Origin of the sequence: Sphingomonas palmae (assembly GCF_900109565.1) — a bacterium.
Classification (GTDB): domain Bacteria; phylum Pseudomonadota; class Alphaproteobacteria; order Sphingomonadales; family Sphingomonadaceae; genus Sphingomonas; species Sphingomonas palmae.
In genome coordinates, this window is record NZ_FNZZ01000003.1 from 162,924 (window position 1) to 218,140 (window position 55,217).

The 55,217-nt window shown below is 67.4% G+C and carries 56 protein-coding genes (2 of these 56 cut by a window edge); 23 read left to right on the forward strand and 33 right to left on the reverse strand.

All coding sequences use genetic code 11. The features are described 5' to 3' along the window. Positions 1-278, forward strand: partial view of a hypothetical protein gene (locus BMW51_RS08655; RefSeq protein WP_093005482.1) — the 3' portion only. It extends 46 nt beyond the left edge of the window; 278 of the gene's 324 nt are visible here — the last part of the coding sequence; its start codon lies beyond the left edge, outside the window; its stop codon occupies positions 276-278. Between the two features lie 44 nt (positions 279-322). Further along, positions 323-1,162, forward strand: a complete 840-nt coding sequence (locus BMW51_RS08660; RefSeq protein ID WP_093005484.1) for an NAD(P)-dependent oxidoreductase — start codon at positions 323-325, stop codon at positions 1,160-1,162. A gap of 35 nt (positions 1,163-1,197) precedes the next feature. On the opposite strand, the gene BMW51_RS08665 is transcribed toward BMW51_RS08660, so the two are convergent. Then, a complete protein-coding gene (locus BMW51_RS08665) occupies positions 1,198-1,905 on the reverse strand; it encodes a DUF4163 domain-containing protein (RefSeq protein ID WP_093005486.1) in 708 nt (235 codons plus the stop codon). A 45-nt stretch (positions 1,906-1,950) separates the two neighbouring features. Between BMW51_RS08665 and BMW51_RS08670 the strand changes: the two genes are divergently transcribed. Together BMW51_RS08670 and BMW51_RS08675 are read left to right on the forward strand one after the other, a co-directional pair. Then, on the forward strand, positions 1,951-3,642 hold the full coding sequence (locus tag BMW51_RS08670; RefSeq protein ID WP_093005488.1) for an amidohydrolase: 1,692 nt from the start codon (positions 1,951-1,953) through the stop codon (positions 3,640-3,642). 38 nt (positions 3,643-3,680) lie between these two features. After that, complete coding sequence (locus BMW51_RS08675; RefSeq protein WP_093005490.1) at positions 3,681-4,811, forward strand: zinc-binding dehydrogenase; 1,131 nt, start codon at positions 3,681-3,683, stop codon at positions 4,809-4,811. 38 nt (positions 4,812-4,849) lie between these two features. Here the strand turns inward: BMW51_RS08675 and BMW51_RS08680 are convergent, their stop codons facing one another. From BMW51_RS08680 to BMW51_RS08695, 4 genes are all read right to left on the reverse strand, one after another. Further along, positions 4,850-5,032, reverse strand: a complete 183-nt coding sequence (locus BMW51_RS08680) for a hypothetical protein (RefSeq protein WP_093005492.1) — start codon at positions 5,030-5,032, stop codon at positions 4,850-4,852. 36 nt (positions 5,033-5,068) lie between these two features. Further along, complete coding sequence (locus tag BMW51_RS08685) at positions 5,069-6,229, reverse strand: MBL fold metallo-hydrolase (RefSeq protein ID WP_093005494.1); 1,161 nt, start codon at positions 6,227-6,229, stop codon at positions 5,069-5,071. Positions 6,230-6,296: 67 nt separating this feature from the next. Further along, on the reverse strand, positions 6,297-6,749 hold the full coding sequence (locus BMW51_RS08690) for a DUF2721 domain-containing protein (protein ID WP_093005496.1): 453 nt from the start codon (positions 6,747-6,749) through the stop codon (positions 6,297-6,299). 4 nt (positions 6,750-6,753) lie between these two features. After that, positions 6,754-7,422: a TetR/AcrR family transcriptional regulator gene (locus BMW51_RS08695; RefSeq protein WP_093005498.1), complete on the reverse strand. Its 669-nt coding sequence runs from the start codon at positions 7,420-7,422 to the stop codon at positions 6,754-6,756. A gap of 100 nt (positions 7,423-7,522) precedes the next feature. Here BMW51_RS08695 and BMW51_RS08700 point away from each other — a divergent pair, with 100 nt between their 5' ends. Then, complete coding sequence (locus tag BMW51_RS08700; protein WP_093005500.1) at positions 7,523-7,837, forward strand: hypothetical protein; 315 nt, start codon at positions 7,523-7,525, stop codon at positions 7,835-7,837. Here the strand turns inward: BMW51_RS08700 and BMW51_RS08705 are convergent. From BMW51_RS08705 to BMW51_RS08720, 4 genes are all read right to left on the reverse strand, one after another. Continuing rightward, entirely contained in the window at positions 7,834-9,111 is a 1,278-nt protein-coding gene (locus BMW51_RS08705; protein WP_093005502.1) for a M20/M25/M40 family metallo-hydrolase, read from the reverse strand. The two genes, BMW51_RS08700 and BMW51_RS08705, sit on opposite strands and share 4 nt — an antisense overlap. Before the next feature lie 89 nt (positions 9,112-9,200). Beyond that, positions 9,201-9,986 carry an SDR family NAD(P)-dependent oxidoreductase gene (locus tag BMW51_RS08710; protein WP_093005504.1) on the reverse strand — a complete coding sequence of 262 codons (786 nt, stop codon included), beginning with the start codon at positions 9,984-9,986 and terminating at the stop codon, positions 9,201-9,203. Positions 9,987-10,000: 14 nt separating this feature from the next. After that, positions 10,001-11,182, reverse strand: a complete 1,182-nt coding sequence (locus BMW51_RS08715; RefSeq protein ID WP_093005506.1) for a zinc-dependent alcohol dehydrogenase — start codon at positions 11,180-11,182, stop codon at positions 10,001-10,003. After that, a complete protein-coding gene (locus tag BMW51_RS08720; RefSeq protein WP_093005977.1) occupies positions 11,179-11,751 on the reverse strand; it encodes an SRPBCC family protein in 573 nt (190 codons plus the stop codon). The genes BMW51_RS08715 and BMW51_RS08720 overlap by 4 nt, the downstream gene beginning before the upstream one ends. 246 nt (positions 11,752-11,997) lie before the next feature. On the opposite strand from BMW51_RS08720, the gene BMW51_RS08725 reads away from it, so the two are divergent. Together BMW51_RS08725 and BMW51_RS08730 are read left to right on the forward strand one after the other, a co-directional pair. Continuing rightward, positions 11,998-12,420 (forward strand): hypothetical protein, encoded by a 423-nt coding sequence (locus BMW51_RS08725; RefSeq protein ID WP_093005508.1) that lies wholly within the window; start codon positions 11,998-12,000, stop codon positions 12,418-12,420. A 3-nt stretch (positions 12,421-12,423) separates the two neighbouring features. Continuing rightward, positions 12,424-13,161, forward strand: a complete 738-nt coding sequence (locus BMW51_RS08730) for a TorF family putative porin (protein WP_143051840.1) — start codon at positions 12,424-12,426, stop codon at positions 13,159-13,161. Positions 13,162-13,387: 226 nt separating this feature from the next. On the opposite strand, the gene glnA is transcribed toward BMW51_RS08730, so the two are convergent. The 3 genes from glnA to map all read right to left on the reverse strand — a co-directional run bounded on the left by glnA (position 13,388) and on the right by map (position 16,246). Then, on the reverse strand, positions 13,388-14,800 hold the full coding sequence (gene glnA, locus BMW51_RS08735; RefSeq protein WP_093005512.1) for a type I glutamate--ammonia ligase: 1,413 nt from the start codon (positions 14,798-14,800) through the stop codon (positions 13,388-13,390). 113 nt (positions 14,801-14,913) lie between these two features. Beyond that, positions 14,914-15,252 carry a P-II family nitrogen regulator gene (locus BMW51_RS08740; RefSeq protein WP_093005979.1) on the reverse strand — a complete coding sequence of 113 codons (339 nt, stop codon included), beginning with the start codon at positions 15,250-15,252 and terminating at the stop codon, positions 14,914-14,916. A gap of 166 nt (positions 15,253-15,418) precedes the next feature. After that, entirely contained in the window at positions 15,419-16,246 is an 828-nt protein-coding gene (map, locus tag BMW51_RS08745; protein WP_093005514.1) for a type I methionyl aminopeptidase, read from the reverse strand. 66 nt (positions 16,247-16,312) lie between these two features. Here map and BMW51_RS08750 point away from each other — a divergent pair, with 66 nt between their 5' ends. Next, positions 16,313-17,068: a competence/damage-inducible protein A gene (locus BMW51_RS08750; protein WP_093005516.1), complete on the forward strand. Its 756-nt coding sequence runs from the start codon at positions 16,313-16,315 to the stop codon at positions 17,066-17,068. On the opposite strand, the gene mobA is transcribed toward BMW51_RS08750, so the two are convergent. After that, the gene (mobA, locus tag BMW51_RS08755; protein WP_093005518.1) at positions 17,044-17,592 is read right to left on the reverse strand and encodes a molybdenum cofactor guanylyltransferase; all 549 of its coding nucleotides are present in this window, start codon (positions 17,590-17,592) and stop codon (positions 17,044-17,046) included. The two genes, BMW51_RS08750 and mobA, sit on opposite strands and share 25 nt — an antisense overlap. Before the next feature lie 343 nt (positions 17,593-17,935). Here mobA and BMW51_RS08760 point away from each other — a divergent pair, with 343 nt between their 5' ends. Beyond that, positions 17,936-18,439, forward strand: coding sequence for a hypothetical protein (locus tag BMW51_RS08760; RefSeq protein WP_093005520.1), 504 nt, complete (start codon positions 17,936-17,938; stop codon positions 18,437-18,439). Positions 18,440-18,441: 2 nt separating this feature from the next. Here BMW51_RS08760 and purB read toward each other — a convergent pair whose 3' ends face one another. Next, positions 18,442-19,752: an adenylosuccinate lyase gene (gene purB / locus BMW51_RS08765; protein WP_093005981.1), complete on the reverse strand. Its 1,311-nt coding sequence runs from the start codon at positions 19,750-19,752 to the stop codon at positions 18,442-18,444. Positions 19,753-20,011: 259 nt separating this feature from the next. On the opposite strand from purB, the gene BMW51_RS08770 reads away from it, so the two are divergent. Continuing rightward, positions 20,012-20,533, forward strand: coding sequence for an EF-hand domain-containing protein (locus BMW51_RS08770; RefSeq protein ID WP_093005522.1), 522 nt, complete (start codon positions 20,012-20,014; stop codon positions 20,531-20,533). Positions 20,534-20,598: 65 nt separating this feature from the next. Here BMW51_RS08770 and radC read toward each other — a convergent pair whose 3' ends face one another. Next, positions 20,599-21,267 (reverse strand): RadC family protein, encoded by a 669-nt coding sequence (gene radC, locus BMW51_RS08775; protein WP_245708403.1) that lies wholly within the window; start codon positions 21,265-21,267, stop codon positions 20,599-20,601. A 206-nt stretch (positions 21,268-21,473) separates the two neighbouring features. On the opposite strand from radC, the gene BMW51_RS08780 reads away from it, so the two are divergent. The 9 genes from BMW51_RS08780 (at position 21,474) to BMW51_RS08820 (ending at position 28,665) form a co-directional block, all read left to right on the forward strand. After that, positions 21,474-24,656 (forward strand): intermembrane phospholipid transport YdbH family protein, encoded by a 3,183-nt coding sequence (locus BMW51_RS08780; protein WP_245708368.1) that lies wholly within the window; start codon positions 21,474-21,476, stop codon positions 24,654-24,656. Positions 24,657-24,706: 50 nt separating this feature from the next. Further along, positions 24,707-24,892, forward strand: a complete 186-nt coding sequence (locus BMW51_RS08785) for a YnbE family lipoprotein (protein WP_245708369.1) — start codon at positions 24,707-24,709, stop codon at positions 24,890-24,892. Between the two features lie 3 nt (positions 24,893-24,895). Further along, entirely contained in the window at positions 24,896-25,285 is a 390-nt protein-coding gene (locus BMW51_RS08790; protein ID WP_093005528.1) for a YdbL family probable chaperone protein, read from the forward strand. Between the two features lie 182 nt (positions 25,286-25,467). Beyond that, positions 25,468-25,788, forward strand: a complete 321-nt coding sequence (locus BMW51_RS08795; protein WP_245708373.1) for an AtpZ/AtpI family protein — start codon at positions 25,468-25,470, stop codon at positions 25,786-25,788. A gap of 39 nt (positions 25,789-25,827) precedes the next feature. After that, positions 25,828-26,616, forward strand: a complete 789-nt coding sequence (locus tag BMW51_RS08800; RefSeq protein ID WP_093005532.1) for a F0F1 ATP synthase subunit A — start codon at positions 25,828-25,830, stop codon at positions 26,614-26,616. Positions 26,617-26,710: 94 nt separating this feature from the next. After that, positions 26,711-26,938 (forward strand): F0F1 ATP synthase subunit C, encoded by a 228-nt coding sequence (locus BMW51_RS08805; RefSeq protein ID WP_019515901.1) that lies wholly within the window; start codon positions 26,711-26,713, stop codon positions 26,936-26,938. Between the two features lie 60 nt (positions 26,939-26,998). Continuing rightward, the gene (locus tag BMW51_RS08810) at positions 26,999-27,493 is read left to right on the forward strand and encodes a F0F1 ATP synthase subunit B family protein (protein ID WP_093005534.1); all 495 of its coding nucleotides are present in this window, start codon (positions 26,999-27,001) and stop codon (positions 27,491-27,493) included. After that, positions 27,486-28,121 (forward strand): F0F1 ATP synthase subunit B family protein, encoded by a 636-nt coding sequence (locus BMW51_RS08815; RefSeq protein WP_093005536.1) that lies wholly within the window; start codon positions 27,486-27,488, stop codon positions 28,119-28,121. Before BMW51_RS08810 ends, BMW51_RS08815 begins: the two co-directional genes overlap by 8 nt. A gap of 163 nt (positions 28,122-28,284) precedes the next feature. Next, entirely contained in the window at positions 28,285-28,665 is a 381-nt protein-coding gene (locus tag BMW51_RS08820) for a JAB domain-containing protein (RefSeq protein ID WP_093005538.1), read from the forward strand. Here the strand turns inward: BMW51_RS08820 and BMW51_RS08825 are convergent. The 4 genes from BMW51_RS08825 to BMW51_RS08840 form a co-directional block, all read right to left on the reverse strand. Then, positions 28,657-29,394: a class I SAM-dependent methyltransferase gene (locus BMW51_RS08825; protein ID WP_093005540.1), complete on the reverse strand. Its 738-nt coding sequence runs from the start codon at positions 29,392-29,394 to the stop codon at positions 28,657-28,659. The genes BMW51_RS08820 and BMW51_RS08825 overlap by 9 nt on opposite strands. Next, positions 29,391-30,518: a peptide chain release factor 2 gene (prfB, locus tag BMW51_RS08830; RefSeq protein WP_093005542.1), complete on the reverse strand. Its 1,128-nt coding sequence runs from the start codon at positions 30,516-30,518 to the stop codon at positions 29,391-29,393. Before prfB ends, BMW51_RS08825 begins: the two co-directional genes overlap by 4 nt. A gap of 161 nt (positions 30,519-30,679) precedes the next feature. After that, entirely contained in the window at positions 30,680-33,196 is a 2,517-nt protein-coding gene (locus tag BMW51_RS08835) for a penicillin-binding protein 1A (RefSeq protein WP_093005544.1), read from the reverse strand. A 66-nt stretch (positions 33,197-33,262) separates the two neighbouring features. After that, entirely contained in the window at positions 33,263-34,507 is a 1,245-nt protein-coding gene (locus BMW51_RS08840) for an N-acetylmuramoyl-L-alanine amidase (RefSeq protein WP_177171605.1), read from the reverse strand. Positions 34,508-34,979: 472 nt separating this feature from the next. Here BMW51_RS08840 and BMW51_RS08845 point away from each other — a divergent pair, with 472 nt between their 5' ends. The 3 genes from BMW51_RS08845 to BMW51_RS08855 all read left to right on the forward strand — a co-directional run bounded on the left by BMW51_RS08845 (position 34,980) and on the right by BMW51_RS08855 (position 39,971). Further along, complete coding sequence (locus BMW51_RS08845) at positions 34,980-37,739, forward strand: ribonuclease E/G (protein ID WP_093005546.1); 2,760 nt, start codon at positions 34,980-34,982, stop codon at positions 37,737-37,739. A 169-nt stretch (positions 37,740-37,908) separates the two neighbouring features. After that, on the forward strand, positions 37,909-39,255 hold the full coding sequence (locus tag BMW51_RS08850) for a M48 family metalloprotease (protein WP_093005987.1): 1,347 nt from the start codon (positions 37,909-37,911) through the stop codon (positions 39,253-39,255). Further along, the gene (locus BMW51_RS08855) at positions 39,252-39,971 is read left to right on the forward strand and encodes a DsbA family protein (protein ID WP_093005548.1); all 720 of its coding nucleotides are present in this window, start codon (positions 39,252-39,254) and stop codon (positions 39,969-39,971) included. The genes BMW51_RS08850 and BMW51_RS08855 overlap by 4 nt, the downstream gene beginning before the upstream one ends. Before the next feature lie 706 nt (positions 39,972-40,677). Here the strand turns inward: BMW51_RS08855 and BMW51_RS08860 are convergent. From BMW51_RS08860 to BMW51_RS08920, 13 genes are all read right to left on the reverse strand, one after another. Continuing rightward, entirely contained in the window at positions 40,678-40,977 is a 300-nt protein-coding gene (locus BMW51_RS08860) for a GCN5-related N-acetyltransferase (RefSeq protein WP_177171606.1), read from the reverse strand. Continuing rightward, positions 40,974-41,180 (reverse strand): TOBE domain-containing protein, encoded by a 207-nt coding sequence (locus BMW51_RS08865; RefSeq protein WP_093005550.1) that lies wholly within the window; start codon positions 41,178-41,180, stop codon positions 40,974-40,976. Before BMW51_RS08865 ends, BMW51_RS08860 begins: the two co-directional genes overlap by 4 nt. Positions 41,181-41,315: 135 nt before the next feature. After that, a complete protein-coding gene (locus BMW51_RS08870; protein WP_093005552.1) occupies positions 41,316-41,540 on the reverse strand; it encodes a hypothetical protein in 225 nt (74 codons plus the stop codon). Positions 41,541-41,687: 147 nt separating this feature from the next. After that, a complete protein-coding gene (gene lpdA, locus BMW51_RS08875) occupies positions 41,688-43,079 on the reverse strand; it encodes a dihydrolipoyl dehydrogenase (RefSeq protein WP_093005554.1) in 1,392 nt (463 codons plus the stop codon). A gap of 112 nt (positions 43,080-43,191) precedes the next feature. Beyond that, positions 43,192-44,484 carry a 2-oxoglutarate dehydrogenase complex dihydrolipoyllysine-residue succinyltransferase gene (gene odhB / locus BMW51_RS08880; RefSeq protein ID WP_093005556.1) on the reverse strand — a complete coding sequence of 431 codons (1,293 nt, stop codon included), beginning with the start codon at positions 44,482-44,484 and terminating at the stop codon, positions 43,192-43,194. Positions 44,485-44,511: 27 nt separating this feature from the next. Further along, on the reverse strand, positions 44,512-47,478 hold the full coding sequence (locus tag BMW51_RS08885; RefSeq protein WP_093005559.1) for a 2-oxoglutarate dehydrogenase E1 component: 2,967 nt from the start codon (positions 47,476-47,478) through the stop codon (positions 44,512-44,514). A gap of 138 nt (positions 47,479-47,616) precedes the next feature. Then, the gene (gene sucD, locus BMW51_RS08890; RefSeq protein WP_019515918.1) at positions 47,617-48,501 is read right to left on the reverse strand and encodes a succinate--CoA ligase subunit alpha; all 885 of its coding nucleotides are present in this window, start codon (positions 48,499-48,501) and stop codon (positions 47,617-47,619) included. Positions 48,502-48,524: 23 nt separating this feature from the next. Beyond that, positions 48,525-49,487: a malate dehydrogenase gene (mdh, locus tag BMW51_RS08895; protein ID WP_093005561.1), complete on the reverse strand. Its 963-nt coding sequence runs from the start codon at positions 49,485-49,487 to the stop codon at positions 48,525-48,527. Between the two features lie 123 nt (positions 49,488-49,610). Further along, entirely contained in the window at positions 49,611-50,705 is a 1,095-nt protein-coding gene (gene zapE / locus BMW51_RS08900) for a cell division protein ZapE (RefSeq protein ID WP_093005563.1), read from the reverse strand. Beyond that, entirely contained in the window at positions 50,705-51,178 is a 474-nt protein-coding gene (locus tag BMW51_RS08905) for a PaaI family thioesterase (RefSeq protein WP_093005565.1), read from the reverse strand. Before BMW51_RS08905 ends, zapE begins: the two co-directional genes overlap by 1 nt. An 89-nt stretch (positions 51,179-51,267) precedes the next feature. Then, positions 51,268-52,050 (reverse strand): succinate dehydrogenase iron-sulfur subunit, encoded by a 783-nt coding sequence (locus BMW51_RS08910; RefSeq protein ID WP_093005567.1) that lies wholly within the window; start codon positions 52,048-52,050, stop codon positions 51,268-51,270. A 177-nt stretch (positions 52,051-52,227) separates the two neighbouring features. Then, positions 52,228-52,821, reverse strand: coding sequence for an ATP-dependent Clp protease proteolytic subunit (locus BMW51_RS08915; protein ID WP_093005569.1), 594 nt, complete (start codon positions 52,819-52,821; stop codon positions 52,228-52,230). A gap of 47 nt (positions 52,822-52,868) precedes the next feature. Further along, positions 52,869-53,834: a C13 family peptidase gene (locus BMW51_RS08920; protein WP_093005571.1), complete on the reverse strand. Its 966-nt coding sequence runs from the start codon at positions 53,832-53,834 to the stop codon at positions 52,869-52,871. Positions 53,835-53,988: 154 nt separating this feature from the next. Between BMW51_RS08920 and BMW51_RS08925 the strand changes: the two genes are divergently transcribed. Beyond that, on the forward strand, positions 53,989-54,987 hold the full coding sequence (locus BMW51_RS08925) for an SDR family oxidoreductase (RefSeq protein WP_093005573.1): 999 nt from the start codon (positions 53,989-53,991) through the stop codon (positions 54,985-54,987). Positions 54,988-55,051: 64 nt separating this feature from the next. On the opposite strand, the gene sdhA is transcribed toward BMW51_RS08925, so the two are convergent. Then, on the reverse strand, positions 55,052-55,217 hold the end of the coding sequence (sdhA, locus tag BMW51_RS08930) for a succinate dehydrogenase flavoprotein subunit (protein WP_093005575.1). Its footprint extends 1,634 nt past the window's final position; only the last 166 of its 1,800 coding nucleotides appear in the window; the start codon falls outside the window, past its right edge — the gene reads right to left on this strand; the stop codon is at positions 55,052-55,054.

The following is a 55,217-nucleotide window of genomic DNA, read 5'->3' on the forward strand; positions in this document are numbered from 1 at the left end:
TCGCCGGCATCGCCTACGCCTCGCTCGACCTGTGGTGGCACGGGTTCGTGGTGGTGCGCGATCCCCGGCATCTGGTCGCCGCCGTCGCGATCGAGGGCGACGGGCAACGCCGCCCGATGCGCGCCTACTCGACGGGGTATTGGGTGGCTCGCCCGACGATCGACGGCGTGATCAGCATCGCCTGCCGCAACGGTGTTCAGGTTCACCGCGGCGACGTTCAGCCGGGTCGGCAGCTCGCCTACACCGTGACGCGTGACGATTGCGCGCGCACACGTTGACCCACGCTGGCCCATCCATACCCGACCTTGCTAAGGACCGACGCATGAAGATCGCATTTATCGGCACCGGCGTGATGGGTGCTCCGATGGCACGCCATCTGGCAGACGCCGGGCACGACGTAACCGTGTTCAATCGCACGCGTGCGAAGGCGGAGGCGACCGGGCTGTCGGTCGCCGATACGCCCGCCGCCGCGGCGAAGGATGCGGATGCAGTGATCACCTGCGTCGGCAACGACGACGATCTCGAGGCGGTGGCGCTGGGCGAGAACGGCGCGTTCGCCGCGATGCGCGAAGACGCGGTGTTCATCGACCACACCACCGTCTCGGCGGCGTTCGCGCAGCGGCTGGCGGGTACGCGCGCGCTGGTCGTCGACGCGCCGGTCTCAGGCGGGCAGGCGGGCGCGGAGGCGGGCAAGCTGTCGATCATGTGCGGCGGCACCGCGGAGGCGATGGCGAAGGCCGAACCCGTCATGCAGGCCTACGCCGCGCGCATCGTCCACGTCGGCGCGGCGGGGGCAGGGCAGCAGACCAAGATGGTCAACCAGATCTGCATTGCGGGCGTGTTGCAGGGCGTGAGCGAGGGACTGCGCTTCGCGCAGAAGAGCGACCTCGATCTCGCCAAGGTGCTGGAAGCGATCTCGGGCGGCGCGGCGCAGAGCTGGCAGATGGTCAACCGCTGGCAGTCGATGAGCGAGGACCGGTTCGACTTCGGCTTCGCGATCGACTGGATGCGCAAGGACTTGGGTCTGGCGCTCGACGAGGCGAAGCGCATCGGCGCGACGCTGCCGGTCGCCGCGCTGGTGGACCAGTTCTACGCCGAGGTGCAGGCGATGGGCGGCGCGCGCCAGGACACCAGCGCGCTGGTCAGGCGACTGCCGAAGTAGGCAGAATCTAGCCTGCCGCGGTGTATGGCCGGCACCTACCGCACCGCGAATGCCGCGCGGTACGCCGGCTTCACCGTCGCCAGGATCGCCGGGCTGACCGGCAGCGTGACCTCGTACGCACCCTCGGCGTAGGAACCGGCGACATAAGGGTCTGCGATCAGCCCGATGCGATCGATCCGCTGTCGATCGGTCGAGCCGAGCAGCAGCGTCAGCTCGTCCAGCGTCGGACATTTCGCGAACGTGTCGCTCGTGTCCTTGTAGGGGGCGAGGCGGCGGGTGCGTTCCGCCTTCAATCGCGCGCAATAAGTCGGCGCGATCGCGCGCTGCAACGCCGCCGTTGCGGTGAAAACCTTTTTCGGATCGATCGCTACGCCGCGGGCCTTGTCCCACAGCAACGCGCCCGACGACGGATTGCCGTGGGCACCGCCGGTGAACTCGTACGCGTCGGACGACAGGCTGAGGAAGCGCGGCGTGTTCGTCACCACCTTCCACGTCTTTTCGGTGTCGTAAGCGCGGAACGGAAAGCTGCCGTTCTTCGACTCGCGGCGTGCGGCGGCGGCGTCGCGCGCGGTTGCGGCGCGCATTGCCTTTTCCTCCGCATCGAGCTTGGCACGCAGACGCGGGGTCGCCGCCGCCTCCGCCGGGTAGCGGTAGGCGAAGGTGTAATCGGCCGTCTTGACCGACTCCGCCGCCGCCACGCTGGTCGCCATGACCATTACCGACACCATCACCAGAACCCGCATCGCCCGCTCTCGCCAAAGTTGCCTTCGCATCATACAGCGTGACGTATGTACGCCAGCTGTCGTTCCCGCCTTCCGCTCCTCGCCTGCGCCGCGGCGCTCGTCGCGGCCACCCCCGCCTTCGCCGATGCGCTGATCGACAACGTGCAGGGCGTGACGCTCGACAAGCAGGGCCGCACGATCCGCTTCAAGGCGATGGTGATTGACAAGGCCGGGCGCGTCGTCCGGCTGGTCGCGCCCGACGAGCAACCGCCCAAGCGGACGAAGAAGAACCCGGGGCCGGTGTACGACTGGCGCGCCGACATGAAGGGACGCGTGCTCGTCCCCGGCATGATCGACGCGCACGGCCACGTGATCGAACTGGGGCTACAGGCGCTGACGCTCGACCTGTCGGACACGACTTCGCTCGAGATGGCGAAGGCGAAGATCGCGGCCTACGCCAAGGGCAATCCCGAGCGGCAGTGGATCATCGGCGCAGGCTGGAACCAGGAGAAATGGGGGCTGGGTCGCTTCCCGACCGCGGCCGACCTCGACGGCGTCGTCTCCGACCGGCCGGTGTACCTGACGCGCGCCGACGGCCACGCCGCCTGGGCGAACAGCGCCGCGATCCGCGCCGCGAAGATCACCGCCGCGACCGCTGCCCCCACTGGCGGTCGGATCGAGAAGACCGCCGGCGGCGCGCCTGCTGGCGTGTTCGTCGACGCGGCGACGCAATTGTTCGACCGCGCGGTGCCGCCGGTATCGGCGAAGGACCGCACCGCCGCGTTTCTGAAGGCGCAGCAGATCCTGCTCGGCTACGGCGTCACCGCGGTCGCCGACATGGGGACCACGATCGACGACTGGATGACCTATCGCCGCATGGGCGATATCGGCGCGCTGCGCGTGCGGATCATGTCCTACGGCCACGGCATCGACACCACGGTGATGATCGGCGGCACCGGCCCAACGCCGTGGCTGTACGACGACCGGCTGCGGCTGGAGGGGGTCAAGATCTACGCCGACGGCGCGCTCGGCTCGCGCGGGGCGTGGTTGAAGGCGCCCTACGCCGATGCAGCCGGAAACCGCGGGCTGGGCTTCCTGACGGACGACCAGTTGCAGAACACGATGAGCCGCGCGGCGATGGACAATTATCAGGTCGCGGTCCACGCGATCGGCGACCGCGCCAACCAGCAGGTGCTCGACGCGATCGCCGAGCTGTCGCAGACCTACAAGGGCGATCGGCGCTGGCGGATCGAGCACGCGCAGGTGGTCGATCCCGCCGACCTGCCGCGTTTCGGCAAGAACGGCATCATCGCCTCGATGCAGCCGACGCACGCGACCGGCGACCGCGTCATGGCGGAGGCGCGGCTGGGCGAAGCGCGGCTGGCAGGCGCCTATGCGTGGCGCACGATGCTGGCGAACGGAGCGGTGCTCGCCTTCGGGTCGGACTTCCCGGTCGAGCGGCCCGATCCCTGGGCCGGATGGGCGGCGGCGTTCACGCGTACCGACGCCAGCGGACAGCCCTCGGGCGGCTGGCGTCCGCAGGAGGCGGTGACGCGCGAGCAGGCATGGTGGGCGTTTACCGGGGGTGCTGCCTATGCCGGGTTCGCGGAAAATAAGTTCGGCAATCTCGCGCCCGGGCAGAAGGCGGACTTCGTGATCGTCGATCGCGATCCGACCACCGCCGCTCCGGCCGAACTGCGCGGCACGCAGGTGCTGCAGACCTGGATCGGCGGCGAGAAGGCGTGGGAGCGCAAGTAGCGCTCGCGCCAAAGGAACAACACACAAGGAGAAGACGGATGTCGGACACGTTCACGGGCCTCGAACTGCGCTCGACCGCCAAGGAGGACGGCACGCTGGTGCTCGATCTGGCGGAGACGACGCTGACCGCGCCGGGTGAGGGCGAGATCGTCGTCCGGGTCGAGGCCGCGCCGATCAATCCGTCCGATCTCGGCCTGCTGCTCGGACCCGCGGACGTGTCGACGTTGGAACGCTCGGGCAGCAAGGATCGCCCGACCGTCACCTTCCAGGTGCCGCGTGAACGGCAGGGCGGGGTGCGCGCGCGGCTCGGCCAGTCGCTGCCGGCCGGTAACGAGGGGGCGGGCACCGTCGTCGCGGCGGGCGCGGGTGCGGAGGCGCTGATGGGTCGCCGCGTCGGCATGATGGGCGGCGCGATGTACGCGCAGTACCGCAAGCTCAAGGCACGCGACGTGGTGCCGCTTCCCGAGGGTGCGAGTGCCGCAGACGGTGCGTCAATGTTCGTCAACCCGCTGACCGCGTTGGGCTTCGTCGAGACCGCGCGGATGGAGGGACACAAGGCGATCGTTCACACCGCCGCGGCGTCGAACCTGGGGCAGATGCTGCAGAAGATCTGCCTCGCCGACGGCATGCCGCTGGTCAACATTGTGCGCTCGGCGGAACAGGCGAAGATCCTGACGGACATCGGCGCCAAATATGTCCTGAACAGCAAGGACGAGGATTTCCGGCGCAAGCTGGTCGATGCGATCGCGGAAACGCAGGCGACGGTCGCGTTCGACGCGATCGGCGGCGGGACGCTCGGCAGCGACATCGTGCAGGCGATGGAGCAGGCGGCGGCGCGCAACATGACCGAGTTCAGCCGCTACGGCTCGGACAGCTTCAAGCACCTTTACATCTACGGCGCGCTCGACCTGTCGCCGACGACGCTCAACCGGCTCGCCTTCGGGTTCCAGTGGAGCGTGTCGGGCTGGCTGCTGACCCCGTTCATGAAGCGTGCTGGCGCCGAGGTGGTCGGGCGCATGCGGCAGCGCGTCGTCGACGAACTGACCACGACGTTCGCCAGCAACTACACGCGCACGATCGGCCTCGCCAAAGCGCTCGATCCCGAGGTCATCCGCGCCTACGACCGCAAGGCGACCGGCGAGAAGTACCTGATCGACCCGACGCGCTGAGTAGTTCGGTCGCCGCCGGCACCGGGCGGCGACCGTGCCTAGTCGTCGGCGCCGAGTGCGCGTTTGCCGGCCTCGACTTCCTCGTCGCTCGGCGGGACGGGTAGCACTTCACCCGGCGCCAGCGCGTCGTCGGGGATGCCCGGCCCCATGCTGGAGATGCTTTCGCCGAGCGGACGGCCGTTCGGACCGTCGCTGATCTTGCTGCGATCGTCGTTGCTCATGCCGGCGACAGCGCGTCGTGCGCGCGATCGTTCCCGTCAGCGAAGCGCACGCACCGCCGACGCATCGAGGCAGCGCAGCATCGCGTCGCGCGTCATCGCCGGCGCGGACGCGCGCGCTGCCGCGGGCGCGATCTCCTCCGCCTGCCCGAGCGATACCGGATCGAACCCGCGTTCGCCGGCACAGCGGGTCGCCGCGGCCAACATCCTGGGCGGCGTGTCATAGCCTTCGTACGACAGCCGGAACGTGCCCCAGTGGATCGGGATCGCGCGCGCGGCACCCAGCCGCTGATAGACGAGCGCGGCCTCGGCCGGGCCGATGTGGCTGCCCGCCGACATCTGCCCGGGTGCGAAGCGGAACGCGCCGATGGGGATCAGCGCGAGCCGGATCGGCCCCAGCGCCGCGGCCTCCGCGGGCCAGCGACCGTCGCCGAACCCGGTGTCGCCGGCGAAGAACAGGTTGCCCCCGCTCGGGAAGCGCACGACGAAACTGGACCAGAGCGCGCGATTGCGGTCGGTGAACCAGCGGCTGCCCCAGTGATGGTTGCGCGTGACCGCGACCTCGACACCCGGACGAACGCGCACGCGACCGCCCCAGTCTAGCGCGGTCGCCTTCGCACCCGTCTGCGCGATCACGCTGTCGTTGCCGAGGCTGGTGACGATGCGCGGGCGGTCACGCTGCCACAATCGTTTCAGCGCGGCCTTGTCGAGGTGGTCGTAGTGATTGTGGCTGACCAGCACGAGATCGATCCGCGGCAGGTCGTCGAACGCCACCGCGGGGCGTGCGACCCGCTTCGGCCCGAACCCGAACGGCCCGGCGCGCTCGGCATAGATGGGGTCGGTCAGGATGTTCAGCCCATGCGTCTGCACCAGCACGGTGGCGTGGCCGATCCAGGTCGCGACCATCCGATCGCCCTCGACGCGCGCCACCGGCTTGCTCGCGCGCACGGGCACGCTGGTCGGCCACGCCGGTCGACCATCGTCGCCGGTCAGCTGTCGCCACAGGAAACCGCCGCGGCCGCCGCCGCCGGGCGCGCGTACGGTGTCCTCGCCATCGGGGTTGAAGAAGCGCGCACCATCGAAATGCCCGCTCTCCGGTCCTTCGTAGTAGAGCCGATCGAGGAAGCGCGGCACGATCGTGATCGCGAGGCCGGCCACCGCGACGATCAGCAGCAGCGCCCCCAAGGCGACCTTCAACATTCTTGCCACGCGGCGTTCACCCCGATGATTGATCTGCCTCAACGCGCCCGTCTCGTAAGCGGACCCGTCAGCGCAGCAATTCGTCGCGAATGCGGATCGCGCGCAGTGACACGCGCACCTCGATCATGAACGCGACCAGGCTCGCGATCAGCAGCAGCATCGCGAGGATGAACCCGGCCGCGACATATTGGCCGATGTGGAATTTCAGCAGCGCCGCGATGAACAGCAGCGCGACGACGACGCAGGTCATCACCGCGCTCGACACGCCCATCAGCAGCGCGGCGTTGATGATGCCGATGCGTTTGTTGAGCAGCCGCAGCTCGGTGACGTGGCGGTCGTGCTCGTGTCCGGTCGAGCGTGGGTGCAGCACCTCGAGCGCGCGGGCGCGGTCGACGACGCGCGACAGCCGCCCCGCCAGCACGTTGAGTAACGCGCCGATGCCCGCGAGCATGAACACGGGACTGAGCGAGACCTGGATCGTCTCGGCGATGGTCGACACGGTGGGAGAGTAGAGCGGCATCGTGTCAGGCCCTTGCCGCGTTCGCATCACGCGCGCCGACGAGGATCGCCTCCACCGCGTCGAGCAATCCGGCGAGCGCGTCCGCGCGGCTCCAGAAATGATGATCGCCGCTGCCCAGGCGGTCGAGCGATGCCTCGCGCGCGGCGACGAGCGTCTGGAGCGACAGGCTGGCGAACAGGATACGCTGGTTGATCGTCGCGGCGGGCAGGGGCGCGAGCAGGCGGTGGACGTGCGCGACGAAGCGGCGGAAGCCCTCGGAATGTTCGGGCACGGTGTCGCGGAACAGCGCGCGCCGTTCGTTCTGCACGTTGACGATGAAGCGGAAATACGTCTCATGCTCACCGGTCGGGCCGCTGAACGCGACGATCGGCAGCACCATTGCGCGCACCACGTCGCGCAAGCGCGGTGTTCCCTCAGCCTCCAGTGCGTCGAACATCTCGCGGCGCCCGGCGTCGATCAGGGCAGCGCCGTCGACCAGCAACTCGCGCAGCAGATCGTCCTTGCTGCCGAAATGATAGTGGACGGCGGCGGCGTTGCGCTGACCGGCGGTCTCGACCACCTCGCGCATCCCGACCGCTGCGATCCCGCGCTCGGCGAACAACCGGCGCGCGGCGCGCTTCAACTCGTTGCGGGTCGTGTTGCCGCGTGAGGCGGGCGGGGTGATCGCGTGCATCGCCCGCCAGCATCGACGAACGCGCGCGCCACGGCAAGCGCGCGCGGGAACGTCGCCGGCGGCAGGTCGCTTGAGCCTCTAGGAAGTAGGGTGCGCAGCGATGGGCTATGTGTGGATGATCTTGGCGGGTGCGTTCCTGGTGAACTGCGTGCCGCATCTCACCGCGGGACTGCGCGGCGAGGCGTTTCCTACGCCTTTTGCAAAGCCGCCGGCGCGTGGATTGTCGAGCCCGCGTACCAACATGCTGTGGGGTAGTGGCAATCTGGCGGTCGGGTTGATGCTCGCGCGGACCGGCTGGCCGATGCTTGCGCCCGAGGCGGCACTGGCGACCGCGGCGGTCGGCTGGCTGTTGCTCGGCTGGTACCTTGCCGGGCATTTCGGCGCGGTCAGGGCCGAGCGGGCGCGTCGGGACTAACGCTTCTCGGCTGTCAGGCGGCTGATCAGGATCGCGCTGCGCGTTGCCTGACGCGGCAGGCTCGACAGGTCGATCCACTCACCCTCGGCATGCGCGCCGCCGCCCGACGCACCCACGCCGCCCAGCGTATCGGCATCGGCCGCGACGAAGCTGGAGTCGGCCGCACCGCGCTTCGCGGGATCGTACTCGGGCATTTCGGGCAGCGACAGGTCGCGGTTGACCGTGTTCAGCTTGCCAAGCAGCGCGCGATTGCCCGCGGTTGGCGCCATCGGCGGATAGCCGTCGGAGAAGGTGATCGTGGCGCTCGTGCGTGGCAGGTGCTGCGCGACGATCGCGCGCATCCGCGCCTGGACGCGCGCGTCCTGTTCGGGTGAGAGCGTGCGCAGGTCGCCGCGCGCCACCGCCTGCGCCGCGACGATGTTGGTCTTGCCCGACGCGGTCGCGTGCACGCCGCTGTCATCGAGCGCCGCTGGCGTGCCCGCCGCCATGACGCCGACGTTGAAGGTGACGTTCGGCTCGGGCAGCTCGCGCCGGAATGCGTCGAGGATACGCGCGAGCTCGTACGCCGCGCCGTAGCCGAGTGCGGGGCCGAACACCGCACTCGAATGGCCGGTCGTACCGCTCGCCTCGATCGCCCAATTGGTCGAGCTGCGCCGCGCCGTGGTACCCCAGTCGCGCCCGTCCTCGGTGGCGACATTCTCGTATTCGAGCGCCACATCGGCCCACTTGCCCGCGGCGATCAGATCGGCGCGCGCCTGGGCCAGCGGCGCGCCAGTACGTTCCTCGTCGCCGGTCAGCACGACCTTGATGTCGGCATTTCGCAAGGTACCCGCGGCCTGCATCGCGCGCAGCGCCGCCACGATCACGACCAATCCACCCTTGTCGTCACCGACGCCTGGGCCATAGGCGCGCGTGCCCTCGCGTCGGAAACCGCGGAACGGGCTGTCGGGCTCGAATACGGTGTCGAGGTGACCGATCAGCAGCACGCGCTTGCCGCGCCCGTTTCCCTTGTGCGTCGCGACGATGTGGCCGGCGCGTCCGGTCGCGCGCATATCGATCCAGCGCACGTCGAAGCCGAGCGGGGCGAGTTCGGCGCGCATCATTTCGGCGACTTTCGTCACGCCGGCGAGGTTGAGCGAGCCCGAGTTCTGCGCGACCAGCCGTTCGAGCAGCGCCTCAGTCCGCGATGCCTCCGCGGCAATGCTCGCGTGCATCCGCGTCTCGGCGGGGGAGAGCGTGGCGGCGGCCGCGAGCGAGACGAGGGAAACGATCATCGCGCGAGGCTAGCGAGCGCAGCGAACAAGTGAAAGCCCGCCTCGCCGGTGAAGCGAAGCGGGCCTGCCATGCTCGCGCAGCTGCGAGCTTACTTGTCCGCCGATCCCGGCTCCGCCATCTTCCGGTGCTGCTCGGCCAGGACCGAGCCCGGCACGACGTTGGCGAGCACGCCCTGAATCTTGGTCGTCCAGCCCGAGAAGACCGACGGCTTGCCGTTCATCAGCGCCTTCCACCCGTCCGCCGCCACGTCTTCGGCCGAGCGCTTGTTCGGATCGCTGCCCACTTGCGTGTCGAGCAGGTCGCCGCGCGCGAAGAACTCGGTGTCGACGGGGCCGGGCATCAGCGTGCTGATCGTCACGCCGTCCGCGTCCTTCAACTCGTTGCGCAGCGCCTCGGTAAAGCTGTCGATGAACGCCTTCGTCCCGTTGTACACCGCCTGAAACGCGCCGGGGATATAGCCCGCGACCGAGCCGACGACGAGCACCTTGCCGTCGTTGCGCGTGACCATGTCGGGCAGCACGCGCTGGAGCAAATAGGCGGTGCCGGTGATGTTGGTGTCGACCACGCGGCGCCAGTCGTCGACCTTCTGGTCGAGGAAGCCGTGGCCGAGCCCGCGGCCGGCGTTGGCGCACAGCACGTCGATGCGCCGGCCGTTCGCGGCGGCGAGCAGTTTGTCGACGCCCTCGATCGTCGACAGGTCCGCCTCGATCGCCTGCACGTTTGTGCCGAACTGCTCGAAATCGCGCGCGGCGTCGTTGATCAGCGGCTCGTCGGCGACGACGAGGATGTCGTAGCCGTCCTTGGCGGCGAGTGTCGCGAGTTCGAACCCGATGCCGGTCGATGCGCCGGTGATGACGGCGAATTTGTCTGCCATTTGGTCTCTCCTGTTCAGCCGTTCAGGCCGGGCTTGAGCACGATCTTGGTGTAGTCGTTCTGCTCGTCGTGGAACTTCTGATAGCCGGTCGGCGCGTCTTCCAGGTCCATGCGGTGCGAGATCAGGAATGTGGTGTCGATCTTCCCGTCGATGATCGCCTGGAGAAGCCCCGGCAAGTAGTGCTGGACGTGGGTCTGCCCGGTCTTGAGCGTCAGGCCTTTCTCCATGAACGCGCCCAATGGCCATTTGTCGACGAAGCCGCCGTAGACCGCGGGCATCGACACGCGTCCGCCCTTGCGGCACGCGATGATCGCCTGCCGATTGGCGTGCGGGCGATCGGTCCCGAGGAAGGTCGATGCCTTGATCTGGTCGACCACGTTGTCGACGTAGAGTCCGTGCGATTCGAGCCCGACCGAGTCGATCACCGCGTCGGGTCCGATCCCGCCGGTCATCAGCATCAACGCGTCGTAGATGTCGGTCTGCTCGAAATTGAGCGTCTCGGCGCCGAACTTGCGCGCCAATTCCAGGCGGCGTGGGAAATGGTCGATCGCGATGACGCGCTCGGCCCCCATCAGGAATGCCGACTGGACCGCGAAGAGCCCGACCGGTCCGCAGCCCCAGACCGCGACCGTGTCGCCGGGTTCGATGTCGGCATTCTCCGCCGCCATCCAGCCGGTCGGCAGGATGTCCGACAGGAACAGCACCTTGTCGTCTTCGATCCCGTCAGGGATGACGATCGGGCCGACGTCGCTGAACGGCACGCGGACATACTCTGCCTGCCCGCCGGCATAGCCGCCGGTCATGTGGCTGTAGCCGAACAGCCCGGCCATCGGGTGACCGTACAGCTCCTGCGCGATGTCCTGATTGTCGGCGGGCAAGCCGTTGTCGCAGGCGGAATATTGGTGCTTCCCGCAATGATAGCAGCTGCCGCACGCGATCGTGAACGGCACCACGACGCGCTGGCCCTTTTTGAGCGTCGACTTCGCCCCGACCTCGACCACCTCGCCCATGAATTCGTGACCGAGGATGTCGCCCGCCTTCATTGTCGGGATGTAGCCGTCGTAGAGGTGGAGGTCCGAGCCGCAGATTGCGGTCGAGGTCACCTTGATGATGCAATCGCGCGGGTTGACGATGCCGGGATCTTCGACGGTGTCGACGCGCACGTCATGCTTGCCGTGCCAAGTCAGCGCTCTCACAATCCCATCTCCTCGAACTGTTTCCGGTTCATCGCGGGCGTTGCGATCTCGCCCGCCTCCATCAGTTGCTTGAAGCGGCGCAAGTCGCGGCGCGCCTGAATCGCGGGTTCGCGCTGGAACATCTTGGCGATCAGCTTTCCGACCGTGCCGCCGGGCGGATCGTAAAGGATCGTCGCGGTCACCACCGTGCCGCGCTGCCCGGCGTCGCGGAACTCCACCCGGCCCGAGTTCGGCACGTCGGCGCCTTCCTCGCTGGTCCAGGCGATCAGCGCGTTGGGCTGATCCTCGGTCACGCGTGCGTCCCACTCGACCGTGGTGCCGCCCGGCGCCTTCACCACCCAGTGCGAGCGCGCCCGGTCGGGTGTGTCGATGCTGACGACGTTCTCCATGAACGAGGGCAAGTTGGAGAAGTCGCGGAAGTAGGCGTAAACCTCAGTCACCGGCTTGTTGATCGTCACTGCGCGCGCGACCGCGCTGCTACCCTGCGCGTGCGGAACCGTCGCGGCGGTCAGTTCATCGGAATTCTTCTTCGCGGTCACCATTGGACCGTCGTCACGGCTATCGGTCATGTCAGCCTCCGTCGTGGAGCCCGACAAGCGCGCGGCGCCGGCGCGCGTTCCGCCAATCAGCGAAGTTGTTGATGTGGATCAGTGCCTTAGGCGTTGCAGCCGTAACGAAATCTTCGTTGGCGGCGAAGGATTTACGGCTGGTGGCTTACGAATGATGTCCGCCGCCCGCGCGACGTTGAAGCCAAGCGGAGGGTGGATCATCTCGGCTACGTCGCGGGCTCAGGCCCGGTCATATCGGAGAGGATCATGTCGCTCTTGTTTGCCGCAATACTGCTCGCCGCGTCCGATGCGGTGCTGCTGACCCATCACGAGCAGTTCGATCATGCCGGCGCGCGCGTCGAGGTGACCTACCGTGGTCAGATGCGCGCCGAGCTGCGGCAGGTCGGCAGCGTTTCCGCGCCGGGCAGGCCTCAGACCCTGCGCTGTCGTTGGCAGGCGCGCGTCACGGTCGACCGTCATGCGCGCCATCGCGGCGGCGTCGTCACGCGGCGGATCGAGGCTCCCGCGGGGCTGAGCGGCACGCGCCCGGGCTGGTGCGCGGGTCAGACCAAGGCTATCCAAGCCGAGATGGCGGCCGCGACAGGCGAGCGGATGCGTGCGCACCTGGTCGAAGTGGCGGCGCGTGACCGGGCGGCGCTGATCGCCGAACTCGGACAGATGCAAGGATAATTGATGCGTAATTCCGCTCTCGTCGCCTGGGCGCTACTCGCCGCGACCGCCGTGCCTGCGCAGGCGCAGGTCACGCCGCACGCCAGCGTCGAGGCGACCACCGACGAGCGTCGCCGCGGCATCAGCTGGAGCGACGGCGAGGGTGCGCTCGCCGCCTCCGCGCGGCTCGATCTGTCGAGCGGGTTCGACATCGGGGTGCGCGCGCTGACCACGCGCGGCGACCCGCGTCACGGCGGCGCCGATGCGGTGTTCGAACCGACACTCGGCTATAGCCAGCTGCTCGGCGGCTTCCGGCTCGACGCGTTCGCGACCGGGCACGTGTTCACGAACGGCGACGGTCCGCTCGACTATTACGAGGGCGGCGCGAGCGCCAATTACACGCTCGGTCCCGCGCAGGCCGGTGTCGAGGCGCGCTACGCGCCGTCGCAGGACGCGATCGGCGGCAGCAACCTGTACCTCGCGCTGCGCGGGCGCGTCGGCGTGCCGCTGACGCCGTTCAGCTTCACCGCCAGCGCGGGCCGGTCGAGCGGTGCGGTCGACGATTTCGGTCGCGCGGCGCGGTTGCGCCCGGACGGCACCTATTATGATTGGTCGTTCGGCGTGCAGCACGCGACCGGGCCGCTGGTACTGACGGTGGAATATACCGGCACCGATATCGACGACACGCGCGCGCTGTCGCCGTTCGCGGCGCGGAACAACGCGGGCGACCGGATTGCGGCGAGGGCCGCGCTGAGTTTCTGAGGCGATCGGCAGCGGCGCGGTTGACCTAGCTGCGTTATCCCCGCCTTGGTCCAGGGTCCCGCTTCTTAGCCCACGCAAGAGAAAAGGCGCCCGGATCGCTCCGCGCGCCCTTTCCTGACTGTGGCAGCGCCGCGGCGAAGCCGCGTCGTCGGTCTTCGCTGGTGCGAGGCCGGCCGACAGCGCGGATGCGAGCGGCCCGCTCGCACCGGCTGGCGGCTCGCCAGACTTACGCGCTATAGTACATATCATACTCGACCGGGCTCGGCGTCATCTCCCAGCGGGCGACCTCGCCCCACTTGAGCTCGACGTAGGCCTCGATCTGATCCTTGGTGAACACGTCGCCCTTCAGCAGGAAGTCGTGATCCGCCATCAGGCTGTCGAGCGCCTCGCGCAAGCTGGCGCAGACGGTCGGCACTTCCGCCAGTTCGGCCGGCGGCAGGTCGTACAGGTTCTTGTCCATCGCCTCGCCGGGATGGATCTTGTTCTGGATGCCGTCGAGCCCGGCCATCAGCAGCGCGGCATAGGCGAGATAAGGGTTCGCCATCGCGTCGGGGAAGCGCACCTCGACGCGCTTGCTCTTCGGACCGGTGCCGTAAGGAATGCGGCAGGACGCCGAGCGGTTGCGCGCCGAATAGGCGAGCAGCACCGGCGCCTCGTAACCCGGGACCAATCGCTTGTAGCTGTTGGTGGTCGGGTTGGTGAAGGCGTTGATCGCCTTGGCGTGCTTGATGACGCCACCGATGAAGTAGAGGCACGTGTCGGAAAGCCCGGCATAGCCGTTGCCGGCGAACAGCGGCTCCTTGCCGTTCCAGATCGAGAAGTGCGTGTGCATGCCCGAGCCGTTGTCTTCCTTGATCGGCTTCGGCATGAACGTCGCCGACTTGCCGTAGGCGTGCGCGACCTGGTGCACGACGTACTTGTAGATCTGCATTCGGTCGGCGGTCTGCGTCAGCGTGCCAAAGGTGAGGCCCAGCTCGTGCTGCGCGGCCGCGACCTCGTGGTGGTGCTTGTCGCACGGCAGGCCCATTTCGAGCATCGTCGTCACCATCTCGCCGCGGATGTCGACTGCCGAGTCGACCGGCGCGACCGGAAAGTAACCGCCCTTGGCGCGCGGACGGTGCGCGAGGTTGCCGCCCTCGTACTCGCGACCGGTGTTGGTCGGCAGCTCGATGTCGTCGATCTTGAAGTACGACTGGTTGTACGACGTGTCGAAGCGCACGTCGTCGAACATGAAGAACTCGGCCTCGGGACCGACGTATACCGTGTCGCCGATCCCCGTCTGCGCCACATAGGCTTCGGCGCGCTTCGCGGTGGTGCGCGGGTCGCGGCTATAGCCCTCGCCGGTCGACGGCTCGACGATGTCGCAGAACACAATCAGCATCGGGGTCGCCGAGAACGGGTCGGTGTAGACCGCGTCGAGATCGGGCTTGAGGATCATGTCCGACTCGTTGATCGCCTTCCAGCCCTCGATCGAGGAACCGTCGAACATCAGGCCGTCGGTCCACTCGTCCTCGCCCATGACGCTCGCGACCATCGTCAGGTGCTGCCACTTGCCCTTGGGATCGGTGAAGCGCAGATCGATCCATTCAATCTCCTCGTCCTTGATCTTGCTCAGAACGTCTGCGGCCGTATTCGCCATGTCGCTTCTTCCTTGATCGTGCGCCGGCGTGAAGAGCCGGCCTTGATGGAACTGGAGGGCTGGAACCTAGAGGATGTGTCTGGTCGGCTGGTGACCCGCGGATGACCGATGCGTCAGATCGCGTCGTTGTCGCGCTCGCCCGTGCGGATGCGCAACGCTGTCTCGACGGGGATGACGAAGATCTTGCCGTCGCCGATGCGCCCCGTCTGCGCGGCGGCGGCGACCGCCTCCACCACGCGCTCGGCGAGGCTGTCCTCGACCACGACCTCGAGCTTCACCTTGGGCAGGAAATCGACGACGTACTCGGCGCCACGGTATAGTTCGGTATGACCCTTCTGCCGCCCGAAGCCCTTTGCCTCGGTCACGGTGATGCCGCTCACGCCGATCTCGTGCAGCGCTTCCTTCACTTCATCAAGTTTGAACGGCTTGATGATCGCTTCGATCTTCTTCACGCGGAAACGTCCCAAACCCCGACCGACACCCCGGTGCGCCGTCTTGCAGCGAACGTGCCAGTCGCAGGGGCAGAGAGCAAGGGCAGAAAAGCGCGGATTTCCGCCGTTTCGATGCCGTGAAATCGGGCAAAGTTGCGCCATGTGCCCGATAATTGGGCACGCACCATCAGGCGTAAGGCGGCTTGTGCAGCCCGGCGGGCGAAGTGGTAAAAATCTCGCATCCCTCCTCAGTGATCCCGATCGAGTGCTCGAACTGCGCCGACAGCGAGCGGTCGCGCGTCACCGCGGTCCAGCCGTCGTCGAGCAGCTTCACGTCGGGGCGACCGATGTTGATCATCGGCTCGACGGTGAAAATCATGCCGGGGCGCAATTCGGGTCCGGTGCCCGGGCGGCCGACGTGCACCACCTCCGGCGCATCGTGGAACAACCGCCCGACACCGTGCCCGCAGAAATCACGCACCACGCCGTAGCGATGCGCCTCGGCATGGCGCTGCACCGCGTGCGCGATGTCGCCCATGTGGTTGCCGGGTTTCGCCTGCTCCAGCCCGAGCATCAGACACTCGTACGTCACCTCGACCAGCCGCTTGGCTTTCAGCGGCACGTCGCCGACGAGGTACATGCGGCTGGAATCGCCGTGCCAGCCATCGACGATCGGTGTCACGTCGACGTTGACGATGTCGCCCGATTTCAGCGTCTTTTCCGACGGGATGCCGTGGCAGACGACGTGATTGATCGAGATGCAGGTCGAGTGCATGTAGCCGCGGTAGCCGAGCGTGGCGGGCACGCCGCCGCGGCTTGCGATAAAGTCGTAGATCAGCCGGTCGATCTCGGCCGTGGTCACGCCCGGCACCATGTGGGCTGCGATCATGTCGAGCGTCTCGGCGGCGAGCCTCCCGGCCTTGTGCATGCCGTCGAACGCGTCGCGTCCGTGCAGCTTGATCGCGCCGTCGCGCCCGAGGGGCGCGTCGCTGGTGACGGTAACGTAGTTGGTCATCGGCCGGATATAGCGCGATTGACCCGCGTTTGCGAGGCTGGGCGCTTGCCGATAAGGACCTGATACATGAGCGAACGCATCTGGACCGCCGCTTTGGTGGTGATCGGCGACGAAATCCTGTCGGGGCGCACGCAGGACAAGAATGTCGCGCAGATCGCCGCGTGGCTGAACGTGCAGGGCATCCGCCTGGCCGAGGTACGCGTCGTCGCCGACCGCGAGGAGGCGATCGTCGAGGCGGTCAACACCCTGCGCGCGCGCAACGATTACCTGTTCACCACCGGCGGCATCGGCCCGACGCACGACGACATTACTGTCGATGCGATCGCTGCCGCACTGGGCGTCGGCGTCGAGCACCACCCGCGCGCGGTCGAGACGCTGACGCGTTATTACGAGACGCGCGGCGGGCTGACGGAGGCGCGGCTGCGCATGGCGCGCGTGCCCGCGGGCGCCGACCTGATCGAGAACCGCGTGTCGGGCGCGCCGGGGATTAGGATCGCGAACATCTTCATCATGGCGGGCGTGCCGCACATCACCGCAGGAATGCTCGACGCGCTGACCGGCACGCTGGAGGGCGGGCGCCCGGTCGTGTCGAAGTCGATCGGCGGCTGGGTGGCGGAGAGCGAGGTCGCCGATACGCTGCGGCAGGCGGAGAAGGCGCACGAGGGCGTCGCGATCGGCAGCTACCCGTTTTTTCGCGAAGGCCGCGTCGGCGCAAACTTCGTCGTGCGCTCCCCCGACGAGGCGCTGGTCGATCGCTGCCTAGCCGACCTGACGAAGGCGCTGGAGGATGCGGGCTATCAGATCACCGTTGGGGGAATCTGATCCGACGCGAGGCGCGCCAGATCATCCGGCGTGTTGATATTAGCCACGGTGACACCGGGCAGCACCGCGACCACCTGCTGCGTCGCGGCCCAGCGCCTGATCGAGCGGCTCTCACCTGATCGCAGGTGCGCGAGCAGCGGATCGAGCAAACGGACCGGCCAGTGACCGACCGTTGGCGCCTCCGCCGCGTGCGCCGCCTCGCTCGCCAGCAACGCCGCCGCGAGTGCACCCGGCAGGCGCGGTGTATCGCAGGCGGTGGTCAGCACCGACGCGTGCCCGTGATCCCGCGCAGAGGCGAGCGCGCCGGCGATTCCGCCGAGCGGACCGAGATCGGGAGAAGGAAGGTCGGGAGCGGTGGGCACCGGTGCGTGCCCTCGGCCGATCACCACCAGCGCATCGACGTGCGGCGCGAGGCTGGCGAGTGCGTGATCGAGCAATGTCGCATCGCCCAGCAGCGCCAGCGCCTTGTCGCGCCCGAACCGCATCGCGCGTCCGCCCGCCAGCACTGCACCCATGATCGTCATGGGCTGGGCTTAGTCGTGCGAAGGGGAAAAGGGGAGGCCGACCCGGCCAACCCGCCCTCGCAGCAAAGCGAAGGCGGAGGGCCGATAGGTCAGAGCGTCGTGATGATGGCGCCGACCACCAGCGCCTGTGCCGCGAGCACCAGCATCGTGCTGGCCGCGGTTTCGAACATGCGCATGTGGGGTCTCCAGTACCGGATCGTCCGGTGCCGCCGATGTGAACATCGCTGCTCCACCGCGCAACAAACGTGCGCAACAATCTTGCTTGCAGTTGATGCAATCGTATGATGTGCTTTGCTGTTTTCGGTGCCGCTGCTAGGCACTTTTCGCCGGGACAAACGGACGCATGGTCATGCTCGCCGATTACCCGCTCGCGCCTCCGCCTTCAGCCACGCAGATCGTCAGCGACGCGACACGCCTGTGCGTCGCGTCCGATCCGGCAACGATCGCCCGCCGTGCCGCCCGCGCAGGCTGGATTACCGAGCAGCCTGCGCGCGGCCTCGTCGTTGCCGCACGCGCACCCGACCGCGACGAGCATGTCGCGGCCGGCGAGACGCCTCAGCCAGCCGAGCGGCTGGAGACGTGCAGCGTTTTCACCAAGGCGCCGGTCAGCGGAGTCGACGCCGCCGTCGCGCGCCTGCTCAACGTCGCGCCGTTGTTCCGCTTCGCCGGCTCATCGACCTATCGCGCGTGGCTGCAGGGCAGCGCGTGGCGCACGCTCCCGACCGATCCCGCCGCCTTCGCGCAGGCGCGTGCGGCGGGTGAGATCTACACGCTGATCGTGACCGAGAACACGAACGGCAGCGGCGTGGTCATCCTCAACCCGCGCCCGGCCGCCGCTCTGCCCTGAACTCAGCCGAACACGCGGTCGAAGATCGTGTCGACGTGCTTGAAATGATAGCCGAGGTCGAACTTGTCCTCGATCTCGGCCGGGGACAGCGCCGCGGTCACCTCGGGGTCGGCCTTGAGCAGGTCGAGCAGCGACAGCTCGCCGTCCGATTCCCACACCTTCATCGCGTTGCGCTGCACCAGCCGGTATGAATCCTCGCGGCTCACCCCGGCTTGCGTCAGCGCGAGCAGCACGCGCTGCGAGTGGACGAGGCCACCCATGCGATCGAGGTTTTTCTGCATGCGCTCAGGATAGACAAGCAGCTTGTCGACCACACCGGCCAGCCGCGCCAGCGCGAAGTCGAGCGTGATGGTCGCGTCCGGGCCGATGTAGCGCTCGACCGAGGAGTGCGAGATGTCGCGCTCATGCCACAAAGCGACATTCTCCAGCGCGGGCGTGACATAGCCGCGCACCATGCGCGCGAGGCCGGTCAGATTCTCGGTCAGCACGGGGTTGCGCTTGTGCGGCATCGCCGACGAGCCTTTCTGCCCGGGCGAGAAATATTCCTCCGCCTCCAGCACTTCGGTGCGTTGCAGGTGGCGTACCTCGACCGCGACGCGCTCGATCGAGCCGGCGATGACGCCCAAGGTCGCGAAGAACATCGCGTGGCGGTCGCGCGGGATCACCTGCGTCGAGACAGGTTCGACCGTCAGCCCCATCTTCTCGGCGACGTGCGCCTCGACGCGCGGATCGATGTTAGCGAAGGTGCCGACCGCGCCCGAGATGGCGCAGGTGGCGATGTCGGCGCGCGCGGCGACCAGACGCTCGCGGTTGCGGCGGAACTCGGCATAGGCCTCGGCCAGCTTCAACCCGAAGGTCACCGGTTCGGCGTGGATGCCGTGGCTGCGCCCGATCGTCGGCGTCAGCTTGTGCTCGCGCGCGCGGCGCTCCAGCACGACGAGCAGCGCATCGAGGTCGGCGAGCAGGATATCTGACGCGCGCGCCAACTGCACCGACAGCGTCGTGTCGAGCACGTCGGACGAGGTCATGCCCTGGTGCATGAAGCGCGCCTCATCACCGACCTGTTCGGCAACCCAGGTCAGGAACGCGATCACGTCATGCTTGGTTACCGCCTCGATCGCGTCGATCGCGGCCACGTCGATCGCGGGGTCGGTCGCCCACCAGCGCCACAGCGCCTCCGCCGCCGATTTCGGCACCACGCCCAGATCGGCGAGCGCGTCGGTCGCGTGCGCCTCGATCTCGAACCAGATGCGATAGCGCGCCTCCGGCGTCCACAGCGCGGCCATCTCGGGACGGGAATAACGAGGGATCACGGCGGGCAGCTCCTTGATTGGGCGCGGGCGCAGCGGACCAGAACCGCACCGCACACCGCAACGAAATAACGGGTCGCCGCACCCCGGCGACGACGCGGCGGGCGATAGCAAGGCTGCCAAACCCAAGCAAATCCGCGGGATTTCGTTGGCGACAACTGCTCAAGCGTAATTTTGTTGCGCGAATAGTCATTATTGCAGGTGCAAAAGCAACATCCTACATCGATCAACAGCACACGGTTAGAACCAAAAGGAGACGGTGATGCTTAAGTATGTTTTTCTCGCGTCCGCGATGACGATGGCTGCTCCGGCGATTGCGCAGCAGATGCAAACAACGCCGCAGACTGCGCCGGCAACTGCGCCTGCGCCGACCGCAACTGCTGACCCGGCCGCAACGACCGCGCCGACGGGTGCGGCTACTGCCGCGCAGGCCGACCCTGCGGCGGCGGCGCCAGCAACCGCTGCACCGGCGGAGACCGCGCAGGCGCCGACGAGCGATCCCGCGGCACAGCCGGCGGCGCAGGGCACCAACCAGCCCGATCAGGTTGCCGCGATCCTCGACAGCGAGTTTCCGACCTATGATAAGGACAAGTCGGGCTCGCTCAACAAGGCCGAGTTCGCGACCTGGATGGATACGCTGAAGGCGAAGGCCGATCCGAGCGCCAAGCCCGACAAGGCGTGGAACGCGGCCGCGTTCCGAAAGGCCGATACCGACAAGTCGGCGAGCGTGAGCAAGACTGAGCTCGCAACCTTCCTCAGCAGCAGCGCCAAGCAGGCCGGCTGAGCGACACCGCTCGAGCGGTAACGAAGCGGCCGCCGGCACACGCCGGCGGCCGTTTTCGTATGCGGTCAGATCACGCCTTTCGCCCTCAGGCTCGTTTGTCCGTTCCTTCCCACGATGATGTGGTCGTGCACCTGAATGTTCAGCGGCTTGCCCGCTTCCACGATCGCGCGCGTGATGCGGATGTCCGCCTGGCTGGGCGACGGGTCGCCCGACGGGTGGTTGTGCACCAGGATCAGCGCGGCCGAGCCGATGTCGAGCGCGCGCTTGATCACTTCGCGCACGTGGACCGCCGCCTCGTCGATCGTGCCGCGCGACATCACCTCGTCGCGCACCAGCATGTTGCGCGTGTTCAGATGCAGCACGCGGAACCGCTCCACCGCGTCGTGCGCCATGTCGGCGTGGAGGTAGTCGGCGAGTGCCTGCCAGTTGGACAGCACCGGTAGCTCGGTCGCGCGCGCGCGGACCAGCCGGATCGCGGCGGCGTGCGCGATCTTGAGCGCCGCGATGCCTGCATCACTGACCCCTCTTACCCGCCGCAATTCCGCCGGATCGGCGGCGAGCGCGGCACCGATCCCGCCGAACTCGCGCATCAACGCCTTGGCCATCGGTTTGGTATCGACGCGCGGGATCGCCAGCATCAGCAGGTACTCGATCAACTCGTAATCCTGCAGCCCGTCCGCATCGTCGAGCAACCGGGTCCGCAGCCGCTCGCGGTGCCCCTTCGCGTCGAGCAGGCGCTGATCCTGCGCGGCGTCGGCCGGTTCCGAACTGAAGAGAGAAGGGGCGTCCTGCACAGGTCGACAGGCTAGGTCGGCGCGCCGCACAGAACAATCGGGCGATATTTACACGGGCTTGGGTTCACAGAGCCGGGGCATTTGCACGCGGACGACGCCGCACTTATGCTGCCCGGCGCATGAGCGGCGCGCGATCGGACGACCAGGTGAGGCGATCGCCCGTCAGCAGCCGCCGCGCGCGCGTGCTGGTCGCCGGCTCGACGCTCGCGCTCGCCGCGATGGGTGGCGTATGGCTCAGCCGCGTGCCGATCGCGACGCGGGTGATCGACCGCGAACTGGCGCGCAAGGGCGTGCCCGCGCGCTACCACATCAGCGATCTGGGGTTCGGGCGGCAGCGTTTGAGCGACGTCGTGATCGGCGATCCCGCGCACCCCGACCTGGTCGCCGACTGGGTCGAGACGCGCACCGACGTCGGTCTGCACGGCGCGCATTTGATCGGCGTCCGCGCGGGCCGTGTGCGCGTGCGCGGACGGGTGCGCGACGGGCGATTGTCGCTCGGCGCGCTCGATCGCCTGATTCCGAAAGGGAGCGGCGGGGCGCCGACGCTGCCGGCACTCGACCTCTCGCTCGCCGATGGCGCGATGCGGCTGGAGACACCATACGGCGTGGCGGGCATCAGCCTGTCGGGTAGCGGTATGGTCAACGACGGCTTCGACGGACGCTACGCGGTGGTCGCGTCTCGCCTGGCGCAAGGGACGTGCGGCGCGCGGGCACTGCGCGGAGCGGGGCGCGTCCGCACGACCGGCGGCGCACCGCGCGGTGGCGGCGCGGCGATCACGCTCGATGGCCCGTTGCGGGTGAGCGCGGTCGCATGCGGTGACGCGAGGCTCGCCGATCTCGCCAGCGACGTGCACGCGCGGGTCGTGGTCGGTGACCTCGCGCGTTCGTCGGCGCGGGCGCGGTTGCATAGTGGGCCGGCTCGATACAGCGATGTGCGTGCCGCGGCGCTGGGTGGTGAGGTCGCGTTTGCGATGAGCGCGCAAGGTGCCGCGATCATGCCCGTGTCGGTCCACGCGGCGCAGTTGCGCGGGCGCGGCGTTGCGGTCCGGCAGGCGGCTTTGAACGGCAGCGTTCGTATCGGCTCGGGGCGGACCGCCTACGCCGGGCAGGTGGCGGTGCGACGCGCCGACGTGAGCGGCCTCCTGTCGCGCATGACCGGTGTGGCGGCAGGCACGCCGCTCGCGCCACTCGCGGCGCAGGCCACCGATGCCGCGCGTCGCGCCGCACGCAGCCTGTCGGGCAACGCCACGCTTGCCGTCCAGGTCACCGGCGCGAGCAGCCAAGTCACGATCGACCGCGCGCGCGTCGCCTCCGCCAGCGGCGCGCGGGCGACGCTGTCGAGTGAGCAGCCGCTGCGCTGGCACAGTGGCGGCAGCATCGCCGGCGCGGGTACGCTCCAATTGGGCGGCGGCGGGCTGCCGCAGGTCAGCGTCCGCTTCGCGCGCGAAGGCGAGGATGCGGCGGTGACGGGCACGGCGCAGGTGGCGCGCTACACCGCCGGGGATGCCGCGCTTGCGCTCGACCGCATCCGCTTCCGCATCAGTGCGCGCTCGGGCAGCGCGACGGCGCTGGCGGCGTTGTCGGGTCCGCTTGCCGATGGACGTGTCGATGGCCTCGTCATGCCGCTGGACCTGCGCTGGAGCGGAGGCGATCTGCGCGTCAACCCGGCCTGTACGCCGCTTCGCTTCGATTCCTTACGTGTCTCATCGCTGCGGCTCGATCCGGCACGACTGACCTTGTGTCCGACGAGCGACGCACTGGTTGAGCGCGCGGCAAACGGGGTGAGCGGCGATGCGCGTCTGCCCGCGACGCGGCTGTCGGGAACGATTGGTGGCACGCCGCTGTCGCTGACCGCGGCGGGTGCGCAGCTGTCGCTCGGTCGCCGGGATTTCCGTCTCGACGACGTGCGCGCCCGCATCGGTGCGCCCGCGCGCGAGACGCGCATCGACGCGCAGGCGCTCAGCGGCACGATCGCGCAGAACAGCGTGTCGGGGCGGTTCGCGAGTCTCGGCGGGCAGATCGCCAACGTGCCGCTGCTGCTCGGCGACGGCGAGGGGAGTTGGCGCTTCGCGGACGGCGTGCTCGCGCTGTCTGGCGCGCTCAAGGTCCGCGACGCGGCGGCGAGCGCGCGCTTCAATCCGATGGACGCGCGCGGGGTCACGCTGACGTTGAAGGGTGGCGACATTCGGGCGACGGGGACGCTGTTCGAGCCGACCAGGAGCGTGAAGGTCGCCGATGTCGCGATCGATCATCGGCTCGGCACCGGGGCGGGCCACGCCGCGCTGAGCGTCGACGGGATCACCTTCGGCGACGCGTTCCAGCCCGAGCTGATCACGCCGCTGACCTTCGGCGTCATCGCCGACGTGCGCGGCACGGTGCGCGGGCGCGGCGACATCAACTGGAGCGCCGACGGCGTGACCAGCACCGGCACTTTCTCCACCAGCGACACCGCGCTCGCCGCCGCCTTCGGTCCGGTCGAGGGAATGTCGGGCACGATCCGCTTCACCGACCTGCTGGCGTTGCAGAGCGCGCCGGACCAGGTCGCGACCGTCCGCTCGATCAACCCGGGCGTGCCGGTCACCGACGGGCGCATCGTCTATCAGACGCTGCCCGGCACACGCATCAAGGTGTCGAGCGGCACCTGGCCGTTCGCGGGCGGCACGCTGACGCTCGAGCCGACATTGCTCGATTTCTCCAGCCCGCAAGAGCGGCGGCTGACCTTCCGCGTCGCGGGCATGGAGGCGGGCGCGTTCCTGCAACAGTTCGACTTCAAGAACCTGAACGCGACCGGCACCTTCGACGGCGTGCTGCCGATGATCTTCGACGACAGCGGCGGGCGGATCGAGAACGGGCGCCTGACCGCGCGCGCGGGCGGCAGCCTCGCCTATGTCGGCGAGCTGAGCGAGAAGAACCTCGGTTTCTGGGGCAATTACGCGTTCCAGATGCTGAAATCGCTGACCTATCGCAATCTCGACATCGGCATGAACGGGCCTCTGGCGGGCGAGATGATAACCGACGTGCGTTTTGCCGGCATCAAACAGGGGGAGGGCGCGAAATCGAACTTCCTGATCCGCCGGCTGACGCGGCTGCCGATCCTGTTCAACATCCGTATCCGCGCGCCTTTCCGCGGGCTGATCGATTCGGCCGCCAGCTTCTACGACCCGCAGCGGCTGGTCGCGCGCAACCTGCAGCAGTTGATCGAGGAGCAGAACCGCCGGACCGCGCCCGACACCCTTCAACCCAACAGCGCGAGGCCGACGGCGGGGGCGAGCACCACCGCGCCGCTCGTCCCGCCCATTCAGCCTTCCGCAAGCGAGATCGTGCCATGAGCGTAACAGGAGCAACGAGGGTGAAGCGAATCGCGCGACGAGAGGTGATGATGAGGTCGGTTCTGGGCGCAGCGCTCTTGATGCCCCCGCTCTTGATGAACGCGGGTTGCGTCAACATCTCGGCACCGACCAAGCCAATCGAGATCAACCTCAACATCAACGTCACGCAGGAGGTGGTCTACCGCCTCGACAATGACGCCAAATCGCTCATCAAGCAGAACCCGGGGATATTCTAAGCCATGACCGCCTTCACGCCAAAGACCATCACGATGTTCGCCGCCGCGGTGACGCTGGCGGGCGTGTCGGGCACCGCCTACGCGCAGCGTGATCCGGCCTACGCCGCTGCACGCTCGGCCGGCGAGGTGGGCGAGCAGCCCGACGGTTACCTGGGCGTCGTGGGTGCGGGCAACGCGCAGCTGCGCGCGCTGGTCAGCAACATCAATATTCAGCGCAAGGCGGCGTATACGCAAAAGGCGCAGGCATCGGGCGCGACGGTCGAGCAGCTCGCCTTCACCAGCGGCTGCAACCTGATCGCGCAGACGCAGGCGGGCGAGAAGTACCGCACGCCGGCGGGCAGCTGGGAGACGCGCGGCGCCGGTGCGCCGACGCGCGATCCGCGCTGCGTGTGACGTCGATCATCTGAGATCGTCCCCGCCGCTCGCGCGCGGCACCCTGCGACCGCGGGGCCTGGACAAGTGTCACAATGGTTGACACCCCCCGACCCCCCGGCTAACCGGACGGCGCCTTGGCGGGGTCGCTTGCCCACCGTGCGCTTTACCTCCCCGGCTTGATCGATGTGGAGGGTTGGCGCGTGGCGGATAATGGTCCCGGACAGGATTTCCACGGCGCGGAGGACCCGCGGCTCGCCTCGCTGGATCAGCGACTGGAACGGGCCCGCAGGGACGAAGCGAAACGCACGGGGGTGGTGCGTGACGACGGAGAGGCGGGCTATCAGCTCGGCAACCGCGTGCTCGCTGCCCTTATCGGAAGTCTCGTCGGTTCGGCGCTGATCGGCTGGCTTATCGACCGCTGGTTCGGCACCACGCCCTGGGCGCTGATCGTCGCGCTGTTCCTCGGGATCGCGGTGGCGTTCAGGCAGATCATTCGGTTGACGACCAAGCGCCCGGAATAAACGGGCGCTTGGCGTATGTGGGAAGCACAAGGGGCTAACGTGGCGGCAGAAGGCGGCAAGATCGATCCGATGCACCAGTTCCTGATCGAGCCCGTGCTCGGTCTGCGCTGGAATGTGGCGGGCTATGATCTGTCCTTCACCAATTCGGCGCTCTGGATGGTGATCACGCTGGTCACTTTGTGGCTGTTCATGCTCGGCGGCATGAAGCGCGAGCTGGTTCCGGGGCGCTGGCAGGCGGCGGTGGAGGGCTTCACCGGATTCGTGCAGAACATGCTGACGTCGAACATCGGGCCCGAGGGCAAGCGCTTCGTGCCCTACGTCTTCTCGCTGTTCATGTTCATCCTGTTCGCGAACATCCTGGGGCTGATGCCGGTCGGTATCGTGCCGGGCTGGCACCCCTTCACCGTGACGAGCCACCTGACCGTCACCGGCGTGCTCGCGATCATCAGCTTTTCGATCGTGCTGATCGTCGGCTTCGGTCGCCACGGCTTCCACTTCTTCAGCCTGTTCGTGCCGCACGGCACGCCGGTCATCATGATCCCGCTGATCTTCGTGGTCGAGCTGATGAGCTTCCTCGTCCGCCCGTTCAGCTTGGGCCTGCGACTATTCGTCGCGATGACCGCGGGGCACATCCTGCTCAAGGTGCTGGCGGCGTTCGTCATCAACGGCATCAACCTCGGGCCGGGCTATGTCGCGATCGTGTCGCTGCCCAGCTTCGTGCTGATGCTCGGCATCACGTTGCTCGAGCTGCTGGTCGCCGCGATCCAGGCTTACGTGTTCGCGCTGCTCACCAGCGTGTATCTGAACGACGCGGTGAACCTGCACTGATTTCCTGGAACGTCCTCGCGCGCGCATGTGCGTAGGGGTGTGACTTTCGTGACTTTCCGATCCACCATCTGAATTGAACTGGGAGTATTTCAAAATGGACGCAAACGCCGCCAAGCTGCTCGGTGCCGGTCTCGCTGCAATCGGCATGGGCATTGCCGCCTTGGGCGTGGGCAACGTGTTCGCCGCCTTCCTCGAAGGCGCGCTGCGCAACCCGGGTGCGGCCGACGGCCAGCAGGGTCGCCTCTTCATCGGCTTCGCGGGTGCCGAGCTTCTCGGCCTGCTCGCCTTCGTGACGATGATCATCCTGGTGTTCGTCGCCTGATTTCCCGATCCGCCGCGCGTGCCTTCGGGCAGGCGCGGCGGGTACGATAAACGGACCGCCATGCCTCAAATCAGTCAGATCGCCGCAACCTACGCGTCCCAGATCTTCTGGCTGCTCATCACCTTCGGCATCCTGTACTTCGGGATTGGCAAGATGATGGTGCCCAGGGTTACGGGCGTGATGGACCTGCGCGAGCGTCAGGTCGCCGACGATCTCGCCGCTGCCGAGCGCACCCGCGCGGAGGCGACGACGACCGAGGCGGCGTGGCAGGCCGACATGGATGCGGCCCGCGCCACCGCGCAGGCCGAAGTCGCTGCGGCCAAGTCGCGCGCGTCGCAGTCGAGCGAGGCGCAGCTGCACGCGGTCGACGAGCAGTTGAACGAGCGTATCGCGCACCACGATCTCGCCATCGGCAACGCCAAGGCGGCGGCGATGGTCAAGGTGCAGGACATCGCGGCGGAGACGGTGCAGGAACTCGTCGCCAAGGTGGCGGGTCTGACCGTGTCGCCCGAGGTCGCGCACGCCGCGGTTCGTCAGGAGCTGCATAATGTCTAACGCTGCCACGGCGCCGGTCGTCGACAATCTGTCGGAAGCGACGCACGAGCAATCGATGCAGGTCAGGGACGTTCGCAATGACAGCGGTCTGGTCGGCAACGTCTCCGAGCCAGGCGGCGCGGAGCATGTCGCGGCGCCGACGGCGCTCGGCTTCAACGACACCGGCTGGGTCGGTCTCGCCGCGCTGGTCGTGCTGATCGCCGCGGTCGTGTGGAAGGTGCCGGCGACGATCGGCGCGATGCTCGACAAGCGCATCGGCGAAATCCGTCGTCAGCTCGACGAGGCGGCGCAGCTTCGCCGCGAGGCAGAGGCGCTGCGCGACGAATACGCGACACGCGCGCGCTCGGCCGAGGCCGATGCCGCCAAGATGCGCGAGAACGCGCACCACGAGGCGGCGCAGATCGTCGCCAAGGCGAAGGCGGATACCGAGGCGCTGATGGAGCGTCGCACGCGGATGGCCGAGGACAAGATCGCCGCAGCCGAGCGCGCCGCGATTGACGAGGTACGCGCGACCGTCGTCGCCGCCGCAACCGCCGCGGCCGGCCGCGTCATCGCCGAGCAGCACAATGCCGAGGCTGACCGCAGCCTCGTCAACAGCGCGATCCAGCGGGTCGGCCGCTTCAACTGACATCGACCCCCTTCAGGGTGAGCAATCGAGCGGCCGCGACGCATCAGCGTCGTGGCTGCTTTCGTTTGTCGCGGGAGCGCATTCACGTAAGTGACGTGAGAGTTGATCCATCGCGGATCGAACATGAAGCGGCATCGCTGCCGCCTCATTCTAGCATCATGGCATGCCCGACTGGCCGCGCGATGCCGCGACCTCTCTGCCACCCCCTTTTCACTCGCTCGGTCGATTGCCGCGCGAGGTTGCGGTTACGCTTTACCTGAACAAGGACGGGGTGCGCGTCGGCTCACGCCATTTCATGTCTGATCGCCGTGAGAGCGTCGACGTGTCGGTGCGGCTGCTCGTATCGGATGTGCTGGCGCTCAACGCCGCCGGCGTGCTGCTGGCGCACAATCATCCCCGCGGCGACCATCGGCCCAGCGGCGAGGACCTGCGCTTTACGCGGCGCTTGTTCGCGACGCTGGAGACGATCGGGGTGCGCCTGCTCGACCATTACGTCGTAGCGCCCGGCGGATGGACCAGCTTTCGGGAGGAAGGTTTATTGTGACGCCATCCGACACGGCTTGATCGCCTCTGGCTCCGGGCGGGGGCCGACCGGCTGGAAGGTCGCGAGATAGCCGCCCGCGGAGGGCATGTTGTCGAAGCTGACCTGGCGATAGCCGACCGCCTCGAATTCGCAGCGCAGCAGCGCGGGCGGCGTGCCGTGGTTCGGCGTGGTGCGATTGGCATCGACGACGACGACCAGCCCATCGGGACGCAGTGCCGGGCGCATCCGCCACAGGAACTCGTACGGTTGCGCGATCTCGTGATACATGTGCACCATCAGGACGCGGTCGAAACTGTTGGTGGGCAGCCGCGGATCGGCGGGGCGACCCAGCCGCACGCTGACATTCTCCAGCCGCTGCCGCGCGACCCGCTCCGCCAGTGCGTCGCGGACCGCAGGGAAGATGTCCTCCGCCAGCACGCGGCCGTCCTTGCCGACGCGCGACGCGAGCCGGATCGTATAATAGCCTTCGCCCGCGCCGATGTCGGCGACCGTCATGCCGGGGCGGATGCGTGCGCCGTCCATCACCGCGCCAGCCTCATTCAGCCGATCGCGCTCCTCCTCGTTCGACCAGCGCGCGGAGACGATGCTCGCGACCGGGCGATCGGCGGCGGGGAAGGGGCCGGGCTGCCGCGGCGCGCGCTTGATCAGCGGTTGCGTGCCGTCGCAGCCGGCGAGCACGACGCCGGCGATCAGCAACGCGAGCGTGGTCCCGGCGCGCGCTCGCCTCAATCGACATCCTCCACGTCAACCTTCTCGCCGGTCACGCGCTGCGACAGTGCTGCCGCCATGAAGTCGTCGAGTTCGCCGTCGAGCACGTCACTCGGCGAGGTCGAGGTCACGCCGGTGCGCAGGTCCTTTACCAGCTGGTATGGTTGCAGCACGTAGGAGCGGATCTGGTGACCCCAGCCGATGTCGGTCTTGGTCGCATTGACCGCGTTCGCCTCTTCCTCGCGCTTGCGTAGCTCGTGCTCGTAGAGGCGGGCGCGCAGCTGGTTATACGCCTCCGCCTTGTTCTTGTGCTGGCTGCGCTGGTTCTGGCAGGCGACGACGATGCCGGTCGGTAGGTGGGTGATGCGCACCGCTGAATCGGTCGTGTTAATGTGCTGACCGCCCGCACCTGAGGCGCGATAGGTGTCGATGCGCAGCTCGCTGTCGTTAATCTCAATGTCGATCGAATCGTCGATCACTGGATAGACCCAGACGCTCGAGAAGCTGGTGTGGCGCCTGGCCGAGCTGTCGTATGGGCTGATGCGGACGAGGCGGTGCACCCCGCTCTCGGTCTTGGCATAGCCGTAGGCGTTCTCGCCCTTGAGCAGCAGCGTGGCTGACTTGATCCCGGCCTGTTCGCCCGCGTGATAGTCGATCAGCTCGACCTTCATGCCGCGCCGCTCGGCCCAGCGCGTATACATGCGCTGCAGCATCTCGGCCCAGTCCTGGCTCTCGGTGCCGCCCGCGCCCGCGTTGATCTCGACGTAGCTGTCGTTGCCGTCGGCCTCGCCCGCGAGCAGCGCCTTGATCTTGTCGCCCTGCGCGCGCTGCGCCAGAGTCTTCAGCGCCTGCGTGCCCTCGTCCGCCATCTCAGCGTCGCCTTCGGCCTCGGCCATCTCGATCAGTTCGGCGGTGTCGGACAGCTCGCGCTCGATGTCGCGCGTCGCGGTGATCGCCTCGTCCAGCCGGCGGCGTTCGCGCATCACGTCCTGTGCCGCCTTCGGGTTCTCCCACAAGGTCGGGTCCTCGACGCGCGCGTTCAGCTCGTCGAGCCGGCGCAGCGCGCGGTCCCAGTCGAGGAAGCGGCGCAGCAGCGCCAGCGCCTCGTTGATGGTGTCGACATGGGCCTGCGCTTCGGCGCGCATAAAATTTCTCCAAACGCCTCGACGCCGGTGGTGCGCGTGGTCGAGACGCCCGGCGGTCCGCCCAGCGGCGGATCATCAATCAGCGTGCGATCTAGGCCGCGCGCCGGCAAACGGCAACGGGGAAGCGGGTAACCCTGCCGCTCCGCCGTCGACACCTCGCTTTAGTAGATGCCGCCCTGGCGTTGCAGAAACTCGCTGTCGCGCGGTGTCGGCGCCGCACTCGGCTGCGCGCGCGGTGCCGCAGTGGGAGCGGCGCTGGGCGAATAGCGACGCGGACGGCGGGCCTCGCTCTGCGGCTTGAATGCTTCCCAGATCACGCTCGCCTTGGGGTCGTCGTCGTTCGGCCAGGGACCGAAGACGGGCCGCCCCGAGCCGCGATCGATCCTGACCATTCGGATGCCCGGCGGCGCGCGGAACGTGACGACGGGCAGGTTCTCGTACGCCTTGATCGCGAATTGCTTGAAGATCGGCACCGCGAGCGTCCCGCCCTGCGCGTAGCCGCCGAGGCCCCTCGGTGTGTCATACCCGATGTATAGCCCGCCCACCATCTGCGGGGTGCCGCCGATGAACCAAACGTCGGTCGGGCCGGTGTTGGTGCCGGTCTTGCCGAACATCGGGCGGCCGAGATCGCGGAGCGCAGTTGCGGTGCCGCGCTGCACCACGCCCTCGGTGATGTGCACCATCTGATACGCGCTCATCGCGTCCATCACCTGACGCCCGCGCGTCACCGGCCGTGGCATTGCGCGCCCGTTCCAGCGCGGCATGTTGCAGCCGTCGCAGGCACGCCAGTTCGCCGGCCAGATCACCTGCCCGTGGCGGTCCTGCACGAAGTCGATCAGCGAGGGATCGTGCCACTGGCCCTGATTGGCGAGCACGCCGTACGCATTGACCATGTGCTCGACCGTGGTTTCGCCCGCGCCCAACGAGTAGCTGAGGTAGGGCGCGTAGTCGCCGATCTGCATCTTCTTCATCAGCGCGACGACGTTCTTCATGCCCGTCTGCGCGGCGGCGCGCACCGTCATCAGGTTGCGCGACTGCTCGATCCCCCAGCGCATCGTGTGCGGCCCGGCGCCGCGCGAGTTGCCGAAGTTGCGGAAACATTTTTGCCCCAGCCGCGCGCCCTGATAGACGCAGAAGGGGCCGTCGACGATGATCGACGCCGGCGTCATGCCGTGTTCCAGCGCGGCGGAGTAGACGATCGGCTTGATCGTCGAACCGGGCTGGCGATAGGCCTGGGTCGCGCGGTTGAACGCCTGAACGCTCGCGTCGAAGCCGCCCTGCATGGCGAGAATGCGCCCGCTCGACGGCTCCTGCACCACGAAGCCGCCCGAGATGCGCGGCACGCTGCGCAGGCTGAACGAGCCTGCCGACGGCGCGACCGCGATGATATCGCCGACCTTGATCTGCCCGAAGGCCGGGGTGCCCGTGCCGCGTGCGGGCATCTGCGCGTTGCCGCGTGGCAGCGTGCCGGTGCGCCCGTCGGCGAAGCCAAGCGACAGCTCGCCTCCCTCGCGCGCGAAGACGATGCCCGCGCGCCAGTCCTTGTAGTCGAGCATGATGTTGGTGTTGAGCAGCGCGCCCTGCCACTGCGCGGGATCATCCAGGTCGACGTGGCGCAGCGGCCCCGACCAGCCGCGCCCGCTCTCGTACCGAAGCAGCCCGTCGCGCAGCGCTTCGGCGGCGTAGCGCTGCACCTGCGGGTCGAGCGAGGTGCGTACCCACAAACCGCCCGAATAGACGCTGTACGGCCCGGCCTCTGCATTCTCACCGAATTTGTCGATCAACTGGCGGCGGACCTCCTCGACGAAATAGCCGCCGACGCGTTCGAACTTGGGCGTGCGGCGACGGATCGCGCCGATCGGGTCGGCATTGGCGGCGCGTGCCTGCGCCTCGGTGATGAAGCCGTTGCGGGCCATTTCGCGCAGCACGTAATTGCGACGCACCAGCGCGCGCTCGGTATTACGAAAGGGATCGTAGTTCGCCGGCCCCTTGGGCAAGATCGCCAGATAGGCCATCTGCGCCAGCGAGAGCTCGGACAGCTCCTTGTCGAAATAGGCGTGGCTCGCCGCCTCGACGCCGTAGGCGTTACGTCCCAGGAAAATCTGATTGAGGTAGAGTTCGAGGATCTGCGGCTTGGTCAGCGTCTGCTCGATCCGGTAGGCGAGGATCGCCTCGCGCACCTTGCGCGTCGGCGAATAGGCGTTGCCGATCAGCAGGTTCTTCGCCACCTGCTGCGTGATGGTCGAGCCGCCGCGCGCGCGCTGTCCGGTGCCGAACTTGCTCGCATAATCGACCACTGCACCGGCAAGGCCGGGAAAGTCGACGCCGTGATGCTCGAAGAAGGTCTTGTCCTCGGCCGCCAGGAACGCGCGGATCAGCAGCGGCGGATATTCGGCGAACGACAGCTGGACCCGTCGCTCGCGCGCGTAGGAATAGATCGGCGCACCATCGATGCCGCGGACATTCGTCGGCAGCGGCGGCTCGTATGCTTTCAGCTTCTCCATTGAAGGCAGGTCGCGCGCGAAGATCAGCCAGAACGCCGCCATCGCGACGAGCAGCAGCGCGACAAAGGCGGCCAGCCAACGAACGAGCCGGCGCTGCCACACGCCGCCGACCGCGTTACCGATCCGGCCCAGGCGCTGCCCGAACGTCATCTTTTCCGGTGGGGAAGAAGCCATATGGCTCGCGCGTTTAGCACGTTCCGCGCCGCGCGAAAGCGTCGCGGCCGTTTGGCGGGTCCGCGCTCAGCGCAGCGCGAGCCGACGCGCGAAGTAGATTTCGACCGCGCGGCGCACGCTCTCGGCGACATTCGCTCGCCCTTCGTCGCTGGCGAGAAACGCCGCATCGTTGGTGTTGGAGATGTAGCCCGCCTCCAGCAGGATCGACGGCGTGTCGGGCGCCTTCAGCACCATCAGCGATGCCATGCGGTGGAAGTTGGGCTTGATCGCCATCAGCGGCTGCGCCTCGCGCCCGAGCAGTCGCGCGAAGCCGGCCGAGGCGTTCATCGTCTCGCGCTGCGTCAGGTCGATCAGGATCGATGACACGTCCGGATTGCGGTCGAGGTCGACGCCGTTGATGATGTCGACCTTGTTCTCGCGCGCCGCGAGCCGAGCCGCTTCCTTGTCCGACGCGACCTCGGACAAGGTGTAGGCGGTCGCCCCCGACGCCTCGGTCGATAGCGCGCTGTCGCAATGGATCGAGATGAACAGGTCGGCCTTCAACCTACGTGCGACGCCGTAACGCTCGCGCAGCACGAGGAAACGATCGTCGCTACGCGTCAGCGCGACACGCACGCGGCCCGATTTCAGCAGCGCGTCGCGCACCGCCAGCGCCATCTTGAGCGTCAGGTCCTTTTCGCGCAGTTGTCCATCGGGTGAGATCGAGCCGGGATCGTGACCGCCGTGCCCGGCGTCGATGACAACCAGCGGGCGACCGGCATCGCCGCGGACCTTCGGCATCGGCAGTTCGCGGCGTGCGGGCGGCACCGCCTGCGACACGGTATAGGTGGCGGCGCGGGTGACGGGCAGCATTTTTCCCATCCAGCTGAGCGGCGCGCTCGCGCTCGCGGCTGCGAATTGGCGTGCGGCGACCGGGCGCAGGTGGAGCGTCAGCTCGCGCGCGTCGTCGTCGAACCCGCCTTCGTCGACGATCATCGGTTCGGCGAGATCGAGCACGACGCGCGCGCCGCTTGGCCCACGCACCCCCTGGCGCACCGCGGTGACGGCGCCGTCGCGCTCTCCGCCGATCGAGCCGGGGCGTGCGCCGTCGATGTCGACCGCGATCCGCTGCGGCTCGGCGAGCAGGAAGCTGGAGGCCGCAGCGACCGCGTCGTCGAAGCGGATCACCACCTTGTCGCCGGACACGTCGATCCGCTCGACGGTGGCGGCCCAGCCCGGCGCCCCGGCAAACACGCCCAACAGCAACGCGAGCACGATCGACACGCGGCGGCCATGCCGCGACGATCGCCCATTCGTCCAGTGAAAAGCCATGCTACGCAACCCTTTGACTTAGGGGCAAGCGATAGCCAGGGGGTCTCAAATCCGGGTTGCGTAGCGGGGTTAACGCGGCGTTCGGCACGTTTTGCCGGCAGATACTTGCCGCAATCCTGCAAGAACCGGCAGTTGATGACTGGCTTAACCAATGCTAGCAGTCGTGTGACCGGAGTAGTGCACGCGCACGTCAAGCTTCGGTGACACTGCCCGAGCGACGATCCGTCGTGTCAGGGCCATCAGGTTGACGTCCGCATGTTGCATTCCGCCCGTTCGCTGTTCCGCCCGGCCTCAGCCGGCGGAGCGGGCGCGGCGTTTCCCGGCCATCAGGCGCCTGGGACTGCACGGTGGACGAAGGCATTTTCTGCAACATCGTGCGCGCCCGGTCATCCGCGGCGCGCGTCCAATCATCGCGCGGGCGCACCGCTAGCCGGACGGCCCAGCGCGCGGAGAACATTCAATGACCACGCGTATGCTGATCGACGCACGCCACCGGGAGGAAACCCGGGTCGCCGTCGTCAAGGGTAACCGGATCGAGGAATTCGATTTCGAGAGTGCGGAGCGCAAGCAGCTCAAGGGTAATATCTATCTCGCCAAGGTGACGCGCGTCGAGCCGTCGCTGCAGGCAGCGTTCGTCGATTACGGCGGCAACCGTCACGGCTTTCTCGCCTTTTCCGAGATCCACCCTGATTATTATCAGATCCCGAAGGAGGATCGTGACGCGCTGCTGCGTGAAGAGGCCGAGCATGCCGCCGAGGAAGCGAAGCTGCGCGCCGAGCTGGACGCCGAAGATGCCGGCTTCGACGAGGACGACGACGCGCACCACGACGACGACGACGCGCATGAACTCGACGACGATCATGCCGACGAGGACGACGCGCACGACGATCACGTCGACGATGCGGGCGGCGACGACGATGCAGACGGCGCGTCGGAGAACGCAGGCGGTCGCCGCCGCAAGGGTCGCCGCTCGAACGGTGACGATCAGGTCGAGGCGCTGCGCCAGCGCCGCATGAACCTGCGCCGCCGCTACAAGATTCAGGACGTGATCCGCCGTCGCCAGGTGCTGCTGGTCCAGGTCGTCAAGGAAGAGCGCGGCAACAAGGGTGCGGCGCTGACCACCTATCTGAGCCTTGCCGGCCGCTATTGCGTACTGATGCCCAACACGTCGCACGGCGGCGGGATCAGCCGCAAAATCTCGAACGCGGGCGATCGCAAGCGGTTGAAGGCGATCATGGCGGACCTCGAGCTGCCGTCGTCGATGGGCTGCATCGTGCGCACCGCGGGGCTCCAGCGTACCAAGACCGAGATCAAGCGCGACTTCGACTATCTCGCGCGGCTATGGGACGAAATCCGCGACAAGACGCTGTCTTCCTCGGCGCCCGCGCTCGTCTACGGCGACAGCGATCTGATGAAGCGCGCGATCCGCGACATCTACAACAAGGACATCGACGAGGTGATCGTCGAGGGTGACGACGGCTATCGCCAGGCCAAGGACTTCATGCGCCTGCTGATGCCGACGCATGCGCGCAAGGTGAAGCACTACAGCGATCCGATCCCGCTCTATCAGCGCGCCGGCGTCGAGGATCAGCTCGCCGCAATGTATCATCCGGTGGTGCAGCTGAAATCGGGCGGTTACCTCGTCATCAACCCGACCGAAGCTTTGGTGTCGATCGACATCAACTCGGGCCGCTCGACGCGCGAGCACAATATCGAGCAGACCGCGACCGCGACTAACCTGGAGGCGGCGCAGGAGATCGCGCGTCAGCTGCGCCTGCGCGACATGGCCGGACTGGTCGTCATCGACTTCATCGACATGGATCACGGATCGAACGTCCGTAAGGTCGAGAAGGCGATGAAGGAGGCGCTCAAGAACGATCGCGCGCGTATCCAGGTCGGCCGCATCTCGTCGTTCGGGCTGATGGAGATGAGCCGTCAGCGGCTGCGCACCGGCGTGCTTGAGGCATCGACGCGCCAGTGCCCGCATTGCGAGGGCACTGGCCTGGTGCGCACCGCATCCTCGGCGGGGCTCTCCGCGCTGCGCCTGATCGAGGACGAGGCGGCGCGCGGCCGCGGCTCGCACTTGACGCTGCGGTGCAGCCAGGAAGCCGCCTTCTACGTGCTCAACCGCAAGCGCGGCGACATCGCCGAGATCGAGGACCGCTACGGCGTCCAGGTCGACATCCTCGCTGACGGCGAGGAGGAGGGCGCGCGCATGTCGGTCGAGGCCGCCGGTCCGCCCCCCGCCTATGCGCCCAAGTTCGACGCGCCGATGATCGAGGTCGAGGAAGACCTGGAAGACGAGTACGAAGTCGAGGAGGAAGAAGAGGCGGTCGAGGAGGAAGCGCCGGCAGAGCGCGGCCAGCGCGAGCGCGACTCCGAGGATCGCGAAGGCGGCCGTCGCAAGCGTCGCCGCCGTGGACGCCGCAACCGCGGGCGCGGCGAGGGTGAGGACTCGCACGCCGACGCTGCGGGCGAGGCGGTCGAAGCGGACGCTGACGAGGCCGATGCTGCGGACGAGTCGACCAGCGTCGACGAGGCGGACGATGGTGCGCGCGAGGAGCGCGGCGAGGGCAACGGCCGTCGTCGTCGCCGCAACCGCCGCGGTCGTCGCCGTGACGGACAGGGTGGCGCATCGGACGAGACGCAGGTTGCGGGCGAAGCGGTGAGTGAGCCCGCACCCGAAGAACAGCCCGTCGAGGCATCGTCGGAGCCGGTGATTGAAGAGCCGGTGGCCGAGGTTGAGGCGGCACCCGAGCCTGCCGCCAAGCCGAAGACGCGGCGCCGTCCGCGTGCACGTGCGGCGGACGCGACGCCCGACGCGCCGGCTGCTGCCGAGGCGGAGCCCGCGACCGCATCGGTCGAGGAAGCGCCGGCGGCCGACGATGCTTCAGCAGCGCCCGAAGCACCCGCCAAGCCGAAGCGGACGCGCCGCAAGAAGTCGGACGCGTCAGCGGTCGAGGCGGGCGACGCTGCGCCGGTCACCGATGGTCTGCCCGCGCCCGAGGTTGCGGAAGAGGCGGCTCCGGCCAAGCCGAAGCGCACGCGGCGCAAGAAGGCCGATGCCGCACCTGCCGAGGTTGAGGCGGTGCCGCAGGCCGACGCGCCGTCATCAGCGGATAAGGCGCCGGTCGCCGTCAACGCCGAGCCCTCGGGCGATGACGCACAGCCTGCATCGGATGGCGACGCATCGCCGCGTCGCGGCTGGTGGCAGCGTACGTTCGGTAATTGATCGAGCGTTGAGCAAGGCGCGTCGCCCGGATGCTTCAGCAGTGGTTCAGCGCCGCTGCGGCAAGCGTCCGGGCGATGCGCTGCTATGATCCCGCGACGGTCGGCGTTATGATGACGCTGATGCGTTTACTGATATCTCAGACCCTTATTCGCGCTGGCGGCACGAGGTGATCCGTCGACTGGTCACGTTGCTGGCGGGCGCGGCGATGCTCGCGGGCGCACCGGTGCAGGCGCAGTCGCTGCTTCGCGATGCCGAAACCGAGTCGCTGTTCCACGACATGTCGGCGTCGATCGTGACCGCGGCAGGACTTCGCCCCAACGATGTCCAGTTCGCGTTGGTCAACGACGGATCGATCAACGCCTTCGTCGTTGGTGGGCAGACGGTCTACATCCATTCGGGGCTGATCGAGGCCGCGGACAACGTAAACCAGGTGCAGGGCGTGATCGCGCACGAGCTGGGCCACATCGCCGACGGCCACGTCGCCAATGCCGATGCGGGACAGAAGCCAGCGATGGCGATGTACCTGCTGTCGATGGTGCTTGGGATCGCCACGGCGGCAGCGGGCGGCGGCGCGGCGGGTATGGGCGTGATGGCGGCGGGGCAGCAGGCCGCAATGGGGCATTATCTCGCCTTCACGCGGACGCAGGAAGCGACCGCCGACGCGAGCGCGATCAAATATCTGAAGACGGCGGGCATCTCCGCCAAGGGCATGCTGACCTTCTTCAAGGTGTTGCAGCAGCAGGAATATCGCTACGGGACTGGCAACATCGATCCTTTCATGCAGTCGCACCCACTGTCGGGCACGCGCATCGCGACGTTGGAAGGCGACGTGAAAGAATCGCCTTTATACGACAAGCCGATCGATTCCGCCTTGCAGGAGCGGTTCCGGCGCGTGAAGGCCAAGCTGCTCGGCTACGTCGCCGATCCGAAGCAGACGCTCAACGAATATCCGGACACCGATCAGTCGATCTACGCGCATTACGCGCGCGCCTACGCTTATCACAAGGCAGGCTACCCCGACAAAGCCGACGCCGAGGCGGCGGCGCTGGTCAAGGCCAAGCCCGACGACCCGTATTTTCAGGAGATCGTCGGGCAGATCTTGCTTGAGGCCGGCCGGCCAAAGGATGCGCTGGTGCCGCTGCGCGCCGCCTATGAGGGCACGCGCAGCAATCCACTGATCGGCACGACGTACGGCCACGCGCTGATCGCGACCGAGAACCCCGCCAATTACGACGAGGCGAAACGCGTGCTGCGCGTCGCAGTGCAGCGCGATGACGAAAATCCGTTCGCGTGGTTTCAGCTCGGCACCGTGTACGAAGCGACCGGTGACGAGGCACGCGCGGCGCTCGCCGGCGCGGAGCAGGCGAGCCTGACCGGCGACACGGCGACCGCGGCGGTGCGTGCGCGCATGGCGCTGGCGGGCTTGCCGAAGAACTCGCCCGACTGGATCCGCGCGCAGGACATTTCGATGACGTCGCAGGACGTGATCGACAAGGGCAAGAAGAAGCGGCGATGAACCGGGCGACCTTGTTGGGGATGGTGGCGCTGGGCGCGGCCTTCGGCGCGGGCGGCATGTTCCTCGCTGACCGAGTCGCGCCGTCCGATCTGGGCAGCGCGGACAAGGCGCGGGTCGAGCGCGTCGTGCGCGACTACGTCCTCACCAACCCCGAGCTGATCGCGCAGGCGATGCAGAAGCTGCAGGAACGCGATACCGCGCGCGCGGTGGCGGCGAGCCGCGGCGCGATCCAGGAGCCGTACGCGGGCGCGTGGATCGGCAATCCGAAGGGCGATGTGACGCTGGTCGAATATTACGACTACAATTGCGGCTTCTGCCGCGCGACGCTGCCGGTGTTGCAGAAGTTGGTCGATCAGGACCCGAAATTGCGGATCGTGTTCAAGGAACTGCCGGTCCTGTCGGCGGAGAGCCGGGTCGCCGCGCGCGCCGCGCTCGCCGCGGCGCAGCAGAATAAGTTCAAGCCGTTCCACGACGCGCTCTACGCCGCCGGGCCAGTCAGCGATGCGACGATCGCCGAGGCGGCGCGCACCAGCGGGGTCGACCTGTCGAGGCTGCCCGTTGACGCCGACGCGACGATCCGCGAGAATCTGGAAACCGCGGCCAAGCTCGGCATCACGGGTACGCCCAGCTGGGTCGTCGGCGATCAGGTGCTGACCGGCGCGCTGCCGATCGACCAACTGCAATCCGCCATCGCCCGCGCCCGCGCGACGGGGTGACCGCCGCACGGGGGTCGGTGCGCTCCTTGGTTGTGGTACTTGGCGGAGCAGGCCAACGATTGATATTAGATAGGCGCGTGAAAGTGTTGCGACGGGAGTGCGGCAGCGAACGTCGGCGAATGGATTGACGTTGCCACGTGTTCCAGACGGACGCGATCCGACCTAGCGAATGCTTCGCATCGCCATCTGCTACCGGTGACGAATGGGTAAGCGTTGTTCAGCGGGTAAGCAGCTAGGCCTCTTCAATGTTTCGGCCATCCGCGATCGGACGTACCGGAGGCGGTGCAATCACCTTCAGGTCGAAGCGCAGGTCGACGGAAGAATCGAGCGGGACACGGCTGGAGCTCTATCACTGCGCAGCGGGACGCCAGCAAGCGCGGCTGAAAGATAGCAGATCGGCGCGAGCCGCAATCGCCGGCTCTAGCGGCGTAGATGAACAGGGCGGTGTCAGCACGGCGCGAAAATAAGCACCGGGACTTCGCATCGTGCCCCGCAGGACGCAAACGAGCGGATGCAAGGGACGAACGATTAGATCGCGAGATCACCGGGTTTGCAGGCTCGTGAACTTAGTGGCCGATAAGCCGCTCAGACAGTGCATCGCTGCCGAACAAGCGTGTCCGATCCGCGTCGCCAGCTTGGCTGGCGCTGGGGTGTCGCGGACTGGCGTTCGCGATCGGATCAGTTGTTCGACTTACACTCGTTCGCTTCACGCCGGCATCTTGCCCCGCCAAGCAAGCGATTGCCGGTTGAGTGCGAACAGGTCGGCGCGCCCATCGATCACCGCGTTGCCGAGTTCGATCGCGCGGGTGAGCAGCGCCGTGTCGGCGTGGGCGTAGGCCGGGCGCTTCGGGATCGCGTCGTACCACACGCCACCGACTGCGGCGTCGAGCAGGATGCGTTGAAAGCAATGGTCGTTGCGCACCGGCCAGCCGCGTGGACCAGCGAGCGCTGGCATCGTCTCGCGCGTCAGCACCAGCCAGCGCTGTTCGAGCGCGTCGCGGGTCACTTGCCGATCAGGACGTCGCTTGCCTTCACCAGCACGGTGACGCGGTCGCCGACTGCGAGGCTTAATTCAGCGATCGCTTCCTCGGTGATCGAGGAGGTGACGACGTTGCCGCCGCCGATGTCGACCTTGATCGTGCCGTTGACGGCGCCCGGATTGATCGCGGTGATCGTGCCTGGGAACTGGTTGCGTGCGCTGATCTTCATCGTCCAAATGCCTCTTTGACGCAGCCGAGACAGCAGCGTGCCACAGCGGTCATGCGACGTGGAAGGCGCGCACGCAAGGATGGGAGCAGACAGGCGCGGGGACGACCGACAAGCCGTCGCCCCCGCGTATACGGATCAGCCGTGGTGCGCCTGCGCCGCCTGTTTGCGTGCGGCGACCTTGGCGCGGTGATGCCCGACCGCGCAGCCGATCGCGGCTCCGGCGACCGCGTGACCCTTGCCGACGAAATGCCCGCCGACGCCGCCGACCGCGGCACCCTTCAGGCAGCCTTTCGCTTCGGCGGGCGCAGTGGTGATGAGCGCGGAGGAGGCGAGTGCCAGAACGATCGCTGCGTGCTTCACGATGTATCTCCTTGATGGAGCATCGCTTGTGCACCCGCGCCGCTGTCGCGGCCGTGATGGCCGGGTTAAACTTCGGTCACCGACATGGAAACGACGACGGCGCATCGCTGCACCGCCGCCGTCTGCGTGAGTCGACTTGGATGCCGATCAGATGTGGATCGGCTTGCCCGTCACTGCCATCGCGGCTTCCTTGATCGCTTCCGAGTGCGTCGGGTGCGCGTGGCAGGTGTAGGCGATGTCCTCGCTCGTCGCGCCGAACTCCATCGCCTGCGCCGCCTGCGCGATCATCGTGCCAGCGACCGAGGCGATCGCCCAGACGCCGACGACGCGGTCGGTCTTCGCGTCGGCGATGATCTTCACGAAGCCGTCGGGCTCGTGGTTGGTCTTGGCACGGCTGTTCGCCATCATCGGGAACTTGCCGACCTTGACCTCGCCTTGCTCGCGCGCGAGCTCCTCGGTCAGGCCGACACCCGCGATCTCGGGCCAGGTGTAGACGACGCTCGGGATCACGTCGTGGTTCACGATGCCGTGCTGCCCGGCGATGTTCTCCGCGACCGCGATCCCCTCATCCTCGGCCTTGTGCGCGAGCATCGGACCCGGGATCACGTCGCCGATTGCCCACACGCCGTCAACCGAGGTACGGAAGTCGTGGTCGGTCTCGACCTGACCGCGTCCGTTCGTCGACAGTCCGATCTTGTCGAGCGCGAGCCCGTCGGTGTTGGCGCGGCGACCGATCGAGACGAGCACACAATCGGCAGTCAGCGTCGTCGCCTCGCCGCCCGCGGCCGGCTCCAGCGTCATTGTCGCGGTCGACCCGTCCGACGTGATGCCGGTAACCTTGGTACCGAGCTTGAACTCGATGCCCTGCTTCTTGAAGATCTTGTTCGCTTCCTTCCGAATGTCGCCGTCGAAGCCGGGCAGAATCTGGTCGAGGAACTCGACGCAGGTTACCTTAGCACCCAGCCGGCGCCACACGCTGCCGAGCTCGAGCCCGATCACGCCGCCGCCGATCACCACCATGTGCTCGGGCACCTTTGGCAGTTCGAGCGCCCCGGTCGAGTCAACGATAACCTTCTGGTCGATCTCGACACCCGGCAAGGGCGTGACGGTCGAACCGGTGGCGATGACGATGTTCTTCGCCGTCACCTTCTGGTCGGCGACGGTGACCGTGTGCGCGTCCTCGAACGCGGCGCGGCCCTTCAGCCACGTCACCTTGTTCTTCTTGAACAGGAACTCGATCCCGCCGGTCAGCTGCTTGACCGCGTCGCGGCGCTGGCCGTGCATCGCCTCCAGGTCGAGCTCGGGCGTCACCTTGATGCCCATCTTCGCCATCGCGCCGTTCGCCGCGGCGTCGAAATATTCGGATGCGTGGAGCAGCGCCTTCGACGGAATGCAGCCGACGTTGAGGCAGGTGCCGCCCAGTGTCTCGCGGCTCTCCGCGCACGCGGTCTTGAGCCCGAGCTGCGCGGCGCGGATCGCGGCGACGTAGCCGCCGGGGCCGGCACCGATCACCAGCACGTCGTAGTCGTATTCAGCCATCGTACTTCTCCCGGGCATCAGGCCAGCGAAGGTGCTGGCGTCTCGCGCGGCAGGAGCGGGTGCGCCCCGAAGCACGAGACCCCGGCCGAGGCCGGGGTGACGCTTGATATGATTACAGGTCGATCAGGATGCGAGTCGGGTCCTCGATCGCGTTCTTGAGCGCGACCAGGAAAGTCACCGCCTCGCGACCGTCGATCAGGCGGTGGTCGTAGCTGAGCGCGAGGTACATCATCGGGCGCACCACAACCTGGCCGTTCACGACCACGGGGCGATCCTCGATGCGGTGGAGGCCCAGCACCGCCGACTGCGGCGGGTTGATGATCGGAGTCGACATTAGGCTGCCGAACACGCCGCCGTTCGAGATCGTGAACGTGCCGCCACGCATCTCGTCCATCTTGAGCGTGCCGTCCTTGGCACGGCGGCCGAAGTCGCCGATCGTCTTCTCGATGCCCGCGACCGACAGGTCCTGCGCGTCGCGGATAACGGGCACGACCAGGCCGCCCGGCGACGACACCGCAACCGAGATGTCGGCGTAGTCGTGGTAGACGATCTCGTCCCCCTCGATCGATGCGTTGACGGATGGGATGTCCTTCAGGGCCATCGTCGCGGCCTTCACGAAGAAGCCCATGAAGCCCAGGCGGACGCCGTGCTTCTTCTCGAACAGGTCCTTGTACTTGGCGCGCGCCTCGATCACCGCGGTCATGTCGACGTCGTTGAACGTCGTCAGCATCGCGGCGGTGTTCTGCGCTTCTTTCAATCGCTTGGCGATCGTCTGGCGCAGGCGGGTCATCTTTATGCGCTCTTCGCCACGCGAAGACGCACGGCCGGCGGTGGCAGCGCCACCGTCCGACGACGCGCCCGCGACGGCGGGTGCGGCGGTCGTCTGAGGCTTGGACGAGGCTGCGGTGGCCACGTCTTCCTTGGTGATGCGGCCGTCCTTGCCGGTGCCCTTGATCGTCGAGGGATCAACGCCGTGTTCCAGCACCGCGCGGCGCACCGAGGGCGAGAGCGCGGCGGGGCCGTCGCCCGCTACAGGCGCGGTGCCGTGGTTGCCGTAGCCGCCCGCGACGGGGGCAGCGTCACCCTGCGACGGAGAGGGGGAGGGCGAACTCGCCGGCGACTGCGTCACGGCGGGCTGCGGCGCGCTCGATTGCGCAGGTGCCGAACCGCCCGCGTCCACGGTTGCCAGCAGCGCGCCGACCTCCACCGTGTCGCCGACCTTGACCGCGTGCTCGCCCATCACACCCGCCACCGGCGAGGGAACCTCGACCGACACCTTGTCGGTCTCGAGGCTCGCGATCGGCTCGTCGGCGGCGACCTTGTCGCCCGGCTGCTTGAGCCACTCGCCGACGGTCGCTTCGGTGATCGATTCGCCCAGCGTGGGCACCAGAACTTCGGTTGCCATGATCTTTTCCTGTGTTGAGCGAAGGGGTCAAGCGCCGGCCGAGCCGGCCTTCTTGGTAGTGTCGGCCTCGCGCGTGCGGCGGATTTCCTCGCGCACGTTATGCCCGAGCGCGTCGGCGATCAGCGCGCCTTGCTCGGCCTGGTGGCGCTTCATCAGGCCCGTCGCGGGTGAGGCGGCAGCGGCGCGGCCGGCGTAGCGCGGACGCTTGACCGGGCAGTTCGCCATGCCGAGCACTTCCTCGATGAACGGCTCGACGAAGAACCAATAGCCGTTGTTGCGCGGTTCTTCCTGCGCCCAGACGACCTCTTCGAGGTTTGGCATCCGCGCGATCCGCTCGACCAACGACTGCGTCGGAAAGGGGTAGAGCTGCTCGACGCGCACGATCTGCGTGTGCTCGTCGCCGGCGGCATCGCGCGCCTCCATCAGGTCGTACGACACCTTGCCGGTGCACAGCACCAGCCGCTTCGTTGCCGCATCCGCGGGCGCCGCCGGGTCGGAAAGCACGCGGCGGAAATGCGTGTCGCGCTGGAAGTCCGCCGCGCTCGACACCGCCAGCTTGTGGCGGAGCAGCGATTTGGGCGTGAACACGACCAGGGGCTTGCGGAAGTTGCGGTGCATCTGCCGGCGCAGCAGGTGGAAATAGTTCGCCGGGGTGGTGCAGTTCGCGACCTGGATGTTGTCGCCCGCGCACGCCTGCAGAAACCGCTCGGGCCGGGCCGAGCTATGCTCCGGACCCTGGCCCTCGTAGCCGTGCGGCAGCAGCATCACCAGACCATTCGCGCGCAGCCACTTGGCCTCGCCGCTCGTGATGAACTGGTCGATCATGATCTGCGCGCCGTTGACGAAGTCGCCGAACTGCGCCTCCCACAGCACCAAAGTCTTCGGATCGGCGAGCGCGTAGCCGTACTCGAAGCCGAGCACGCCGTACTCGGACAAGGGCGAGTCGAGTACCTCGAAGCTGCCGTGCTCGACGTTCCACAGCGGCACGTACTTGTGCTCATCGTTCTGGTCGACCCAGACGGCGTGGCGCTGCGAGAAGGTGCCGCGGCCCGAGTCCTGGCCCGACAGGCGGACGCCGTATCCTTCCGATAGGAGCGAACCGAACGCGAGCGCCTCGCCGGTCGCCCAGTCGAAGTTCGCGCCCGACTTGAACATCTCGCGCTTAGCATCGAGCACGCGCGACAACGTCTTGTGGACCGAGATTGTGTCGGGGATCGTCGTCAGCAGCCGACCGAGCGCGTCGAACAGCTTGGGCTCGATGCCGGTATCGACGCTGCGACGCTGACTGTCGGCGTCAGCCGGCGCGTGGAGCCCCGACCAGCGACCCGCGAACCAATCGGCCTTGTTGGGCTTGTACGCCGCGCCTGCCTCGAACTCGTCCTCCAACCGCGTCGTGAACTGCTTCACATTCTCGTCGACCCACGCCTGGTCGACCACGCCTTCCTGCACCAGCCGGCGGGCATAGATGTCGCTGACGCCCGGGTGGCTGCGGATCGCCTTGTACATGATCGGCTGGGTGAAGCCCGGCTCGTCGCCCTCGTTGTGGCCGAAGCGGCGATAGCACCACATGTCGATCACCACGTCGCGGTGGAACTTCTGCCGGTACTCGATCGCCATCTTGGTGGCGAAGGTGACCGCCTCGGGATCGTCCCCGTTGACGTGGAAGATCGGCGCCTGGACGCCCTTCGCCACGTCGGACGGGTAGGGCGAGGAGCGCGCGAACTGCGGGCTGGTGGTGAAGCCGATCTGGTTGTTGATGACGAAGTGGACGCAGCCGCCGGTGTTGTAGCCGCGGATACCGGAGAAGCCGAAGCACTCCCAAACGATGCCTTGCCCCGCGAAGGCGGCGTCACCGTGAATCAGGACGGGCAGCGAACGCGAGTGCGTGTCGAGGTCGCCCGCGATCGTCTGGATCGCGCGGATCTTGCCGAGCACGACCGGGTCAGCGGCCTCGAGGTGCGAGGGGTTGGCGACCAGGCTCATGTGCACCTTGTGGCCGTCGAACTCGCGGTCGGTCGAGGTGCCGAGGTGGTACTTTACATCACCCGATCCACCGATGTCGTCGGGGTTGGCGCTGCCGCCCGCGAATTCGTGGAAGATGACGCGCAGCGGCTTGCTCATCACGTTGGCGAGCACGTTCAACCGGCCGCGATGCGCCATGCCGAACACGATCTCGTTGACGCCTGCCGCCCCGCCGTACTTGATCAGGCTCTCCAGCGCGGGGATCATACTCTCGCCGCCGTCGAGGCCGAAGCGCTTCGTGCCCACGTACTTGCGGCCGAGGAACTTCTCCCACTGCTCGGCCTCGATCACCTTGTTGAGGATCGCCTTCTTGCCCTCGGGCGTGAACTCGATCGCCTTGTTCTTGCCCTCCATGCGGTCCTGGAGAAAGCGGCGCTCCTCGACATCGGCAATGTGCATGTATTCGAGGCCGACATTGCCGCAGTAATTCGCGCGCAGCGTGTCGACGACCTCGCGTACGGTTGCCCACTCTAACCCGAGCGTACCGCCGAGATAGACGGGCCGGTCGATGTCGTTGTCGGTGAAGCCGTAATATTCGGTCTTCAGATCCTCGGGCAACTCACGCAGCCCCGAGAGGCCGAGCGGGTCGAGGTTCGCCGCCAGATGGCCGCGCACGCGGTAGGTGCGCACCAGCATCTGTACGCGGATCGAATCGCCCGCGGCGCGGATGATGTCGTCCTTCGAAGGGGCGGGGGCAGTCGAGGCGGGCTTCGCGCCGCCCTTCGCGGGCTTGGGCGCGGGCTCCATCTGCGTCGGATCGAGCGCGGCGGTCAGGTCGTCGGTGGTGGTGAGCGGCCAGCGCTGGTTGGTCCAAGACGGCGAGCTGCTCGCGCCCTCGAGTCCTTCGAAGAAGGTGCGCCAGCCCGGCTCGACGCTGTCGGGCGCGGACTTGTAGCGGGCGTAGAGCGTGTCGATGAACGCGGGGCTGACGCCGCCGGCGATGTCGCTGAAATCCTGACCTTCGAAGCCCATCACACACCTCATGTCTCGCCGGCGAAGGCGAGGGTGGGGCCGGCCGCCTCGAAGGCGGCAATCGGACGAGCGCGGGTGGCCCCGGTTACAAGCGCCCGTCCGTCATTCACGTGTCGCCCGCGAACGGACGACAGCGCCTCAACCCTTCAGCACCTCGAGCAGCGTCGAGCCGAGCTCGCTCGGGCTTGCCGCAACCTTGATGCCGGCCGCTTCCATCGCCGCGATCTTGCTCTCGGCGTCGCCCTTGCCGCCCGACACGATCGCGCCGGCGTGGCCCATGCGACGGCCCGGAGGCGCGGTGCGGCCCGCGATGAAGCCGGCCATCGGCTTCTTGCGACCGCGCTTCGCCTCGTCCTTCAGGAACTGTGCCGCCTGCTCCTCGGCGTCGCCGCCGATCTCGCCGATCATGATGATCGACTCGGTCGCGTCGTCAGCGAGGAACAGCTCCAGCACGTCGATGAAGTTGGTGCCGTTGACCGGATCGCCGCCGATGCCGACCGCGGTGGTCTGGCCCAGGCCGGCGTTCGAGGTCTGGAACACCGCCTCGTAGGTGAGCGTGCCCGAGCGGCTGACGACGCCGACCGAGCCTTTACGGAAGATGTTGCCCGGCATGATGCCGATCTTGCACTCGCCCGGCGTCAGCACGCCGGGGCAGTTCGGGCCGATCAGCCGCGACTTCGAACCCGACAGCGCGCGCTTGACGCGGACCATATCGAGTACCGGAATGCCTTCGGTGATGCAGACGATCAGTGGCACCTCGGCGTCGATCGCCTCAAGGATCGAGTCCGCGGCGAAGGGCGGCGGCACGTACACCGCGCTGGCGGTCGCGCCGGTGGCGGCGACGGCCTCGTGCACCGTGTTGTAGATCGGCAGACCGAGGTGCTCGGTTCCGCCTTTGCCCGGCGTCACGCCGCCGACCATCTGCGTACCGTAGTCGAGTGCCGCCTGCGTATGGAAGCTGCCGGTGTTGCCGGTCATCCCTTGCGTGATGACCTTGGTATTCTTGTCGACGAGGATGCTCATCGGGGGTCCTTTTCGTCAGCCGTTCAGGCGAGCGTGTTGTCGATGCCGCGGCACGCGGTCAGCAGTTCCTTGACCGCGTCGACCGATACCTGGAGGTTCTGCTTCGCCTCGTCGGAGAGCTTCACCTCGACGATCTTCTCGACGCCGTTCGCGCCGATCACGACGGGAACGCCGACGTAGAGGTTGTCGATGCCGTACTCACCCGACAGGTTCGCGGCGGCTGGCAGAATGCGCTTCTGATCGTAGAGATACGCCTCCGCCATCGCGATGCCGCTGGTCGCGGGGGCGTAATAGGCCGAGCCGGTCTTCAAAAGCGCGACGATCTCACCGCCGCCGCCGCGCGTGCGCTTGATGATCTCGTCGACCTTCTCCTTGGTGGAGAAGCCCATCTCGATCAGATCGCTGACCGGAATGCCGCTGACGGTCGAATATTCGAGCACCGGCACCATCGTGTCGCCGTGACCGCCGAGCACGAAGGTGTTCACGTCCTTCACCGACACGCCGAACTCGTCGGCGAGGAAGTGCGAGAAGCGGGCGCTGTCGAGCACGCCTGCCATGCCGACGACCTTGTTGTGCGGCAGGCCGGAGAATTCGCGCAGCGCCCACACCATTGCGTCGAGCGGATTGGTGATGCAGATGACGAACGCGTCGGGGGCGTTGTTCTTGATGCCCTCGCCGACCGCCTTCATCACCTTCAGGTTGATGCCGAGCAGGTCGTCGCGGCTCATGCCGGGCTTGCGCGCGACACCCGCGGTGACGATGATGACGTCCGCGCCGGCGATGTCGGCGTAATCGTTGGAGCCGGTGATCTTGGCATCGAAGCCTTCGACCGGCCCGCACTGCGACAGGTCGAGCGCCTTGCCCTGCGGCACGCCTTCGACGACGTCGAAGAGAACGATGTCACCCAAACCCTTGAGCGCAGCCAGGTGCGCGAGCGTGCCGCCGATATTGCCGGCGCCGATCAGCGCGATCTTCTTGCGGGCCATTCCATCCCCTCTCGTCGTTACGGTGGATGGTTAGGTCGCCTACGCCCTTTGGCGGCGCGCGACAACCCGCAAAAGGCCTTGTTACCAGATTGTACTGATAACGGTTCGCAATATCGATAGGCGTTATCCCTGGCCGTGTCCCTGTGCCAGATAGTCCTCCGACCGCATCTCTTCCAAGCGGCTCACCGTGCGTTCGAACTCGAACCGTCCGTCGCCGACAGGATAGAGCTGGTCGGGCTGCGCGTCGGCGGCGGCGAGCAGCTTGACCTTGTACTCGTACAACGCGTCGATCAGGCTGACGAAGCGCGCCGCTTCGTTGCGCATGTCGGGACCGAGCTGCGGAATGCCGACGAGAATGACGGTGTGATAGCGCCGCGCGATGCAGAGATAGTCCCCTGGTCCGCGCGCCTCGCCGCACAGCCGCTTGAAGCTGAATACCGCGACACCCTTCAACGCCTTGGGCACGTGGAGCGTGCGGCCCTGCACCGACAGCTCCTCGCTCGGCACGTGCTCGCGATCCTCGGACGGATAGTCGGTCAGCCGAAAGAACGCGTCGGAAAGCTGCCGCGTCGCCTCCGCGCCGTTGGGCACGAGCCACGTGTCCTGCTGACCCAGCCGGTCACGGCGGTAATCGACCGGGCCGTTGAGTGCCAACACGTCGAGCCGCTCGCCGATGAGTGCGATGAAGGGCAGGAAATGTTCACGATTAAGCCCGTTTCTGTAGAGCTCGCCCGGCGCGCGGTTGCTGGTGGTGACGATCGTCACCCCCGCCTCGATCATCGCGGTGAACAGCCGCGACAGGATCATCGCGTCGGGCGAGTTGGTCACCATCATCTCGTCAAACGCGAGCAGGCGGGCGTCCTCAGCGAGCGCTCGGGCGACGGGCAGGATCGGATCGCCCGCTTCCTTGCGACGCTCGACCGCAATGCGGCCGTGAACCTCGATCATGAACTCGGCGAAATGGACCCGGCGCTTCGCGGGCACGTCGACGTGATCGAAGAACAGGTCCATCAGCATCGACTTGCCGCGGCCCACATCGCCCCACAGGTAAACACCCTTTGCCGGAACCACCCGTTTCCGGAATAATCCGGTGGTCCGAGGATGCTCCAACTCGTTCGCAAGCGCGTCGAGGCGGTCGGCGGCCGCGGCCTGCTCGGTATCGGGGCGGAGCTCGTCCGCGGCGATCAGCGCATCGTAGGCGGCGCGGACACCTGCCATCAGCCGGCGCTCGGCTTGCGGATGGTGCCGGAGAATTCGGCGATGGTCATGTCGAGTTGCACGAGCAGCCCGCGTACGAAGATCAGGCGGCGTGTCTCACGCAAGATTTCGACCTGCGCTTCCAGCGGTTCGCCGACGCGCCCCGCGCCGATGAAGTGGGTGTTGAGGTCGAGCGTCACCGCTGGCCCGGCCGAGAGCACACCGAAACTGCGGAGTGCCGCGAACAGCGCGACGTCGATGAAGCCGAGCAGCGCGCCGCCGTGAACGTTGTTGCCGAAGTTCGAGTGGCGATGTTCCGGCATCATGCGAACGCGGGCGAGCGCGTCTTCCTGCCGAACGATCACGTCGCCTAGAAACGAGTTGAAGCGGGTATCGTCGCGGAAGCGCCAGTGCATCCAGCCCGGATGGTCGGGATGTTCGTCGAAGAGGAAGGCGCGCGAGGGTGCGGCGTCGCTGTGGTCGCTACGGTCCATGCTGATCCAGTCGTGCCGGCGGCGGAAACGTGTTCAGGCACGCGCCGCGGCAGGACCGGCATGAACAGTGGCGTGAAGCGGCTGGCGGATCAGACGATCCGCTCGACCTCCATCTTCTTGATTTCGGCAATCGCCTTCGCGGGCGAGAGGCCCTTGGGGCAGACGTTGGCGCAATTCATGATCGTGTGGCAGCGATACAGGCGGAATGGATCCTCCAACGCATCGAGCCGCTCGCCCGTCATCTCGTCACGACTGTCGGCGAGCCAGCGATAGGCCTGGAGCAGGATCGCCGGCCCCAAAAACTTGTCGGAATTCCACCAATAGCTCGGGCACGAGGTCGAGCAGCATGCGCACAGGATGCACTCGTACAGCCCGTCGAGCTTCGCGCGCTCCTCCGGGCTCTGCAACCGCTCCTTGCCCGAGGGCGGCGGGGTGACGGTCTGCAGCCACGGCGTAATCGAGGCATATTGCGCGTAGAAGCGCGTGAAGTCGGGCACCAGGTCCTTGACCACGTCCATCGCGGGCAGGGGGGTGATCTTCACCTCGCCCTTCACGTCCTCGATCGCGGTGGTGCAGGCGAGGCCGTTGCGCCCGTCGATGTTCATCGAGCACGAGCCGCAGATGCCCTCCCGACACGACCGGCGGAAGGTAAGCGAGGAGTCCTGCTCGCCCTTGATCTTGATCAGCGCGTCGAGCACCATCGGCCCGCACTCGTCGGTGTTGACCTCGAACGTGTCGAAGCGCGGGTTCTCGCCCGAGTCCGGATCGTAGCGGTATATCTTGAAGTTGCGCATCTTGCCGCCGGGCTGCGGCGAGGGGTGCTTGCTGCCGCCCTTGATCCGGCTGTTCTTGGGCAGGGTGAACTCGGCCATGCGCGTCTCTTACTCATCTGGTGGCAGGATCGCAGGCGAGGCACGTCACGATCGCTGTCTGCTCAGTTACCCGATCGCGGCCGCAGCCGCAAACGAGCCTGCATCACTCCTAGCGCGGGCGCGCCAAGGCTCAAGATATAATACGCCGCGCCCGCGTCTGCCACCATTTGCGCAGGGTCAGATGATGTCGAGCACCAGGCCCAGGTCGCGCGCGTGGCTCGCCTCGATGTACCAATTGTGCGGCGCGCGCTGCTTCAACTCCTCCAGTGTCACCTGCGTACCGCGGACGAGATCGGCGAAGCCCTCGTCCTGGATGCGGATCGAATCCTCGATCTCGTTAAGCTTGGCGTTGAGCACGGGCGACAACGTGTTGAGCGGGCCGGACAGTTCGACCGTCGAATTCATCAGCCGCTCGTGGATCATCAGCCGCGAGTTCTTGGTCAGGAAGCGCTTGTCGGCGGGGAAGGCCGACATGAAGGTCGCGCCGGCGGAATAGACCGCGACCTTGCCGAGGAACAGCGTCTCGCGGCCGGTATACTCGCGCAACAGGCGGATCGAGTCGCCCATCGCGCGCGCCATTTCAGGATCGCCGCCCAGCGTTGTGATCGACACCACCAGCGGACCTTCCGCGGGCGCGGCGGCGAGGCCGTCGAGGAATTTGGCATACATCTGATCGTCAACGGTGCCGTAGAGCTGGATGTGCGGACGCGCGAGCAGCGGGTAATTGTTTGCGTTGCTGGGCGTCGTTGCGGGGGTGCTGGGCTGGTTCATGGCGCGCTTAGCGTCACGCGCTGCGCAAGGTTCCGCCGCTTCTTTGCCTATTTAACCTGGAGCAAGGCAATCGCGGGCCGGCCAGCGCGCGGGGTCGCGGTGGGCAGATCGCGCTCCAGTGCGGCGAGCCAGGTCCTCGCGCCGGCACCGATCGACACCTGCGGCCGTGAAGGGTCGAGCGACGAGGCACGCTCCCATCCTGCGATCAGCGTCTGCGCCTCCGTGGCCGCGCTGGCGAGTGGTTGTGGTTTTCTGAGCGCGGTGTTGACCAGCGCATCACCGAAGAAGGTCCAGTCGTTATCGGCCTGACAGCCGAACGACGGGCGATCCGCCGCCGCGGCCGTCACGATCGCGGTCGTGTCCGACGACAGCATCGGCACGAACACACCCGAATAGCAGGCGCTGAGCAGCAGCAGGCGATTGCGGACGCCGAGCGTCGACAGCTGGTTCCACAAGCGGGCAGGGGACACCGCGCCATAGCCCTGATCACCGTCGTTATAGTAAAGCCCGAACGGCGCGCCGTGGCTGGTGGTGTAGAGGATCAGCACGTCCTCCGCCGGGTCCATCACCTCGGCAACGCGCGCGAGCGCGAGGTCGAGGTTGCCGGGGCTGCCCATTGCCAGTTCGCTGTCGCGCGTGCCGTCGCTGCCGGCGAGCAGGATGACGTGGCCGTCGGCATGGTAGCGGTGCGCGAGCACCCGCGCGGCCTCGCGTGCCTCGCGCCCGAAGACGGGATCGCTGTCGAGCGCGGCGACGATCACGAACGCGTCAACCACGCCCGGCCGCTGCGGCCGGACCGCGGCGAGCGCGCGGTCGAGCCGGCGGTGTTCGTCGAGCCGCCATCGTGCGGGCCGGTCGCGTTCGACATCGATCCCCATGTCGGCCTGGACCTGCGTTTCGTTGTCGCCGCCGGCGAACACCGGGGCGGGGAGGGTGTGTCGAACGGGCTGGTAGGATTGCGCAGTCGCGACGGTCGCGATCGATGCAATGACGAGCGGCAGAAACATGCGCATGGCCAAGGTCCCCTGCGCGCAGATTAGCCGGCACGGCGCATGGCTCGTCAAGAGCGGATCGCGCTACGCTCCCGCGGTCCGCCTGTCCGGCGCTTGCGCGGGAACGCTCGTCCGTCAGGTTCGCTCTGCTGCACATGCGAGAGGATGCCCGCCTATGTCATTGAAGTTGAAGCCGCTTGATCAACAGGTGATCGTCATCACCGGTGCCTCGTCAGGGATCGGCTTGGTCACCGCGCGGCTTGCCGCAACCCGCGGCGCGCAGCTGGTGCTGGTCGCGCGTGACGAAAACGCGTTGGGCGAGATCGTGGCGGAGATCGAACAGGCGGGTGGGGAGGCCTATGCGGTCGCTGCCGACGTCGGCGACCCCGAGGCGGTGCAGCGCGTCGCGCGGCATGCGGTGGCGCGGTTTGGACACGTCGACACCTGGGTCAACAATGCCGGCGTCGCGATTTATGCCAGACTGCTCGACACGCCGGTCGACGAGCACGAACAGCTGTTCCGCACCAATTACTTCGGTGTCGTCAACGGCTGTGCCGCGGCGGTGCCGCTGCTGCGCGAGCATGGCGGCGCGCTGATCACCGTCGCCTCGATCGCCGCCGGAATGCCGAGCCCTCTGATGGGCGCCTATGCCGCCAGCAAGCACGCGGTGAAAGGCTATATCGATACGCTGCGCGCTGAGTTGTTGCAGGACAGCGCGCCGATCTCGGTTTCGCTGATCCAGCCGTCGGGGATCGACACGCCGGTCGCCGAGCACGCGCGCAACCACGTCGGCGGCAAGGCGCGCATTCCGCCGCTGGTGTACGATCCCCCGTTGGTGGCAGGGGCGATCCTCGACGCTGCGACCCGCCCGACGCGCGGCGTGACGGTGGGCGGCGCGGGCAAGGCGCAGGTGCTGTTCGCGCAACACGCGCCCGCCTTGTTCGACCGCGTGGCGGCGCTGGGTTCCGCACTGTTCATCGATCCAACGCGCAATCAGCCGCGCCCGGACAATCTGTTTGCTCCGGCGCATGACGGCGTGGAGCAATCGCGTGATCAGACGGGAAAGGGTTTCAGCGTCTATACGTCGGTGGCGCGGCATCCGGCGGCGACGCTGGCAATCGGCGCGATAGTGGCCGGGGCAGGGCTGTGGTGGCAGCGGCGCCGCGCGGCGTGATCCAACAAGAAACCCGCCGGATGCCGTCCGACGGGTTCTCGTAAGTTCGACCGTAATCGGCGTCTTAGTACACGCGCTTCTTCGGCTTGATGTACTCGATATCGTCGGTCAGCGAGTAATCGTGGACCGGGCGATAGTCGATCGCGACCTGTCCACCCTTGCCGCCCCAGCCGTCGAACGTGGCGATCGTGTGCTTCATCCAATTCGCGTCGTCGCGATCGGGGAAGTCC

What these genes read in the sequence shown, in the direction of transcription:
- BMW51_RS08660 (WP_093005484.1), top strand. Translation starts at nt 323, where the DNA reads ATGAAGATCGCATTTATCGGCACCGGCGTGATGGGTGCTCCGATGGCA.
- BMW51_RS08665 (WP_093005486.1), bottom strand. Translation starts at nt 1,905, where the DNA reads ATGCGGGTTCTGGTGATGGTGTCGGTAATGGTCATGGCGACCAGCGTG.
- BMW51_RS08670 (WP_093005488.1), top strand. Translation starts at nt 1,951, where the DNA reads ATGTACGCCAGCTGTCGTTCCCGCCTTCCGCTCCTCGCCTGCGCCGCG.
- BMW51_RS08675 (WP_093005490.1), top strand. Translation starts at nt 3,681, where the DNA reads ATGTCGGACACGTTCACGGGCCTCGAACTGCGCTCGACCGCCAAGGAG.
- BMW51_RS08680 (WP_093005492.1), bottom strand. Translation starts at nt 5,032, where the DNA reads ATGAGCAACGACGATCGCAGCAAGATCAGCGACGGTCCGAACGGCCGT.
- BMW51_RS08685 (WP_093005494.1), bottom strand. Translation starts at nt 6,229, where the DNA reads ATGTTGAAGGTCGCCTTGGGGGCGCTGCTGCTGATCGTCGCGGTGGCC.
- BMW51_RS08690 (WP_093005496.1), bottom strand. Translation starts at nt 6,749, where the DNA reads ATGCCGCTCTACTCTCCCACCGTGTCGACCATCGCCGAGACGATCCAG.
- BMW51_RS08695 (WP_093005498.1), bottom strand. Translation starts at nt 7,422, where the DNA reads ATGCACGCGATCACCCCGCCCGCCTCACGCGGCAACACGACCCGCAAC.
- BMW51_RS08700 (WP_093005500.1), top strand. Translation starts at nt 7,523, where the DNA reads ATGGGCTATGTGTGGATGATCTTGGCGGGTGCGTTCCTGGTGAACTGC.
- BMW51_RS08705 (WP_093005502.1), bottom strand. Translation starts at nt 9,111, where the DNA reads ATGATCGTTTCCCTCGTCTCGCTCGCGGCCGCCGCCACGCTCTCCCCC.
- BMW51_RS08710 (WP_093005504.1), bottom strand. Translation starts at nt 9,986, where the DNA reads ATGGCAGACAAATTCGCCGTCATCACCGGCGCATCGACCGGCATCGGG.
- BMW51_RS08720 (WP_093005977.1), bottom strand. Translation starts at nt 11,751, where the DNA reads ATGACCGATAGCCGTGACGACGGTCCAATGGTGACCGCGAAGAAGAAT.
- BMW51_RS08725 (WP_093005508.1), top strand. Translation starts at nt 11,998, where the DNA reads ATGTCGCTCTTGTTTGCCGCAATACTGCTCGCCGCGTCCGATGCGGTG.
- BMW51_RS08730 (WP_143051840.1), top strand. Translation starts at nt 12,424, where the DNA reads ATGCGTAATTCCGCTCTCGTCGCCTGGGCGCTACTCGCCGCGACCGCC.
- glnA (WP_093005512.1), bottom strand. Translation starts at nt 14,800, where the DNA reads ATGGCGAATACGGCCGCAGACGTTCTGAGCAAGATCAAGGACGAGGAG.
- map (WP_093005514.1), bottom strand. Translation starts at nt 16,246, where the DNA reads ATGACCAACTACGTTACCGTCACCAGCGACGCGCCCCTCGGGCGCGAC.
- BMW51_RS08750 (WP_093005516.1), top strand. Translation starts at nt 16,313, where the DNA reads ATGAGCGAACGCATCTGGACCGCCGCTTTGGTGGTGATCGGCGACGAA.
- mobA (WP_093005518.1), bottom strand. Translation starts at nt 17,592, where the DNA reads ATGACGATCATGGGTGCAGTGCTGGCGGGCGGACGCGCGATGCGGTTC.
- BMW51_RS08760 (WP_093005520.1), top strand. Translation starts at nt 17,936, where the DNA reads ATGGTCATGCTCGCCGATTACCCGCTCGCGCCTCCGCCTTCAGCCACG.
- BMW51_RS08770 (WP_093005522.1), top strand. Translation starts at nt 20,012, where the DNA reads ATGCTTAAGTATGTTTTTCTCGCGTCCGCGATGACGATGGCTGCTCCG.
- BMW51_RS08785 (WP_245708369.1), top strand. Translation starts at nt 24,707, where the DNA reads ATGAGGTCGGTTCTGGGCGCAGCGCTCTTGATGCCCCCGCTCTTGATG.
- BMW51_RS08790 (WP_093005528.1), top strand. Translation starts at nt 24,896, where the DNA reads ATGACCGCCTTCACGCCAAAGACCATCACGATGTTCGCCGCCGCGGTG.
- BMW51_RS08805 (WP_019515901.1), top strand. Translation starts at nt 26,711, where the DNA reads ATGGACGCAAACGCCGCCAAGCTGCTCGGTGCCGGTCTCGCTGCAATC.
- BMW51_RS08810 (WP_093005534.1), top strand. Translation starts at nt 26,999, where the DNA reads ATGCCTCAAATCAGTCAGATCGCCGCAACCTACGCGTCCCAGATCTTC.
- BMW51_RS08815 (WP_093005536.1), top strand. Translation starts at nt 27,486, where the DNA reads ATGTCTAACGCTGCCACGGCGCCGGTCGTCGACAATCTGTCGGAAGCG.
- BMW51_RS08820 (WP_093005538.1), top strand. Translation starts at nt 28,285, where the DNA reads ATGCCCGACTGGCCGCGCGATGCCGCGACCTCTCTGCCACCCCCTTTT.
- prfB (WP_093005542.1), bottom strand. Translation starts at nt 30,518, where the DNA reads ATGCGCGCCGAAGCGCAGGCCCATGTCGACACCATCAACGAGGCGCTG.
- BMW51_RS08835 (WP_093005544.1), bottom strand. Translation starts at nt 33,196, where the DNA reads ATGGCTTCTTCCCCACCGGAAAAGATGACGTTCGGGCAGCGCCTGGGC.
- BMW51_RS08840 (WP_177171605.1), bottom strand. Translation starts at nt 34,507, where the DNA reads ATGGCTTTTCACTGGACGAATGGGCGATCGTCGCGGCATGGCCGCCGC.
- BMW51_RS08845 (WP_093005546.1), top strand. Translation starts at nt 34,980, where the DNA reads ATGCTGATCGACGCACGCCACCGGGAGGAAACCCGGGTCGCCGTCGTC.
- BMW51_RS08855 (WP_093005548.1), top strand. Translation starts at nt 39,252, where the DNA reads ATGAACCGGGCGACCTTGTTGGGGATGGTGGCGCTGGGCGCGGCCTTC.
- BMW51_RS08865 (WP_093005550.1), bottom strand. Translation starts at nt 41,180, where the DNA reads ATGAAGATCAGCGCACGCAACCAGTTCCCAGGCACGATCACCGCGATC.
- lpdA (WP_093005554.1), bottom strand. Translation starts at nt 43,079, where the DNA reads ATGGCTGAATACGACTACGACGTGCTGGTGATCGGTGCCGGCCCCGGC.
- odhB (WP_093005556.1), bottom strand. Translation starts at nt 44,484, where the DNA reads ATGGCAACCGAAGTTCTGGTGCCCACGCTGGGCGAATCGATCACCGAA.
- BMW51_RS08885 (WP_093005559.1), bottom strand. Translation starts at nt 47,478, where the DNA reads ATGGGCTTCGAAGGTCAGGATTTCAGCGACATCGCCGGCGGCGTCAGC.
- sucD (WP_019515918.1), bottom strand. Translation starts at nt 48,501, where the DNA reads ATGAGCATCCTCGTCGACAAGAATACCAAGGTCATCACGCAAGGGATG.
- mdh (WP_093005561.1), bottom strand. Translation starts at nt 49,487, where the DNA reads ATGGCCCGCAAGAAGATCGCGCTGATCGGCGCCGGCAATATCGGCGGC.
- zapE (WP_093005563.1), bottom strand. Translation starts at nt 50,705, where the DNA reads ATGGCAGGTGTCCGCGCCGCCTACGATGCGCTGATCGCCGCGGACGAG.
- BMW51_RS08905 (WP_093005565.1), bottom strand. Translation starts at nt 51,178, where the DNA reads ATGGACCGTAGCGACCACAGCGACGCCGCACCCTCGCGCGCCTTCCTC.
- BMW51_RS08910 (WP_093005567.1), bottom strand. Translation starts at nt 52,050, where the DNA reads ATGGCCGAGTTCACCCTGCCCAAGAACAGCCGGATCAAGGGCGGCAGC.
- BMW51_RS08915 (WP_093005569.1), bottom strand. Translation starts at nt 52,821, where the DNA reads ATGAACCAGCCCAGCACCCCCGCAACGACGCCCAGCAACGCAAACAAT.
- BMW51_RS08920 (WP_093005571.1), bottom strand. Translation starts at nt 53,834, where the DNA reads ATGCGCATGTTTCTGCCGCTCGTCATTGCATCGATCGCGACCGTCGCG.
- BMW51_RS08925 (WP_093005573.1), top strand. Translation starts at nt 53,989, where the DNA reads ATGTCATTGAAGTTGAAGCCGCTTGATCAACAGGTGATCGTCATCACC.